The following is a 55821-nucleotide window of genomic DNA, read 5'->3' as shown; positions in this document are numbered from 1 at the left end:
GAGGGTGCCGGACAGCAGGTAGACCTTCGATGCGGCCATATTGCTGGTCGGATCGATGTAGCCGTTGCTGGACCAGGTGTTGATGATGGAATACAGGTAAGACAGGTTGCGCGGAGCGGTGTTGAGCATGCAGGCGGTTACCGAAATCGTCACGTTGCCTTGCGAGCAGTAGTACGGTGCGCCGGCGATTACGCCCGCCCCTTTTTTGATCGTCTTCGAATAGGCGAAGTGCATTTGCACGGCCATGTCGGCGCCGGACGAGAAGCCGGAAACCGACACGTCATTGACGCTGACGTTGTACTTTGGCAGGGGCAAGACCGCTGCGGCGGCGCTGGCGCACAGGAGGATGGTGGTGAGCAGGCTCATGGCCATCCTCATGAAGCGGGACGCGCAAGCACCCCGCAGTGTTGGTTGCGTAGACATTTCGGTCTCCGGTGGCGTCGATTTTTAGCGGGGCTACGATGACGCAATACGGACTTACGGGTCGGCCTTGCGTCGGTGAGGTTTAGCTTAGATCAGGCCCGGGGAATGTCAAACGCGTGTGGTGTGACAGCGACGACGCTGCGTAATGGCGTGATCGAACGCGGCGAAATGCGCGGCGCGGGCCTCGTAGGTACGACGCGTCACTAAAAACTTCGGCGGTCGCCGACCTTTGATATTTGTCGGAGCGCAGCCGCGACCACCACTTCAAATCCGACCCAGCACCTTCCGCGCCGCCCTCCCACGCTTATTCAGCGACAGCTTCAGCAAGATCAGCGCTGGTATACGGTCAGGCAAACTGTCGAAAAATCTTACACACACCAGCGCAGCGAAGTATGCCCTCTGCATAAGTTGCTGTATTTCAACGACATTTTCCATGTGGCACGAATAATGCATATAGGAAATTTCTACTCCACCTCAATTCCTGGTACATCATGAAAAAAATTCTTGCTGCCCTGATCCTGACCACGTTCACTGCAGTCGCCTCCACCGCCAGCGCCACGGCCATCACGGTCACAACAGCCCAGTCAACGTTCGACAGGGGCGTCAACAATCAAGGCTGGTGGAGTGCTGTCGCATCCAACCCGAGCACTGACAGTAACGACAATTATTTCACTGGAAATAATGGTGCCAATGAGGTGCGCAGCTTTTTCACCTTCGATTTGAGCCAGATCGCCGGCACGATTACCAGCGCAACCATGCGCATCGCCCGCGGCACCCAAAATGCCGCCGTCAGCCTGAATCTGTGGGATGTAACGACCGCCGCCAGCGTCGTCAACAACAACGTCGGATACAGTTCCGCAATTTTCGCTGACCTGGGCACAGGCACCAAGTATGGTAGCTACGCCGTTGCCACCGGAGGCAGCACCGATGTACTGAACTTCAAACTCAATGCTGCAGCGCTGCAGGACATGCTTCACAAGGGCTATTTCACCATCGGCGGCTCGGTGAACGGCGCAACGGGACAGTATTTGTTCGGCTTCAGCGGCGGCAGCCCGGTGTCGCTCGACCTGCAAGTGAGCGATGTCCCTGAGCCTGCCAGCATCGCCCTGTTCGGCCTGGGCCTGGCTGGCCTGCTGGCGCGTCGTCGCCGCAACACCTGACCAGCCACACCACGCCGCACCGTGCATCGGTGCGGCGTACAGATGGTTCCCACGACCGGATCAAATCCGGTCCAGCAATTTCTCCGCCGCCCGGTCACTCATCACCAGCACCAGTTTCAAACGCGCCCGCGTCATCCCGACGAACAGCTTGCGGAACACCAGCTCGTCGATCTCCTCGAAATCGATCTCGGTAAAAATCACCGCCGGCGCAGATTGTCCCTTGAAGCGATAGACCGATTCGGCGAGCAAGCCGCCGTCGCGGAACACCTGGTCGCCAAACAGATCGTATTCGCCCGTGAACGATTTTAATGTGTGCGCATCGCCCAGCGTGTCGAGCTTGAGGATCACGGATTTTTCGCGTCCGCGAAACGAGGCGATGGCGACGTCCTGGCGCTTGTAGCCGTCCGCAAGGCACAAGGTAATTGCGTGCTTGGTTTGCGCCAGGATGGCGTCGACGTCGCCTTGCGGATAAACCAGGTAATCGATGTCGGCACCGGCGAACGGGCTGGCCGCTTCCACCGGCTGGCGTGCTTCGCCGATCGCCGCCAGCAGTTCGACGATCTGGCGCGGGCTGCGGTAGTTGGTGTGCGAATGCAGCGTCACCCAGCCCGGCAGCGCGACGCTCTCGCGGCCGTACAGGTTTTGGGTCGGGTCTTCCAGCCAGATGGCGCGCCCGCCGGGTTTTAACATGCGCAGCACGACGTCGCGCCAGGCGCTGGAAAAATCCTGGCCTTCGTCGACGATCAGCACGTCGTATTGCCAGTGCGCCGGGATGTCGGCGCTGCCCAGCACGTGTTCGATTTCTTCCCAGATGCCCGGCTTTTTGTAATCGGGAACGATGCCGCGCGCGCGCTCGAAGGCGTCGCCCAGCATGTGGAAGTTGGACACCAGGCCGCCGGGCGGCACCAGTGTGGCGATGTGGTCGGCCAGCGGACGGTTGTAGCAGACGTAGAGCGGGCGCAGGCCGGCGTCGATGGCGGCGGCATATTCTGCCAGCGCCAGCTGGGTTTTGCCGCTGCCGGCGGTGCCTACCACGTGCAGCCGGTACGGCGTGAATTCGAGCCGTCGCGCCCAGGTGGCCAGGCCACCGGACAGGCGCGTCACCAGCTTGTCGGCGCTGCCGATCATCGAGCTCGGGTCGGGACGCAGGCTCAGGGTGTCGCCGAGAAAGCGGGCGACTTTTTCGAATTGCGCGGTGGTGTCGGTAATCGGCAGTAGCGCGCGCACCCTGGCGGCCAACTGATCCTTCTCGGTGGCGTCGATGATGTGGGTAGGCTCGATGCCGGCCAGGTGCGGGTCGCGCACGATGTAGTCGGGGCAGTACAGCAGATAGTCGATCGACAGCTCGCCCTCGAAGCGTTTTGCGAGAGCGTCGATGGTGCGGGTGATTTGCGTGCGCACCCTGGTTGGTTTGCCCCGAAAACTTTTGTGCAGGCCGTCTTCGGTTTCGGTGAGGAAACCGGATTTTTGTTCGATCAGCAGCACGCGCCCGTTCGGCGCGACGATGATGAAGTCGATCTCGCCGTAAGCCGAGAAGCCCTGCTCCACCTTGGTCCAGTGCACACCGTGGTAAATGCTGTACGGCGCATCCTTCAATGCATCGTCAAGATAGTTCAGGGTATCCAGCTCGCGCGCGGCGAGGCCGGTGACAGACATTTCGGACCAGCCGGATGGGTGAATGTAGGCCATGGGAGCGAGGCCGGGTGGCCACTGCGATTGCGATGCCATATTGTAAAGCGGTTCATCGCGCTGCCCCCGGCCTATCGTGCGCTGTCAACCCAGCAGGATGGAACGGCCCGCCGCCTTCAGGATCCGGGCGATTACCGCGATCAATTGTGTGCCCGAGGTGGTCACTAGGCGCGCGCCCGATTCCGCGGCCGGCGCGCCGTACAACTCGGCGTCTTTCTTGGTGCAGTACACCAGCACCGGCAGCTCGGGCAGCAGCCGCTGGATTTCGCGCGTGAGCACAATGCCGGCGTCCGGCAGCGCTTTGCCATTTTCGACGCCGGTCATGTCGGTGATGACGACATCGAACGGATGCGTGCCGCTGGCCAGCCGCTCGAGGGCGTCTTTGCTGGTCCGCACCTGCTCGACGATGACGTTCGCGCGCGTGAGCTGTTCCACCAGCAGCGCGTTTTTGGCGGGTCGGCCATCCATCCAGAGAATCCGGCCAGGGGCGGTTGGCAGCACCACCGGCGCGTGCGGCGCTGCCGCCAGGCCGGACTGCTCAGGCATCGCCGACACGATATTCACCACAGCTTCCTGCACGTCGGCCAGCGCCCTTTGCTGCAGGCGAATCAACTCGCTGGCGTCGATCTCGGCACCGCTGTCAAGGCGCACCGTGTTCAGGTTTTTAACCTGGTTATCTGCCCACTTGATGATCACGGCAAGGTAGATCCGCGTCAGCAGGTAGCCGATCAGGAAGCCGAGCGCGCTGTAAAACAGCATGATGCCGCCGGCCACCGGCGCGGCCACGCCGGCTTCGAGGCCCAGGCTGGGGGCGATGTAGTCGGCCACGCCGCGCGCGGTGCTCGGTAACTGCTTGAGTTCGACCAGGCCAACACCGACGATGATTTTCGTGAGCCAATCAGACACCTCAACCAGGTTCGAATTGATCTCGCTGGGCGAGTTGCTGCCATGGTTGACGATGCTGGCGGTGCCCGGATCGGTGTCGCGCTTGCCGTTGGCGGTCACGCGCGCGGGGGCGACGATGGTGCCGGCGGGCAGGATGCGCGGTATGGCAAACAGGAAACCCAGCAGCATGCCACCGACGCAAAAACCAAAGCCCCAGATCAATGCATTGCCGAGGTGATAGTTGGGGCCGGCGCCCCTGCAGGCCGCCACCGCCCACGTCCCCAGCAAAAAAATGCTGAGCAGAACGAAGGGGACACGGCTGGATTTATGCGCATCGTAGACTGCGCGCAGGCGGCGCAGCCGCAAGGGCAAGTTGGCAGGTTCGGGAACAACAGGAAGCGAAGCCATGGTCACTCCTTCGCACAAGGCGGGATGAACAAACAAGAAGAGCCTGCGCGCGGTGCGCGGCCAACATTCCTGGGCTTGCTGAATGTATGTGGTGTCGGTGCGGCGTCGGTGGCAAACAGTGCCACCGCGTCGCGTGTTGACTTCTCAATAATGGTAGGCCCATGAAGCTGGCCTGACACGATGAAGATCAGAAGGCGCTGATATCCTTCGGCTCGACCATCGGCACGCCATTTTTCTCGGTGCGGAATTTCTGCGAAGCCTGATACGCAGCCTTGCGGATGCGCATGATCGAGCCCAGCGGCCGGTGCGCGGCCACCGCGTGCCAGGGGCTGAACTGGATGCCGTCATCGATTTTCTTCGACAGTTCCTCGCTCCAGCCTTCCTGCGGCGTCACCGTCAGGCGCGCCACCGCGACATAGGGGCTCTGTTCCTGCTTCCACTCCACCGATGCGTCTTCGATCGGCATGGTTTCCAGGTCCGTGCACAGTTGCGCGCACAGTTCCCAGGTGCCGCCCAAGGTCGAAAAATGTTCCTGCATCGCGTGGCGCAAGCCGTCCGGCGTGCCTTTCAGATCGACCGGCGCGTCTTTCAGCACGGCGATTTCAGGCGACGCAGGCCGCAGCGACAATTTGGCCATGTAATCGCCGAACAGCACCGGCACCTGGCTGAAATAAGTTTCGCCAAGCGGATTGGTTTCCGGATGGCCGCCCAGGCTTTTCAGGGTCGCGCTTTCGGTACCCACCGCTTCCAGCACTTTTTCCGCGCCGCGCAGGGCTGCCGACAGGGCCAGTTTCAGGGTCGGTACTTTGTCGGTGGTGCCTGCCAGCAGCTTCAAATTGCCGAGGAATTTCTTGCCGGTCGGCGCTGCGAACACCGGGCCATTGACCATAATAAAATCTTGCGTGACGTCGCCTTCGCTGCCGTCCACGCGTGCGCCTTCGACGCCGATGATCTTGATGGCCACACCGCGCGGGGTGGACACTTTGTCGTCGAGGATGTCACCCGGGGTGGTCGACAGGCGCATCAGGACCGGATAGGTGCCTGCCTTGGCGAAGATGCCTTGCGCATATTCCGGCGCAACATTGTCCAGCACCGTCAGCGTGCCGCGCAGCAGGGCGTGACTCTTGGCGTGGACGCTGCGGATGGCGTGGCCGCTATCCTTGTACGTGGTGTTCGAAATGCCCAGCAGCGTATCGATAAAGCCTTGTTCGGTTTTTGCTTCTTCTTCTTCCAGCACTTCAAAGGAGGGGTTGTAGCGTACGGGCGTGATCATGAGGGCATCCATAAAGTAAGAGGCAATGAAAAACGGCCCCTTTCGAGGCCGCCGCTTGAATAGTTAACTTTATATTACGCTTGAACCGGGTCTTGCTCGCGCGCGAATGAACGGTGCTGGCCGAGGGCCTTGGTGAACGTCGCCAGCGCGGCCTTTGCATCGGCGGCCTCGCCCATGATCAAGGATGCGTCGTCGCTACCATCCGGCAATTTGGCGTCGATTCCTGCCTTGCCCAGCAATGCCGCGCCAGTACCGATGATGAGCATCGGCTTGCAGTGCGCGTACTGGTCGCGCAGGAAGTCGATGATCTTCGGCTCGCGCATCATGCCATCGGTGCCGTCAGGAACAATCACGGCGTCGTACAGCACCGCCGGACTGGCTTCGACCGACACTTCCACTTCCAGTGCGGCGCCGAAGGCGTTCTTGACGGCGCCCATCTTGGTGCCGACCAGGCGCGGTACCGCGCCGCCAGCGAGCAGGCTGGCATACATTGCCATGACGGCGTCACCATCCACACCCGACGCCACAAAAATCGCGACGCGGCGGGTGGCAATGCCGGTCTGGCCGGGACGGGCCATCAGCGACAGTGCCGGCGACGGCGCGTAGGTTGGACGCGGTGCATCGGTGGCCAGTGGCAACGGGGCCGGCACTTCCATGCCCAGGCCGTCGGCGACCGTGGCTGCCAGCGCCGCATCGACATTGGCCAGCAGCGCCAGCACGCGCTGGCGAATCGCCGGCACGGTGACCTTGGTCAACTCGAAACGGAAGCCGCCGGCAATGTGGTTCTGCTCGGCCGGCGTCTGGCTGTCGAAGAACATTTTTGCCTGGGCATAGTGCTCGGCAAATTTCTCCGGCTTGCCGCGCACCTTGTCTTCGGCAACACGTTCCGGGAAACTCGAAAAGCCTGCGCTGCCCGCCTGGTAAGGCGCGCCGCCGGCCAGGGAGTTCGGCTCATAGCTGACGCGACCGCGCGGGATGGCGCGGCGGTGGATGCCATCGCGCTGGTTGTTGTGCACTTGCGCCACCGATGCATTGATCGGAATTTCATGGAAATTGGCGCCACCCAGACGGGACAATTGCGTGTCCAGGTAGGAGTGGTTTCGGCCCTGCAGCAGCGGGTCGTTGGAGAAGTCGATGCCAGGCACCACGTGGGCGGTACAGAAGGCCACTTGCTCGGTTTCGGCGAAGAAATTGTCTGGATTGCGATCGAGCACCATCTTGCCGACCACGCGCAGCGGCACCAGTTCTTCCGGGATCAGCTTGGTCGAGTCGAGCACGTCGAAGTCGAAGCTGTCGGCCTGCTCCTCGGTGAAAATCTGCAGGCCCAGTTCCCACTCGGGATAAGCACCCGCTTCGATCGCTTCCCACAGGTCGCGGCGATGAAAATCGGGATCGGCGCCCATGATCTTGGCCGACTCGTCCCATACCAGCGAGTGCGTACCCGCGACCGGATTCCAGTGGAATTTGACGAACACCGATTCGCCTTGCGCATTAATCAGGCGGAAGGTGTGGACACCAAAACCCTGCATGGTACGCAGGCTGCGCGGCAGTGCGCGGTCCGACATCGCCCACATCAGCATGTGCGCCGATTCCGGCATCAGCGAGACGAAGTCCCAGAACGTGTCGTGTGCACTGGCAGCTTGCGGGATGGCATTGTGTGGCTCCGGCTTGACCGCGTGGATCAGGTCGGGGAACTTCATGGCGTCCTGAATGAAGAAAACCGGCATGTTATTGCCGACCAGGTCCCAGTTGCCTTCGTCGGTATAGAACTTGACGGCAAAGCCGCGCACGTCGCGCGCCGTATCGGCCGAGCCGCGTTCACCGGCCACGGTCGAGAAACGCACGAACACCGGGGTTTGCTTGCCCTTATTCGCGAACGGCGCCGCTTTGGTGATCTCCGATAAATCGTCATACGCTTCGAAGTAGCCGTGCGCAGCAGAGCCGCGTGCGTGCACCACACGCTCCGGGATGCGCTCATGGTCGAAGTGGGTGATTTTTTCGCGCAGAATAAAATCTTCCAGCGCGGTCGGTCCGCGCAGGCCGATTTTCAGGGAATTCTGGTTGTCGGCGATTTTTACGCCCTGGTTGGTGGTCAGCATCTGGCCGGTGCTGTCGACCCGTGCGCCATCGAGCGGCACATTGTTGTTATTGCGGCCGTTGGGCGGCACGCCGGCGCCAGTTTTATCTGACTGCGCGCTTTCGCTGTCGGTGCTGGCGCCTGCCAGAGGCGAAGACGGTGCGTGCGGCTGGCCGGCGGTCGGCGTGCGCGCGGCATCGCCATATTCCGCCGATTTGATGGGATTCGATGGTGTCTGCGCTGCCAGATCCTTGCCGGAAACGACTTTTTCCAGCAGGCCGGTGGCATCGGCATCTTTCGAGCCGAGGCTGGCTGGCGGTGGCGAAACGGAAGGACCGGCGAAGGTACTCAGGACGGAACCTGCACCTGCGATAGAGGAGGACGGCACTTTTTTAGAAGGCATGGTGGTATTTACTCCAAAAATTGAAAGGGTTGGTACGACGCGACCACATGCACGCAGGGCAGCAAAGTCCCTGATTCATTGCACGAGGGGAAGCCAATTGGCCTCGGTGTTGAATAACGTTGACTGAATTGACAACGTTCGACGTCGTCCACGACGCGTATTTGCCAAATACTAAAGATGGGGTAACCAACAATCTGTGCGCTGACGCACTTACAACTTCGCAACATCCTTGTTTTTTGCACAAAATACTTGTCGGAAATACTTTCCTGTGGTAAATACGCACACGATACCCGTTTCGCTTGCATGGCTATACGGTTGGGGCCACAATGAAATCGAACTGATGCGCTTTCTCGATTAATTACGAACAATTGCCTGTTACCCGCTCATGACCAAGTCCAGCAGCCATCGCCGATTTGCCAGTGCCGCCCTGTGCGGCGCACTGGCTTGCGCCGCGCTGCATGCCCAGGCGCAGCAAAAAGAGCCGCGCCTGAGCGTCGACTTGGTCAACGATGCGCGACTTCCGGTCGATACCGTGTGGCGCGTGACGGCCGATGCCCGCCTCACAAAGGACAACTGGTGCATGTCGCGTTACCTGAAGTGCGTGGCCTTTGCCGGCGCCGAAGGCCGCGTGGCGGGTAGCGAGCTGGTCGCGGTCGCGCCGGCATTTCGCGATGCCGCCGGCGACAAGCCGCGCAACCTGGTCACCGACCTGGTATCCGGCCTGCGTTTCGACATTGCCGATACGCGCGCCGACGTGCACGGCCCCTTGTACGTGCAGTTCAAGGTGGCGCGCCGCGGCCCCGAAATCCGCGCTTCCGTACCCATCCCGCGCCGCACCATGGCGATCATGGCATTGGGCATGGATTTTTAAGTTTTTCTGGGGTTGCCCTTATACTGGTGCCGACCACCACGACCACCAGGAAAGCATGCGCCCGCTACCCGCCTTCACCCTCCTTGCCTGCTGCGCCCTTGCCGGCTGCACCAGCGCCACGGCGACCTATCGCATCGACGGCGCCGACCAGACCTTGTCCGTGCGCGCCAACCAGGATTATTTCTGGAGCGATGTGCTATCGGTGGGCATCATCTCCGCGCGCATGCCGGAGTGCCAGCGCAAGATTGACCTGGGCAAGGTGCGCCAGTCGGAGTTCGATATCGAGGTGTTCGATAGTGGCGACGATGTGTACACCCTGCGCGCGGGGGAGCAGATGTGGCAGGTAAATATTCAATCGTGCACGAATCTGGGCGAGCCGGGGGCGGGGGTGTCCGGGCTGCCGGTAGGGAATTTCAAGTTTGATGATGAGAAAAAGCTGGTGTTTTTGAAGGCAGCGGCGCCGGCGGCGGCGAAGTAAACGTACTACAGGCCGTTTCTTCTAGCCACTCAACGTGAGACCGTCATACCGGCAAAAGCCGGTATCCATGCTGAACTGAGAGCACCGTGCTCTTGATTCTGCATGGGCCCCGGCCTTCGCCGGGGTGACGGGTTAAGGGTGCTGGTTCACCCTTACCGCGGCGCCATCAAACTGCGCAGATGCGCCGCCGCCCGGTCCCGCCCCACCGTCAGCAAGGTGCGCTCGAGCAGCGTCACATCAGCCTCGCGCAACATGGTCCACTGGGTAAAGTATTCATGTACCGTGCGCCAGGGCGGAAACGTGGGCGGCATGCTGCGCCACGCGCCCTGGGTTTCAAGCAGGTACAGCACCGCGCAGTAGACGTCGTATAAATCGTGCTTGCGCGGGCGCGTCTTGCGGCGCGCGGCTTCCAGCATGCCGCGCACTTGCTCGAACTGATCGCGCGAAAGATCGCTCGGGAATTCTGGCCGGTCCATGATGTTCGCCTCAAAATGTATTTGAGGCCGCGTTCAGGAACTGGTTCCCTCACTCCCTACATTTTAATCACGCGCCAGCGCCAAAAACTCGGTGCGCAGCGCCAGATTGCTGCGCAGACCGCCCAGCATGGCCGAGGTGATCGTTTCTTCGCCGGTGGTGCGGATGCCGCGGCTTTCCATGCACATATGGCGGCAACGCACGACCACGCCCACCGCTTTCGGTTCCAGCACTTCCATCAGCGCATTCGCGATTTGAATCGTCATGCGTTCCTGCACTTGCAGACGCTTCGAGAAAATGTCGACCAGGCGCGTCAGTTTCGAGAGGCCGACGATCTTGCCCTTGGGCAGATAGCCGATCGTCGCCTTGCCGAAAAACGGCGCCAGGTGGTGTTCGCAGTGACTGTAGACGGGGATGCCGCGCACCACGATCAGCTCGTTGTATTCCTCGGCGCCGTCTTCAAACGCCTTCAGAACTTCGACCGGATCCTGGCCATAACCCGAGGTCCAGTGTTCCCATGCCCTGGCGACGCGCGCCGGGGTTTCTTGCAGACCGGGACGGTCGGGATCTTCCCCCAGCGACGCCAGCAGGCGGCGCCAGTCATTTTCGGAGAAGTCATCTTGGTGGGACATGGTAGAGCCTTCACGTATTTTGATTGCCGCAAGTATATAGAAAATGCGCGCGGCCAGCCGTTGAACCCCTGTTCAACGCCCGGGCGGGCGGTGCGCATCGACCAGCATGGCCGAGACCGACACGTGCGCCACTTTCTCGGGCCACACGTCGTCCGGGCCGAACCAGCGGGCGTCGGCGATTTCGTTGGCATCGACGCGGATCTCGCCATCGAGGTAGTCGGCGGTGAAGGCGATCATCAGCGAATGGGGGAAGGGCCACGACTGGCTGGAGAAATATTGCAGGTTGTGCACGCGCAGGCCGACTTCTTCCATCACTTCCCGGTGCACGGCTTCTTCGATCGACTCGCCCGCCTCCAGGAAACCGGCCAGCGGCGTGTAGCGCTTGGCCGGCGAGATCGCATGCATCGCCAGCAATACCGCATCACCCTTGCGGATGAGCACCATCATGGCCGGCGAGATACGCGGATAGGCCAGGTGGCCACAGTGCGGACAGGTCATGCAGCGCTCGCCCTCGGCCTGCACCATGCGCTTGCCACAATTGCCGCAGAAGCGGTGCGTGCGCGCCCATTCGGCAATTTGCGCGGCGCGACCGGCCACACCGAGCAAATCGTCGGGCAGCGCGCCGAACAGCGAGCGCAGGCCGCGCCATTCGTAACCGGGCGGCGCCGCGTCGGTTTCGGTCCAGCTGGTCTGGGCGTAGCGCGTGCCCCACAGGCCGACCGGACGCAGGCCGTGCGGCGCGATGTCGAGCAGCGCCAACGCAGCTGCGTCCGGCAGCGCCTGGTCATGTTCACGCACCAATATACGTTTGTCGTGAAAGATGAACGTCAGCGGATCGGCGTGCACTTCGGAACGGATCAGGGGCGTAAAACCGGTGGGCGTTTGCAGCATGGCGGACTCGAATAAGGGGGTGGCGTCGATGATACCGGGTTTCCGCAGGTAAGGAGGCCAAGCTCGCGGTTCAACCATGGGCGCAGGAACGATGCTGAGCTTGCGACTTTGTAGCAAAGTCGCAACGGTTTTTGTAATGATTTGTCTCTGGGTGCAGCAGAGTTGTCGCGCACTCTCGTGCACGCGCAGGCCCTGGCCCAGTGAGGAAGCCGATTTCACCATTACACAATTGAAATGTTCCTCAAGCAAGAAATTTCCTCGCGAGTACAATTTTAAAAAACCAACAATATTTCCAGGCTGCACTATCAGCCGCACTTAACGATCACGCGAGACCCATCATGAAAAATACAGCGCCAGCCCTGATTTGCCTTCTATTGGCCGCATGCGGCGGCGGCGGAGGCGGCAGTTCGAGCGGCGGCGGCAGCGGCACCACGCCGCCGGGCTCCGCGTCGTTCCTGGTAGCCGGGCCTGTGGTCAACCTCGAAGCCAGCGGGCTGGTCGTCGCCAATGGCAACGACACGGTCACCGTCCCGAAAGCCGGTACCTCCTTCGTGTTTGCGAATAAAGTGGCCACCGGCGCCAGCTATTCGGTGGCCATCACGTCGCAGCCGCAGGGCTTCCAGGCGTGCAGCATCAGCGGCACCTTCCCGGCCGTGATGGCCAGCACCGATGTGTCGGTGCCGGTCATCTGCGCCGATGCGGTGGTTGGCGTGAGCACGCTGGCCGGTAGCGACACGGCAGGTGCGGCGAACGGCAGCGGCAGCGCCGTGCGCTTCAATGGCATTTTCGGTCTGGCACTCGACGCCAGCGGCAATCTCTACGTGGGCGACGGTGGCAACAGCCAGATCCGAAAAATGACCGTCGATGGCGTTGTCACCACCTTTGCCGGCGGCACCACCGGTGCCGGCGCTGCCGCCAACTTCGCCGCGCCAACGTCGCTGGTGTTCGACACGGCAGGCAACCTGTACGTGTCCGACTCGGGCGCGCGCAATGTGCGCAAGATTACGCCTGCCGGCGTGATCAGCACCGTGGCCGGCAGCGGCACCTTTGACAGCCGCGACGGCAACGGCCTGTTCGCCAGTTTCAAGCAGCCCGGTGGCATCGTCATCGACAGTGCCGGCAACCTGTTTGTTGTTGACGCAAAAGCCCACGTCATTCGCAGGATCACGCAGCAGGGGGACGTCAGCACCTTCGCCGGCACGACCGATGTGACGGGCAACCGCGACGGCACCGGCGCGCTGGCCAGCTTCAACGGTCCGTCTGGCCTGGCGATCGATGCGGCGAACAACCTGTACGTGGCCGATGCCATCAATAACAAGATCCGCAAAGTCACCCCGGCCGGTGTGGTCACGACGTTCGCCGGCAGCGGCGCCGCCGGCAGTGCGAATGGCGCCGGAACGGCTGCGACCTTCAATTTGCCGGTCAACCTGTCGATCGACGCCGACGGCTTCCTGTACGTGGCGGAAACGCAAGGCAATTTCATCCGCAAAATCGCCCCGTCCGGCAAGGTCAGCACCATCGCCGGCGGCGGCAGTGGCGGCGACACGGCCGACACCGGCGCGGGCGCCCTGTTCCATGGCCCGACCAGCGTGGTGTTCGACAAAGCAAAAACGCTGTATGTGGCGGACTTCAACAAGGTGCGCAAGCTGGTTCGCAAGTAAGCCGCTGCGCCTGTTTGAAAAAGCCCCTGCACAGCGATGTGCAGGGGCTTTTTGTCATCCGCGCCGGTTACAGCGCACCCGGCAAGGTGGTTTCCGGCGTGAGTTTGGGTTCGTTCAGGAGCTTGGCTTTATAGGCCAGGAGTTCACTGTCCGGCACGTCGAAACGGGTGAGCCAGTGTTCGGCGGCGGCGCCGGCCAGACGTGGCTCACCATCCATGGAACCCTGGTGCAGGCTACCAATGTGCGCGATGCGAAGCGTTCGCAGCACCATATTCGGCAGCACATAGATGGACGGCTTTGCGTCGAGTTCGACTGGTGCGATCTCCGGTTCGGGGCCGGCCTGAATCACGATACCGTTGCCATAGTCGTATCTGGCGAACCAATCCTGGGGCAACTCGGAACGCAGCTTGGGTATGCCACCGACCGTTTCGATCATGCGTGTATTAATTGCGGTGAGCCAACCCACTGTCTTGATGTGACTGGGAATGCCTGTCGTGTGGCGGGCTGCTACCAGCACTGCACTACCAGCATCAAGGCCGGCCATTTTCGATACCATGACCGCTTCGGTGGATTCGTTTTCAGGTTTGCGGACAATCGACAAATTAAAGGCGAAACCGGCATGGCCATGCTCTGCCTTCAACAAACGCGCGCATGCAATAAACAGTGTTTGAAGTTCGGTGGGGTGAGTTTCCACGAACTGACGCGGGACGGAGAATTGCAGCGAGTCGAGTCCATTATCACCCTGCTTGGCCTCCCATTCGCGCAGCCCTGAGACCCAGAACAACCAGGGGCTCGCATCATGCGGCTTTTCGCCGCCGATGTAAGCAAAGCCGACACAGTCATTCTCATCCATCCGCTTGAGCATTTCCCGCATGGACTTCGCCTTGGGATAGGCAAATTTATCCGGTCCTTCCGGTGGTTCTTCCCGCCCCAGCCAAGTCAGGTGCTGTCTGGCAATGGCTTCTTACTGATCGAAGCACTTGCAGATTGCGTCCCGCACCGTATTCGTGTGAGAGCCGCGAAAATACAGCGTGGCCCGCACCGCCAGGGTGGCGCCGATGTAGTCTTCGGGTCCATACTTCATGAACATCGCCCCCGGGAGAACGTGGTTTTCATGGGTCTTCGTCCAGTTGATCATGAATCCATCACGCTCAGCTTTATCCATCGCCCCCCCCCCCGCGCGAACTCATTTATAAAACGTCAGGCAAAATCGCTTCCCTGGTCAGTTTGGGCTCATTGAGCAACTTCGCTTTATAGGCCAGAAGTTCACTGTCCGGCACATCGAAACGGGTGAGCCAGCGTTCGGCGGCGGCGCCGGCCAAGCGTGGTTCACCATCTTTGGGGTAGTAATGCAGGCTGTCGATTTCCGACACCCGGATCTTCCGCAAGAGCATGTTCGGCAGCACATAGATAGCCGGCTTTGCGTCGAGCTCGACCGGAGCAATTTCCGGTTCAGGGCCGGCCTGGATCACGATGCCGTTGCCGTAGTCATATTTGGCAAACCAGTCCTGCGGCAGTTCAGAACGTAGCGTTGGCATGCCGCCAACTGCCTCGACCATATCAGTGTTGATGGCAGTGAGCCAGCCGATTGTTTTGATGTGATCGGCGATGCCGGTTTTCCCATGGCGCCCGACCATGATTGCGCTACCCGCGTCCAAGCCTGCCATTTTGGATGCCATGAACGCTTCTGTCGATTCGTTTTCTTCGCCACGTACTGCCGAGAGATTGAAGGCGAAGCCGCCGTGTCCATGTTCCGCTTTCAGGCGCCGCGCAAAGTCGACAAACAATTGCTGAAAGAGGACAGGGTGAGCCTTGACGAAACTGCGCGGTAACGAGAACTCCAGCGAGCCAAGCCCGTACCGGCTCATTTTTGCTTCCCATCCACGCAGTCCTGATACCCAAAATATCCATGGACTGCTTTCGTGCGGTTTCTTGCCGCCGATGTAAGCAAACCCAACATGGTCATCGACGTCCAGGCGCTTCATCATGTCACGCAATGGTCTGGCTTTTGGGTAAGCGAATTTGTCGGGGCCCTCGGGCGGTTCTTCGCGCCACAGCCAGGTTAAGTGCTCCTTCGCAATAGACTCATAATCATCAAAGCATCGGCAGATTGCCTCCCTCACGCCAGCAGTATGGGAACCACGAAAGTACAAGGTGCCGCGCACGGCAAGTGCGGCGCCGATGTAGTCTTGCGGGCCATGCTTCATCAGCATTGCACCTGGCAGAACATTGTTTTCGTGGGTGTTCATCCAATTGATCATGAAAGCATCAAGGGCAAGCTTGTCCATAACGTGTCCTTCAGAAAGCGGGGATGGGCGGCCGAGGCGTACGGCCACGCGTTAAAGCAAAAGCAACCCAGGCCGCAGCCGCAGCTGCCCAGCCAAGTTTTTCAACGGGGATTTTTATTCCATCCGGTTCTGGCGCGTCGCAATCGCACTCACCAGGTTCCAATTTCTTGAATTTGCCTGGATGGCCTGCAATTTTTCGATAAGCGTCTTCCTGCGCTTTTGAGATCGTATCCGGCGGAAATTTCATCTCGACAATCTGCTTGATATTGTCCTGCGTCGGCGGCTTGGCCGGATCGTTCACGATCACCACGTCCGGCCGGCGAATCAGACCCTGCCCTGCCTTGAACGTGGGCGCATGTTCCGGCTCGGTCCCCCAGTACTTGCGCAGCCAGCCCGGCAAATACGGGTGTCCTTTGGTCGCAATGGCGCTGTCCATGGCCGGCGCCGGCGGCGATTTCGTCATGTCGTAATTGATCTCCTGCTTATACGGGCTGCGGTGCGCCAGCAGCTGGTCCAGCGCTTGCAAGCGTCCCGCCACGCAGCCCTGCTTCAACTGCTTTCCATCCTTGCCGACATCGGGCATTTTGTCACATTGGCACATCGCCGAGCACAGCACCTTTTTGTCGGCGGGCGCCAGTGGCACTTGCCCCAGCCGCACCGGGGTGGTGGCGCCGTCGGGCGCCATGTTGCCGTTGGCAAGTGGCGGCCCGCTCACGGCGCGCGATCGTCGATCAGCTCGAAGGCGAGCGATTCCGCGACCTCGCGCTCGACCCACGGCGTGTAGCCCTGTGAGTCGGTCACCGCCTCGATGCTGGCGCCGCCACTGGTGCGCACGCGCACGCGGCGGCCGCTGATGGGCTGGTCGGTCTGCTCGTCGAGCAGCTGGAAGCGACCGCGATACGGGCCGCTGACGACGGCTGCCGCGATGCCCTCGTCAAACGAAAAATAGCGCCGCGGCGTGGTGTCGCCAGCGCCACCGGCCGGTTCCGTCGTCATCTCTGACTGGCTGGCGATCAGTTTGGCGCCGCAAGCGACCGCGCAGCCGTGGTAGGCCGCGGCGGCGCCATCGAAGGTCATTGCCGGGTTGCCCTGGACGATGGGAAAATTGCCGCGGCAGCGCGGGCAGGCCACCATGTCACCCAGTCGCGCAATCGGCTTGCCGCCGGCAGTGGCCACCGGTGCGGCGCTGGTGACCGTGCCGCCGTGGTCGGTGGCGTCGCCCAGCAAAATCAATGCTTCGCTCATCGCCGTCCTCCTGGATGCAGACGGCGCGAGTGCCGTCAGCCAGTAGTGTCAGGCGAATTGGGACAGTGCTTTGGGGAAATGGAGGCCGAGTTGCGCCCCGTCAAACTTATTTGTGAACAATCCGGGACGGCCAGCCGATCCGTGCCGCGCGCCGCAAACTGGCTTGCACAACCAGCCGGTGGAAGGGTGCGATGAGCAGCAAATACGTGCGTCCCAGCCGGTTGTGACAGTGCACCACGGTAGAGACGGTCAACTGGGCGTCAACGCACAGCAGCGACACGCGGAAATCGAGGTGCTTGTCGTCCTCGCCGACGACGATCTCCGTCTCGTTCTTGCTGTAGATTCTGAAGATGCCCACCCGCTGCGTCCGTGCCCCCGGCTCGAGCGTGGCGAGTTGTTTGCCTGTTTTGAGGCCGAGCCGGGCGACGATGGCGTCCCGGATGCGCATGAGCATACCGACCCAGGCGGGCTGGTTGGCAAACATGAAGCGGGCCAGCACTTCCGGATCCTGCGACGCGCCCGGCGGCAGGCGGATCGCGTAGGCATCGGCAAGCTGCACCGAGGGATAGGCCCGGGTGACGGCAGACTGCGCGGGGAGCGCCACCGGTGTAGCGTAAGCATAGTCGACTGGCATGCGCACCTTCCTCTGTTGGGATAGAGCTTTGGGACCAACAATATATTGACTGTTAGTAGATTCCAGTATGCCTCGCCTTTGCTATTCCGGCAACGTTATTCCTTGCCCGGCGCTTCCTCCCCGGCGATCTGGTAAACCCCGCCCGCGGTCGCGCCGCTGTCCGCCTTTTTGGCGCGCAGGTCGCGGTACACGGCGGCGCGCATGATCAGCATCGAGACCACCGGCGCGCTCATCAGGATGAATGCGGCAATGATCACTTCGTGCACCACCAGGCGCGATTGCGCCACCGTGAAATACACCATCGAGGCGAGCAGGATGCAGCCGGCCCCCACCGTGACGATGATGGCCGGGCCGTGCATGCGCTGATAAAAGGTGCGCAGGCGCAGCAGGCCCAGCGCGCCGATCAGGATGATGGACGCGCCGAGGAACAGCAGCGTTGCCACGATCAGTGCGGCCCAGGCCGGCAATGCAGCAATGCCGTTCATTCGATGATCTCCCCGCGCATCAAAAATTTCGCCATGGCGATGGTGGAGACGAAACTGACCAGCGCGATCAGCACCGCCACCTCGAAATACACCTGGGTGCCGAAGCGGATGCCGAGCACCAGCGCCAGCAGCATGCCGGCCATCCACAGCGTGTCGAGCGCGAGCACGCGGTCATGGGCCGAGGGGCCGATGAGCAGGCGCAGCGCGCACAGCACCATCGCCACCAGCACGCACACCAGCGCGTAGCCTATCGAGAGTTCAAGCAAGGTCGCCACGGGCATTCTCCGGTTCAAAGATGTCGATCAGGGGGCGCTCGTAGCGCGTCGTGATGGTGTCTACCCACCATTGTTCGTCGTGCAGGTCGAACACGTGCAGTGCCAGTTCGTGGCGCTCGGGCAGGATTTCGACCCAGACGGTGCCTGGCGTCATGTTGATCATGCAGGACAGCACAGCCAGGCCGTGCGGGTCGCGGATGGTCAGGGGCACCCGGATGAAGGCGGAATGCACGGCCGCGTGATCGCCGAACAGGATGATGCGGCACACGCCGGCGCACGAACGCAGAATCTCGACCGACGCCATGCCCACCAGGCGCAGCGCCGTGAGCGGCGCATGCAGGCGCGGGTAGCCGAGCGGCTGCAGGCGCCGCAGCAGCAGCGGCAGCGCAATGCCGAGCGCCGCACCGAGCAGGATGTTGCCGGCATCGAAGGCCTGGTTCAGCAGCAGCCACAGCGCGCACAGCGCCAGAGAGACGACCGGATGCGGCAGCCAGCGCTTCATGGCACCACCGGTTCGGTCAGTACCCGGCGCACGTACTTGCCCGGTTCGTGGAGGTCGGCGCTGGCGCGGCCAAGATAGTCGAACAGCGGACGCGCCTGCACTGTCATCGCCAGCGAGAGCAGCAGCAGTCCCGCCACCGGCGTCGCTTCGGACAGGCGCAGGTGCGGCGGAGTGAGGATCTCGGCGGCCCAGAAGGTGCGCACCCCAAAGCGCAGCATGGAAATGATGGCAATCAGGCCGGAGACGATCACCAGCGCCATCAGCGTCCAGCCGGTGGCGCCGATCGGGGCGCTGCCTGGCGCTGGATTGAGCAGCGCGTGGAACATGCTGAACTTGGCGACAAAGCCGGACAGCGGCGGCAGGCCGGCGATCATCAGGGTGCAGGCGAGAAATGCCAGCGACAGGAAGGCCATCGCCGCCGGCACACCCTTGCCGCGCGGCTCGTCGGGTGCATCTTCCACGGCCCAGGCTTCCATTGTCAGCGCCAGCATCGCCGAGCCGGGCGTGCGGATGCGGTCGATCAGTTCGATCAGCAGCAGGAAGGCCGCCACCGCCAGCGTCGAGCCGACCAGGTAGTACAGCCCGGCCGTCACCAGGGCCGGCTGGCCGTAGCCGATCAGCGCCAGCAGCGTGCCGGACGAGACGATCGCGCTGTAACCGGCCATGCGTCCGGCCTTGTCGGTGGACAGCATGCCGGCCGCGCCGAACACGATGGTGGCCATGCCACCCCAGACCAGGGCGTCATAGCCAAACCGGGCGGCAGCGCCCGCTTCGTCTCCGAACAGCAGCAGCCACAGGCGCAGGACGACATACGCGCCGACCTTGGTCATCAGCACCAGCATCACCGCCACCGGGGGCGACGCGGCGGCGTACGTGGTCGGCAACCAGAAGCCGAGCGGCCACATCGCGCTTTTCACCAGGAAGGCCAGTGCCAGTACGCCAAAACCGACCTTCAGCAGGCCGATGTCGGCCGGTGCCATGGCCGCGATGCGCACGGCCAGGTCGGCCATGTTCAGGGTGCCGGTGGTGGCGTAGATCAGCGAGGTGCCGATCAGGAACATCAGGGCGGCGGCCAGGTTCACGGCGATGTACTGCATGCTGGCGCGCAGGCGCTCGGCATTGTAGCCATGCAGCACCAGGCCGTAGGAGGCGGCCAGCATCACTTCGAAAAACACGAACAGATTGAACAGGTCGTGGGTCAGCAAGGCGCCGTTGATGCCCATCAGCAGGAACTGGAACAGCGCATGAAAATGCACGCCGGTGCGGCCCCAGCGGCCCAGAGAGAAGCACAGGGAAGCGAGCGCCAACACGCCGGTCAGCAGCAACATCAGTGCCGACAAGCGGTCGGCCACCAGCGCGATGCCGAACGGCGCGGCCCAGTTGGCGGCGAGATAGACGCCGATGCCCTCTTTCCAGGCGCCGCTGTCGGCGCAGACCATCAGGGCGCAGGCCGTGGCCAGCTGGGCCAAGACCGAGGCACAGCTGAGCGCGAATTTGATACGGTGGCCACCTTGCGTCAGCGGCACCAGGATGGCGCCGCACAGCAGCGGCAGCAGGATCGGCAGGATGATGAGGTGTTGCGCCAGGTATTGCGGCGTCATGGTTCAGGCTCCTCGCCGTCGACATGGTCGGAGCCGGTCATGCCGCGCGTGCCGATCATCACCACCAGGTACAAGGCTGTGGTGGCAAAGCCGATCACGATTGCAGTGAGCACCAGCGCCTGCGGCAGCGGGTCGGCCAGCACGCGCGCGTCGGGCACACTGCCAGCCGGGGTGAACGGCGGCTGGTCGAGCCAGACGCGGCCCATGATAAAAATGAACAGGTTGACGGCATACGACATCAGCATCAGGCCGGTCAGCACCTGAAAACTGCGCGGGCGCAGCAGCAGCCAGATGCCGGCGCCGAACACGATGCCGATGGCGAGCGAGGCGACCAGCTCCATCAGGCAATCTCCTTGGTTGGTGGCAAAGCGCTGCGGCTGGCGCCGGGTGGCGCGCGGTGGCTGCGCAGCGACTGGTGGGCCAGTGCCACGAGAATGAGCATGGTGGTGCCGACCACCACCACGAACACGCCCAGGTCGAACACGAAGGCGCTCGGTACGTGGATGTCTCCCAGCAGCGGCAGGTGCAAGTGCGCCGTGTGGCTGGTGAGGAAGGGGTAGCCGAACAGCCAGGCGCCGAGACCCGTGGCGCAGGCGGTAATCAGGCCGACGGCAATCCAGCGGTGCGGGCGCAGGCCCAGATGGGCTTCGACCCAGTCGGTGCCGCCGACCATGTACTGCACGATGACGGCGGTGGCGAAAATCAGCCCGGCGACAAAGCCGCCACCCGGCAGGTTGTGGCCGCGCATGAAGAAATACACGGCGATGATGGCCATGAAGGGCAGCAGGAAGCGCAGGTAGACGCTGGGCAGCATCAGGTAGCCGGTGGTCACCTGCTGCAACGGCGTCTGGGTGGCGGCCGGATCGACATCATTCGCCTGTTGCACGGGGATGGCGACACTTTCGCGCGCCGGGCGGAAACGCCGCAGCAAGGCGTACACCGTCAGCGCGACGATGGACAGGACGGTGATTTCGCCCAGCGTGTCGAAGCCGCGGAAATCGACCAGCAGCACATTGACGACGTTGGCGCCGCCGCCGTCGGGCAGCGCGTGCTGGATATAGAAGTCGCTGATGGTGGGTGGCGCCTTGGTGGCCAGAAGCGCATACGTGGCGGCGGCCAGTCCCAGGCCGCCGGCCACGGCCACCGTACCGTCGCGTCCGCGCCGCAGCCAGCTCAGCAAAGGCAGGCGCGGCGCCAACCCCGTCGGGGGCTTGCGCAGTGGCAGCCAGCGCAGGCCCAGCAGGATGAGCACCGTGGTGACGGTTTCCACCATCAGCTGGGTCAGCGCCAGGTCCGGCGCCGACATCCACAGGAACGTCAGGCTGACGACCACGCCGACGCCGCCGGCCAGCAGCAGCGCCACCAGCCGGTGGTATTTGGCTTGCCAGGCGGCGCCCAGCGCGCACGCGGCGCCGATCAGCCACAGCAGCGCAAACAGCGGATCGAGGTCGATGAAGCGCAGGGCGGGCATGGCCGGCAACGGCGCGACCACCAGCAGCGGCACCGCCACCATGGCAACCATCAGCATCAGCAGTTGCAGCTGGAGGCGCTGGGTGCCGCTCCAGCGCAGCAGCCACGCGGCCGCGTGGGTCAGCGCCACCAGGCAATTCTCGTAGGCCTGGGCGCCGTTCAGGCGGTGCAGGACGGGCACCCGGTCGCGTTCGGCCAGCGCAAAATAACGCCGCAGCAACACATACAGCAAGGTGCCGCCGGCCAGCGCCACCACGCTCATCAACAGCGGCAGGTTCCAGCCGTGCCAGATGCCCAGGTTGTAGTCGGGCAGCGCGGTGCCCAGCACCGACTGCGCCGCCACACCCAGGACCGTACCGACGCTGCGCTCGGGCATCACACCGACCAGCACGCACAGCACGACCAGACATTCCACCGGAAAGCGCATCCAGCGCGGCGGCTCGTGCGGCGGCTTTGGCAAATCGGTGGCCGGCGCGCCGAAGAACACACTGATGAAGCGCAGCGAATAGGCGACGCTGAACACGCCCATGGCCAGTGCCGCATACGACATCGACCAGTGTTCGGAGCCGCCCACCAGCATCGTCTCGGCAAAGAACATCTCTTTTGACAGGAAGCCATTCAACAGCGGCACCCCGGCCATCGCGGCACTGGCGACAATGGCCAGCGCAGCCGTGTAGGGCATCGTATGGCGCAGGCCGCGTAACAGGCGCATGTCGCGCGTGCCGGTTTCGTGGTCGATGATGCCGACCGCCATGAACAGCGACGCCTTGAAAATCGCATGATTGATCGTATGAAAAATCGCCGCCACCACTGACAGCGGCGAGCCGATCGAGAGCAGCACCACGATCAGGCCCAGGTGGCTGATAGTGGAATACGCCAACAAGCCCTTCATGTCGTGCTGGAAGATGGCAAAGAAGGAACCGATCAGCAAGGTACAGACGCCGGCACTGAGCAAGATCCAGGTCCACTCCGGGGTGCCCGAGAGAACCGGCCACAGGCGGATCAGCAGGAATACCCCGGCCTTGACCATGGTCGCCGAGTGCAGAAAGGCCGAGACCGGCGTGGGCGCGGCCATCGCGTGCGGCAACCAGAAGTGAAAAGGGAACTGCGCGCTCTTGGTCAGGGCGCCGAGTGCGATGAGTACCAGCACCGGCACATACCAGGCGTGGGCGCGCACCTCGTCTCCGGCGGCCAGCACCGCGTCGAGATCGTAGCTGCCGACGATGTGGCCAAGCATCAGCACGCCGGCCAGCAGGCACAGCCCGCCGATGGTGGTCACCGTGAACGCCATGCGGGCGCCGCGGCGGGCATCGTTGCGGTGTTGCCAGTAGCCGATCAAAAGGAACGACGTGACGCTGGTCAGCTCCCAGAAAATCACCAGTTGGATCAAATTGCCGGACAGGACCACGCCCAGCATTGAGCCCATGAAAGCGAGCATGTAGGCAAAGAAGCGCGCCACCGGGTCGCGCTGCGACATGTAGTAGCGCGCATACAGCAGCACCAGCAGGCCAATGCCCAGCACCATCACGGTGAAGACCCAGGCCAGGCCATCCATGCGCAGCGCGATGTCCAGGCCCATGTCGGGCAGCCATGCGTAGCGCGCGCGCACGATCTCGCCGCCGCTGACCCGGCTGAAGGCGCCAATCGCCAGAGCCAATGCGGCCAGCGTGACGGCGCCCGCCACCGCGGCCGGGCGATTGCGCGAGGCGGACGGCAGGCAGGCGGCGATCAGGGCGCCAATAAAGGGCAGCAGGACGAGCAGTGTCAGCATGATTTGGGTATGGACCTGCAAAATTCAGAGCACAAACCCGACAACCTTACCGGTTTTTTTGCAAGGATGGCAACGCATTAGTCTGTTGACAAGTGCGAGCCCGCCCGCGAAAAAAGTCAATGCCGGGCACGTCAACCAATCGTGTTTATTGCATATAAACTATTGGTAGGTAGACTTATTCACGCATCGCCATCAAAGGAGAACGGATTGTTAATCGGCATCTTGGTATTCCCCGGTGTGCAGCAACTGGATCTGACGGGGCCGTTCGAAGTATTCGCATCGCTCCCCGGCGCTGAAGTCCATTTGCTGTGGAAAGACGTCGCGCCCATCCGGTCGGCAACCGGCCTCGTTCTGCAGCCAACGATGACGCTGGCCGACTGCCCGGCACTCGATGTCATCTGCGTTCCCGGCGGCAGCGGCACGAACGCTTTGCTGACCGATGTGGAGGTGCACGATTTCATTCGCTGCATGGCGCGCAGCGCCCGCTTCGTCACCGCGGTGTGCACCGGGGCGCTGGTGCTCGGTGCCGCCGGCCTGCTGCGCGGACGCCGCGCGACCACGCATTGGATGTCGCTCGACCTGCTCGAACAATTCGGCGCGACGCCGGTGAGCGAGCGCGTGGTGCGCGACGGCCAGTTGATCACGGCAGGTGGCGTGACCGCAGGGATCGATTTCGCCTTGACGGTCGTGGCTGAGCTGGTCAGCGTCGATGCCGCGCAAGAGATCCAGCTGATGCTCGAATACGCGCCCGCGCCACCGTTCGACGCGGGAACGCCGGCGACCGCATCGCCAGCGACACTGGCGGGCGCGCGGGCGCGGCTGGCACCGACACGTACCGAGCGCGAAGCCGTGATCAGGACACTGGCGACCCGAAGCGCCGATTAAAAAACCCGCGCTTCTTGCGAAGAGCGGGTTTTGAATGGGTAAAGCTGGAGATTGACGAATCAGAACGGAATGTCGTCATCCATGTCCGAGAAATTCGGCGCCGGCTTCGGTGCCGGACGCGCTGCCGGCGTCGGTGGCGCCGGGCGTGGGGCCGGACGGCTCGGGGCGCTGTCGTAGCTGCCGCCGCTGTTGGCGTCGTCCATGCCGCCGTCGCCGCCCATGCCCTGGCGTCCGCCCAACATCTGCATGTTTTCAGCGATGATATCGGTTGCGTACTTCTCGACGCCGTCCTTGTCCGTGTACTTGCGGGTCTGCAAACGTCCCTCGACGTAGACCGAGGAACCTTTTTTCAGGTACTGGCCGACGATTTCAGCCAGGCGGCCGAAGAAGGAGATGCGGTGCCACTCGGTCAGCTCTTTTTGCTCGCCGGTGTTGCGGTCTTTCGATTTATACGAGGTGGCGACCGCGATGTTCGCGATGGCGTCGCCGCTTGGCATGTAACGAATTTCCGGATCGCGGCCGAGATTGCCGACGATGATGACTTTATTGACTGATGCCATGTCCTGCTCCTTGTCTGGTGTGAACCCTGGCACTGCACGTGACGAACCGCCAGGGGAATGGGTCTTATCGACCCGCTATTATGCCTTTGACAGGGGGGCTTGGTAAATCACCAAATTCTTGCGGCCTGTCGCCCATTGACCCGAAAATATTTTGAACTACTGGTGCATTTGCCATTGAACGAGGCACTACCTCGTCCACATACTGCGTACCCCCGCGTCTCTCCGGCACACATTCTTAACAAGCAAAAGCTCGTGGAGAACAAACCGGCTATAGTGGTGGGTTCCCCCTGTTGGCCGCGCCTCGTTGCGTTTTGCGTGCGTCCCGGCCCTGCAACCATATTGAAAGCCAGCCAAGATTAATGGAAGAAATTCGTATCCGCGGTGCCCGCACGCACAACCTCAAAAATATCAACCTGAACCTGCCGCGCAACAAGCTGATCGTCATTACCGGCTTGTCGGGTTCGGGTAAATCGTCGCTGGCGTTCGATACGCTGTATGCCGAAGGCCAGCGCCGCTATGTCGAGTCGCTGTCGGCGTACGCGCGCCAGTTCCTGCAGTTGATGGAAAAGCCGGATGTCGACCTGATCGAAGGTTTGTCGCCGGCTATTTCCATCGAGCAGAAGGCGACCTCGCATAATCCGCGCTCGACAGTCGGCACCGTGACCGAAATCCACGATTACCTGCGCCTGCTGTATGCGCGCGTCGGCACGCCATACTGCATCAACCACCCGGAAAAGGCGCTCGCCGCCCAGACCGTGTCGCAGATGGTCGATGCCGTGCTGGACATGAAGGAAGACACCAAGCTGATGATTCTGGCGCCGGTGGTCTCGAACCGCAAGGGCGAGCACGGCGACCTGTTTCTGTCCATGCAGGCGCAGGGTTTCGTGCGCTTCCGGGTCCAGAGTGGCACCGGCGCCGGCAAGATCTATGAAGTAGACGACCTGCCCAAGCTGAAGAAAACGGAAAAGCACACGATCGACGTCGTGATCGACCGTATCAAAGTGTCGGGCGACATCAAGCAGCGCCTGGCCGAGAGTTTTGAAACTGCCCTGCGCCTGGCTGATGGCCGCGCGATGGTGCTCGAGATGGACACCGAAGAAGAGCACGTCTACTCGAACAAGTTCGCCTGCAACATCTGCGGATATTCTCTGCAGGAACTCGAGCCGCGCCTGTTCTCGTTCAACAACCCGATGGGCGCCTGCCAGGAGTGTGACGGCCTGGGCCATATCGAGTTCTTCGACCCGAAGCGGATTGTCGCGTTCCCGAACCTGTCGCTGGCGTCCGGCGCCGTGAAGGGCTGGGATCGGCGCAACCAGTTTTATTTCCAGATGCTGTCGAACCTGGCCGCGTTCTACGATTTTGACCTGGATAAGCCGTTCGAGCAGTTGCCGAAAGCGGCGCAGGAAGCCGTGCTGCACGGTTCCGGCAAGACCACGATTCCATTTACTTATGTGAATGAACGCGGTCGCGCCGTGGTGCGCGAGCACACCTTTGAAGGCGTGGTCACGAATCTGCAGCGCCGCTATCGCGAAACCGATTCGATGGCGGTCAAGGAAGAACTGGCCAAGTTCATCAACGAAAAACAGTGCCCGTCGTGCAATGGCGCGCGCCTGCGCACCGAGGCGCGGTTCGTGAAAATCGGCACCGGCAAACAGCAGCGCGCGATCTATGAAGTGTCGGACAAGCCGCTGCGCGATACCCTGCACTTTTTTGAAACGCTGAAGCTGACCGGCTCTAAAAAGGAAATTGCCGACCGCGTCATCAAGGAAATCATCTCGCGCCTGAAGTTCCTGAATAACGTGGGCCTCGATTACCTGTCGCTCGACCGCAGCGCCGATACCTTGTCCGGCGGCGAAGCGCAGCGCATTCGCCTCGCCTCGCAGATCGGTTCCGGATTGACCGGCGTGATGTACGTGCTCGACGAGCCATCCATTGGCCTGCACCAGCGCGACAACGACCGCCTGATTCTGACCTTGAAGCACTTGCGCGATATCGGCAACAGCGTGCTGGTGGTCGAGCACGATGAAGATGCAATTCGCACCGCGGATTACATCGTCGACATGGGTCCGGGCGCCGGCGTGCACGGCGGCGAGATCATTGCCGAAGGCACGCTCAAGGATATCCTCAAGAATAAAAAATCGCTGACAGCGGCGTATTTGAATGGCACCAAGCGCATCGAGATTCCGAAAAAGCGCCATGAAGCCAATCCGGACAAGATGCTGGTCATTACCGGCGCGACCGGGAATAACCTGAAAAAGGTGTCGCTAAAACTGCCGGTCGGCTTGATGACCTGCGTGACGGGCGTGTCCGGCTCGGGTAAATCGACGCTGGTCAATGACACCCTGTATCCGGCCCTGTCGCGCCATTTGTATGGTTCGCACACGGAACCGGCGCCGCATGATTCGATTTCGGGCCTGGAGCATTTCGACAAGGTCATCTCGGTCGACCAGGCGCCGATCGGGCGCACGCCGCGTTCGAATCCGGCCACGTACACAGGTTTGTTCACGCCGATCCGCGACCTGTTTGCGACGGTGCCGGTGGCCAAGGAACGCGGCTATGGTCCGGGACGCTTCTCGTTCAACGTCAAGGGCGGGCGCTGCGAAGCGTGCCAGGGCGATGGCGTCATCAAGGTCGAAATGCACTTCCTGCCGGACGTGTATGTGCCGTGCGACGTCTGCCACGGCAAGCGCTACAACCGCGAAACGCTGGAAGTCCATTACAAGGGCAAGAGCATCACCGAAGTGCTGGACATGACGGTGGAAGACGCGCACGAGTTCTTCAAGCCAGTGCCGGTGATTGCCCGTAAATTGCACACCTTGCTGGACGTGGGCCTTGGCTACATCAAGCTGGGCCAGAGCGCGACGACGCTGTCGGGCGGTGAAGCGCAGCGCGTGAAACTGTCGCTGGAATTGTCCAAGCGCGACACCGGACGGACCCTGTACATCCTCGATGAGCCGACCACCGGTCTGCACTTTGCCGACATCGACTTGCTGCTCAAGGTGATGCATCGCTTGCGCGACCAGGGAAATACGCTGGTCATCATCGAGCACAATCTGGATGTCGTGAAAACGGCGGACTGGGTGATCGACCTGGGGCCGGAGGGTGGCGCCGGCGGCGGCAGGATTGTCGCGACCGGGACGCCGGAGCAGGTGGCGGCGAATGCAGAAAGCGCGACGGGGAAATATCTACTACCGCTGTTGCAGTAATTGTCACATTAAAACCCGGGTTGCGATCCGGGTTTTTTATTCAATGTGAATATTCACTCAGCGCAACGCAGCCAAAGGGCGTGCCAACCAACAACAATCACACATTTTCACATTGCACGGTCGAATGACCCATAAGTTTCCCTGTAGAATGCATATTTGATTGAAATCAACATGTTTTCTGCCGTTCGAATTGCAATACTTGCTACATCTGCGCTCCTTACCTGCGCAGCAAATGGTGCCGATATCAAAGGCGCTGGTTCAGCCAAGGCGGAGCCGCTGTACGCTGCGCTGGCGGCGGCTTATGCCAAATCGCATCCGATGACCCTGACGTACCAAGCGAGCAACTCGCGGGACGGACTGAAGCAAATCAACGCAAAAGCGGTCGACTTTGGCGCCAGTGATGTTCCCCTGTCTGCCGAAGAACGTAAAGTCGCCAATATGCTATGCCTTCCGACAGCGATATCGGGTGTCGTACCTGTGGTCAATATTGCAGGTGTGCGCAAGGGCCAGTTGAAGCTGACCGGCGACGTGCTGGCCGATATTTTTGCTCGAAAAATTGTAAGTTGGAACGATCCACGTGTGACGGCGCTCAATGCCGGCATCAAGCTGCCCGACCAGGCCATTACCGTCATCACCCGTACGGAAAGTTCGGGTCTCACCTATGATTTTACGGATTACCTGAGCAAGGTCAGCAAAACCTGGGCCGCCGGGTTTGGCCGCGACCTCACGATCAAGTGGGCCGCGGGCGTCGTGCCCGTCAAGGGACATGCCGCCCTGGTCAGCGCATTCCGGAGTACGCCAGGCGCCATCGCCTTTGCCGACTTTCATCATGCCAAAGAAAACGAGCTGAATTACGTACTGCTGAAAAACCGCGATGGAAAATACGTCGGGCCTGATGCAAGCAGCTTTTCTTCGGCCGTGAGGAACAGTGCGTGGAACAAAAGCGCAGCTTACGAGGAGTCGCTGACCGACCAGGCCGGCGCCTCCAGCTGGCCGATCACGGCGGGCACCTTCATTCTGATGCCGCAAAAAGCCCGCAACCCGGAACAGGCAATTGCGATGCTGAAATTTTTCGCATGGTCTTTCGCTGCGGGTGAGGCCGCGATCGTGAAGACGGATTTTGTGAAGCTGCCCGACAACGTGCAAGGCCGTGTTTTTGGTGAGCTGGCAGGCGTGACCGACAACGCCGGCGTGCCACTGCGCTGGTCACTCGCCGACGTCTTGTAACGGTATCGATAACCGCGCAGATACCGTAGCTGGGCAAGCTACGCGCTGGTTCCGGAACCGGGCGCCAGTGACTGCATCGCTGTCCTGATGTAATCGCGCATCGCCGCATCGACCATGCCGCCGTCCGTCAGCCGCGGCTCCTCCACCAGCGCCTTGCGGATCTTCGCCTGCGTGGCCGGATTGTCGCCGGCGAACGAACGAAACAAATCGAACCACTGCAGCGCCAGCGCTTGCCCCTCGGGCGAGACGGGCGCCTGCCCCGCCTGCATCGCCTGGCGCACCTTGGCAATCAATGGCGGCCATTCACCACCGCGCTTGCCGATATTGTCTCGCAAGAACGCAAACTCGGCGTCGTCCAGGTAGGGCCGGTACAGCGCCGTCTTGCTTTCATGCGTGGCCGCCAGCACAAATTGCATCAGCGCCGGCGTGACGCCGGACGACGCCTGCAAGGCCGGCTCCTGCTCGTGCATGGCATTCAGTTTGGCAAACAGCACCGGGTTGTTGGCGGTGTCGCGCTTGACCATGTGCATCCAGCGCTGCGCCAGCGCTTGCGGCTCTGGGTCGGTTGCGCGGGCGCCGCCATCCATCTGCGCCTGCACGGCGGCCACCAGCGCTTGCCACGCTTCGGTGATGGCGGGCGTGGGTTCGTACAGCGGCAATTCCTTCAGTTCCTCGGGTGTGAAATATTTATCGAACATCGTCATCTGCTCCAGCGTTGTCAACCAGTCGGCCAGGTCAGGTTCCTGCCCGCCTGCCAGTTGTCCTTGCAGCCGCTGCAGGCGCGCGCGCAGGGCGTCGGCCCCGGCGATTTGTTGCTCAAGCATGGCGATCTGGCGGGACACGATGGCGGCGAGTGGGATCTCGTCCGTGGTGAGGGTCGTTCCGATATCGGCCAGCGACAGGCCGCACTGGCGCAAAGCCAGAACCTGGTGCAGGCGCGCAATGTCGGCTGCGGTGTAGAGGCGGTAGCCGGCGTCGGAACGCGCTGACGGGGTCAGGAGGCCGATGCTGTCGTAATGGTGCAGCGCGCGGACCGTGAGGCCGGTGCGTTTTGCGAGGTCACCTATTTTGAGCAGCATCGTATTTCCTTGATTCGTCAGCGTTGAACACACTTTGGAGGCTGACGTTGGGTGAGGGTCAAGCAATTATACGAAAAATAAAACGCCACCTGAAACGGTGGGCGACGCGCATCGGCCGCCTGGAACATCCCTGATTTCCAGGTTTACTTCAAATAAGCGATCCAGTCATTGATCGCATATATTTTTCCCAGAAATCTTGTGCAATCGTTTAATTCAAAATACCGCTGAATACTAAATATTTCATAGGCCACACTTTTATTCCCATGACATCGACAGTACCAAACCCGCCATGAATGGAATTAATTTCAGTTGCTTTTTACCGACGATTTTTGCATGTAGAAAATATTTCCCCAGGTAGAACTAATGATGAATCAGGTAAATTGAAAAATTAACTCGACAAGCAATTGACGAAAACTGTCGAACATTTTTACAAAATTATTTCGATTGAAAAATACTAATAGTTAAGTTATTGATTTAATTGGAATTTTATATTTGGCACAGATAATGCTTAGCTGATTCGTGCTTCATTAACCAACCAGCAAAGGGAATAACATGAATATGCTCAAAAAATTGGGTTTCACGATATTTTTTATTACGGCCAGCATGAACGTCAACGCGTCCGTTGTCAGGATCGACGCAAAAGCCTTTACGCCGCAAGCCGGTCTGATTACCTTCAGTGAGATGGCCCTGGGTACGATGAATCCCATTTATAACCCGGTCGACTACGGCGGCGGCGCCACTGCGCCGTCGGTCAGCTTCGGCAGTTATTTCACGGGTCAGTCTATTTCGGCTGGCGCATGCTCGCCAGGTGCTGCGCCGACCGGCTGTGTAACCGGCACGCCAACTGGCCCACTAAGCCTGGCGCTCGCTGCGGGCGGCGCCTTCATTTCCCAGGATAGCGCCAATCCGAGTTCCCCCGTCCTGAGCGGAACGCCGACCTTCAATGGCCCGATTGCGATCCTGTTCAGTGTCGGATTGACAGCAGTGGGCCTTGATGGCGGCTATTTCGACGGCATCGCGGGCACGGTGATCACAGCGTTCGGGTTCGATGGTTCCGTCCTTGGCACGATGAGCAATCAAGGCTTGGGCATTGAATTTCTTGGCCTGGCAACACAGGACGGAAGCGCCACGATCGCCGGCCTGCTGTTCAGCCTTGCCGGAAACGAACCATCAGGCTTTGCGATCGATAACCTGCGCTTTGGCACGGCCGGCCAGGTCGTCGTCCCACCCAGTATCCCTGAGCCATCATCTATCGCCCTCGCAATCGCAGCCATGCTTGCACTGACGCTGGCGCGCCGCCGCCGCAGTTAAGCTCGGCGTCGGGAACTGCCTGCAGCGCCACCTTGCATGACGCGGCAGGCAATTTTAGTTCAACTGGCCAATTTGGATTCCAACGCGGCTTTGGCATCCGTCAATTCGGCCGGCAAGTGGTATGCCAGCTTGTCGAACAGTTCGGTATGCAATTTCAGTTCTTCGATCCAGGCATGCTTGTCCACCGAGGTAATCTGGGCGAATTGCTCGGCACTGAAGTCGGAACCGTTCCAGTTGATATCTTCGTAGGAAGGCGTCATGCCAAACAGGTTTTCCACGCCACCGGCCTTGCCCTCGATGCGCTCGAGCATCCATTTCAGGACGCGCATATTGTCGCCAAAACCAGGCCAGACGAATTTGCCGTCGGCATCGGTACGGAACCAGTTGACGCAGAAGATTTTAGGCGCCGCAGCACCGATCTTGCTGCCCAGGTCGAGCCAGTGCTGGAAGTAGTCGCTCATGTTGTAGCCGATGAACGGCAGCATGGCGAATGGATCGCGGCGCACGACGCCCTGCTGGCCGGCAGCGGCAGCGGTGGTCTCGGAGCCCATGGTCGCGGCCATGTAGACACCTTCGGTCCAGTTGCGCGCTTCGGTCACGAGCGGCACCGTGGTCGAACGGCGGCCGCCGAAAATGAAGGCCGAGATTGGCACGCCGGCCGGGTCATCCCAGGCCGCATCGATGACCGGGTTCTGCGTCGCTGCCACCGTAAAGCGGGCGTTCGGGTGCGCGGCTTTGCCGGTCGACGCCGGCGTCCAGTCTTTACCTTGCCAGTCGATCAGGTGCGCAGGTGCTTCCTTGGTCAGGCCCTCCCACCACACGTCGCCATCGTCGGTCAGCGCGACGTTGGTGAAGATCGTGTTTTCCTTCATCGACGCCATGCAATTGAAGTTGGTTTTTTCGTTGGTGCCCGGGGCCACGCCAAAATAGCCTGCCTCGGGATTGATGGCGTACAGGCGGCCGTCAGCGCCCGGCTTGATCCAGGCGATGTCGTCGCCGATGGTGGTGACTTTCCAGCCATCGAAGCCGGCCGGCGGGATCAGCATGGCGAAGTTGGTCTTGCCGCAAGCCGATGGAAAGGCCGCTGCGACGTAGTGTTTCTTGCCCTCTGGCGATTCGACGCCGAGGATCAGCATGTGCTCGGCCAGCCAGCCGGTGCCGCCCTGTTGGGCTTCCTGGTAGCCCATGTTCGAGGCGATGCGCAAGGCAAAGCATTTTTTGCCGAGCAGCGCATTGCCGCCGTAACCGGAACCATAGGACCAGATTTCGCGGGTTTCAGGGTAGTGGACGATGTATTTGGTCGGATTACATGGCCAGGCGACATCCTTCTGGCCGGCCGCCAGCGGCGCGCCGACGCTGTGCACGCACGGGACAAATTCACCATCGGTACCCAGCACGTCGTACACGGCTTTGCCCATGCGCGTCATGATGCGCATGTTGACGGCAACGTAGGGCGAGTCGGACAGCTCGACGCCGATGTGGGCGATCGGCGAACCCAGCGGTCCCATCGAAAACGGCACCACGTACAGGACGCGGCCGGCCATGCAGCCGTCGAACAGGCCGTGCAAGGTATCGCGCATCTCGGCGGGGGCCATCCAGTTGTTGGTGGGACCGGCCTGCTCTTTGGTGGCCGAGCAGATGTAGGTGCGGTCCTCGACACGCGCAACATCGGTCGGGTCGGACTGGGCAAGGTAGGAATTCGGACGCTTGGCGGGATTGAGGCGCTTCATCGTGCCGCCGTCGACCATCAGCTGGCACAGGCGGTCATACTCTTCTTCCGAGCCGTCGCACCAGTAGATGCTGGCCGGCTTGGTGAGGGCGGCGATATCTGCCACCCAATTGATCAGCTTTTGGTGTTTGATGTAAGCTGGGACGTTCAAAGCGGCGACGCCGCCCATCACGGGTTGGTTCATGGGACCTCCAATACAAAGTAAAAAATTCTGTAGTGCGGACATTCAGGGGAAGCAATCAGTTATACGTTTTGATGCTGTCAAACCCTCAAGTCGGCCGATTGTACACCCGGATTTGGGTCATTTATCCCGCTGAAACCCAAAAATGTAGTAACAATAGTTGAGTAATGTAGTGGGCTATTTGCAAATCTGTAAATTATGTCATTCCATTACGAATCTTTTAATAACTTCTGGCAACTACCATGAAAATTGCGATTCTTGACGATTTCCAGGATGCAGTCCGCACGCTCGACTGCTTCAAACTATTGGACGGCCACGAGGTCAAAGTGTTCACCAATTCCACCCGTGGTTTGGGCCAGCTGGCCATTCGCCTGGCGCCATTCGACGCGCTGGTGCTGATCCGTGAGCGCACGGCCTTCCCCGCTGCATTGCTGGCCAAGTTGCCAAACTTAAAATTGATTTCGCAGACCGGCAAGCTGGCGGGACACGTCGATGTGGCTGCTGCCACGGCGCACAAGATCGCGATTGCAGAAGGGGTTGGCTCGCCGGTGGCACCAGCCGAACTGACCTGGGCGCTGATCATGGCGGCCAGCCGCAAGATCGTCCCATACGCCAGCAATTTGAAGGATGGCCTGTGGCAGATCGCCTCGATTCACCAGCCGTTCAACGGCCTGGGCCGCGTGCTCAAGGGCCGCACGCTGGCGATCTGGGGTTACGGCAAGATCGGCAAGATGGTGGCAGGGTACGCGGAGGCGTTTGGCATGTCGGTGCTGGTCTGGGGCAGCGAGGCGAGCCGGGCCGCGGCAGTGGCAGATGGGCGCGAGGCTGCAGCCAGCCGGGAAAGCTTCTTTGAGCGGGCCGATGTGCTGACCTTGCATTTGCGCCTGGCCGATGCCACGCGCGGGATCGTCACGGCGGAAGACCTGGCGCGCATGAAGCCGGATGCGCTGTTCGTCAATACAAGCCGGGCTGAGCTGGTGGCGGAGAATGCGCTGGAAGATGGATTGAAGAAAGGGCATCCGGGAGCGGCGGCCGTGGATGTGTTCACCAGCGAGCCCTTGCCGCTCGATGCTGCCTTGTTAAAAATGCCGATGGTGCTGGCGACGCCGCATCTGGGCTATGTGGAGAAGGATAGTTACGAGCTGTATTTCGGGGCGGCGTTGCGGAATGTCGCCAATTTCGCGGACGGGAAGCCGAGCGGGATTTTGAATACCGAGGTGCTGGGGGGTGTGTAGCTGGTAAAACACCGCTAACTGTATTTTAGCGTTTGCTTTCAAACCGTCATTCCCGCGCAGGCGGGAACCTATACCACCTCTTCTGAATCAAAAAAAACCAGGCACGCGACCTGGTTTTTTAACATCATCACTGCTTCCTGGTGCGCTTCAATTCAGGCGGCGCCGTCTCCGACGGTTTTTTCTCGGTCGCCGGCAGCGCAGCAGCAGCCTTGTCCAGCTCCGCACCGCTCTTCGCCTTTTGCACCGGCAAGCCTTTGAAATGGTTGAGCGCCTGCGCTAATTGAAAATCGTCCTTGCCGCCCAGATCGAGCGGCTTGCGGTCCCGCATCAGCGCCGCGGCACGCTGGTCTTCTTCCAGTGCATCGCGCTTGTCCTTGGCGGACGGCTCCTTGTCACCCTTGTTCGACAGGTGCCCTTCCAGGTCGGCCTCGCGCATGCGCAGCGCGTTCAGGCCATCGCCTTCTGCCGATTCATCGACCGCGATATCGGGCACGATGCCGCGCGCCTGGATCGAGCGGCCCTTCGGCGTGAAGTAGCGCGCGGTGGTGATTTTCACGGCGGTATCGGGACCGAGCGGACGCAAGGTTTGTACCGAACCTTTGCCGAAGGTCTGGCTGCCCATCACGATGGCGCGCTTGTAATCCTGCAGCGCGCCAGCCACGATTTCCGACGCCGACGCCGAACCCGTGTTGACCAGCACCACCATCGGCACCGTTTTCAATGCCGCCGGCAACTTGGCCAGCGGATCGGCGCCAGCCGGTGCGTAAAACTCGCGCCGGCCATAGAATTTTTTGTTTGAATCGGCCACCTGCCCTGCCGTGGAAACGATCAATTGATCGCTGGCCAAAAAGGCACTGGAGACGCCGATTGCGCTCGGTAACAAACCGCCCGGATCATTGCGCAAGTCCAGCACCAGCCCTTTCAAGGCGGGGTTCTGCGTGTACAGCTCGCCGATTTTGGTCACCAGTTCCTCGACGGTCTCTTCCTGGAATTGCGACACGCGCACCCAGCCGTAACCCGGCTCGACCATCTTCGACTTCACGCTGGCCATCTTGATTTCTTCGCGCGTGACCGGCACCACCCACGGCTTGTCTTCGCCGCGGCGGGCAATGGTGAGTACCACTTTGCTGAACGGAACGCCGCGCATTTTCTTGATGGCTTCGTCGAGCGACATGCCCTTCACCGGCGTGCTGTCGATGCGGGTAATCAGATCGCCGGCCTTGATGCCGACCCGGTAGGCCGGCGAATCGTCGATCGGCGAAATGATTTTCACGTAGCCGTCTTCCATCGACACTTCCACGCCCAGGCCGACGAACTTGCCCTGCACGCTTTCGCGCATCTCGGTATACGCTTCCTTGTCGAGGTAGACCGAGTGCGGGTCGAGCGAGGCGACCATGCCGCTGATGGCTTTCGACAGCAGTTTTTTGTCGGCCACCGGCTCGACGTAATCGCTCTTGATGAGACCATACACATCGGCCAGCTGGCGCAATTCATCCAGCGGCAACGGGCTTGGACCGGGCTTCTGTGCATAGGCGGTTACCTGGACCGACGCGGCCACGCCGACCACGATGCCGATACCGATCAGCGCGACATTTTTGACTCTGTTACCCATGATGCAATGCCCTTAGAATTTGATCCAGCTGGCAGGGTCGAACGCCTTGCCCAGGTGCCTGAGTTCAAAGTATAGCCCCGATTCTTCGTTGCCGCCGGTGTTGCCCGCGCTCGCAATCTGGTCGCCCGCCTTGACCGTATCGCCGGCGTGTTTCAGTAAAGTCTGGTTGTTTCCATAGATCGACAGGTACTCGCTGCCATGGTCGACAATGATCAGATTGCCGAAGCCGCGCATCCAGTTGGCGAACACGACACGCCCGCCGGCCACGGCGCGCACATCGGACCCTTCGGCCGCTTTGATGAACATGCCTTTCCAGGTCGGGCCGTCGCCGCGCTTGGCGCCGAAGCGCGCCGCAACGCGGCCGCTGATTGGCGCTGCCATGCGGCCGCGCAGGCTGGCAAAGGCGCCGTCCGGTGCGGCGGGCGCGAGCGCGATATCGGCAGCGCGCGCCGCGGCCGGATCGGGCTTTTCTTCAGGAACAGGCCGCTCGACCGGACGCTGCTCGACAATGCGCGGCTCCGGTTCCGGCTTCACTGGTTTACCCGGCTTGTGACTCTGCTGCTGCGCCAGGCGCGCGCGTTCACGCTCGGCCCGCTCCGCGCGTGCGCGCGCTTCCGCCACCAGCTTTGCTTCAGCCGCCGCCTTCGCGCGTGCCTCGGCCACCGCTTGCAGACGCTTGCGTTCGGCCGCGGCAGCAATGGCTTGCTCGCGTATCAGTTTGGACAATTGATCGACCAGCCCGCTCATGCGCTGCTCGTCGCGCGCCAGGTTGCCCGCTTCCTTGCGTTGCGCCACTAGTTTGCTCGACAGCGTGCCCAGTAAAGCAGCCCTTCGCGCTTTCTCTTTTTCCAGCGTGACTTTCTGGTCGCGCTGTTCCTGGGCGATCTCTTCCAGTTCGTCCTTCGCGTTCTGGGTCTGTTCCTTGTTCGCCTCGACCGCGGCGAGGTTGGCGCGCAGCGAGGCGAGCAGGCGCGCCTGCGCCTGCGATACATACGACAGCATCTGCAAATCGCGGTTGATGCGGTTCGGATTGTCGCCCGACAGCAGCAGCTTGATGCGGTCTTCGTTGCCGGCCACATAATGCTGGCGCAGCAATTTGGCCAGTTGCTGCTTCTGGCTGGCGATGGTGCGATTGAGATTGTGCTCGTTGACGTCGAGCGTGGCCAGCTTGGCGCTCGTGGCGCCCTGCTCCTGGCCCAGGTCGCGCAAGGCGCGGTTGGCGTCGGAGATGGCTTCTTCGGATTCGGCCAGGGTGTCGGCGGCGTCGTCTTTTGCGCTTTCGGTCTTGCTGATGTCGCGTTTCAGCGCGGACAGTTTTTGCTGGATACCGGCGCGCTCGGCTTCGGCGGCGGCTTTTTGTTTACTGCGCTCGGTCGGGCGCGCAGGCGCGCCGGACGCGGCGGCGGCCACCAGCAGCGCGCACAGCGCCGCGATGACCGACTTCCGGATGTGACGATGCAAAGCTTACTTTGCCTTTCCCTGGTTCGCCACGGCCGCCACGGCGGCGGCAATTGCGGCCTGGTCGCCCAGATAGTAATGGCGAATCGGCTTCAGGTTTTCGTCGAGCTCGTACACCAGCGGCTGGCCGTTCGGAATGTTCAGGCCGACGATGTCTTCGTCGCTGATGCCATCAAGCATTTTAATCAGGGCACGCAGGCTGTTGCCGTGCGCGGAAATCAGAATCTGGCGCCCCGCACGGATGGCCGGGGCAATTTCTTCATCCCAGGCCGGCATCACGCGCGCGACGGTGTCCTTCAGGCATTCGGTCAGCGGGATGGCGGCCGGGTCGAGCGCGGCGTAACGCGGGTCGGTGGCAGAACTGCGCGCGTCGCCCGCTTCCAGGGCCGGCGGCGGCGTATCGTAGCTGCGGCGCCAGACCAGTACCTGCGCGTCGCCATATTTTGCGGCCGTTTCGGCCTTGTCGAGACCCTGCAGGGCGCCGTAGTGGCGCTCGTTCAGGCGCCAGTCGTTTTTGATGGGCAACCACATCATGTCCATTTCGTCCATGGCCAGCCACAGCGTGCGAATCGCGCGTTTCAGCACCGAGGTATACGCCAGGTCGAACGTGAAGCCGGCCTCTTTCAATACGCGGCCGGCGGCGCGCGCTTCGCTGGCGCCCTTCTCCGTCAGGTCGACATCGGTCCAGCCCGTGAAGCGGTTATCGAGGTTCCAGGTGGACTCGCCGTGACGCATGAAAACGATTTTGTACATGGGTTCTTCTTCAAAAAATAGGGGTAAAGGATTGCGGGTCTGCTTCTATTTTATAATGCGCCCATTCAGTTCAACCATGGAACCCCAGTGAAATTCATCCTTGACCATATTTTCGTCGTCGCCATCGCCGTCTTGTCGGGCGCCGCCCTGCTGTGGCCAGCCATCCAGCCCCGTGGCCGCCGTGCGTCGGCGCTGCAGGTGACCCAAATGATCAACCGTGGCAAGACCATGGTGCTGGACGTGCGCAGCGCGGAAGAATTTGCCGCTGGGCATTTGCGCGACGCGAAAAGCATTCCACTGGCAGACTTGTCGGCTCGCATCGGCGAACTGGATAAATTCAAGGCCAAAACCATCGTCGTGGTGTGCCAGAGCGGCGCGCGCGCCGACAAGGCCGCCAAAGTCCTGGGCGCCGCCGGCTTTACCGACGTATTCAGCCTGGACGGCGGGCAGCCGGCCTGGACCGCTGCCAGCTTGCCGATTACCAAATAATCAGATTAAAGGAAACACCATGTCCGCCCACGTCGTTCTCTACCATACCGCCAGCTGCCCCTACTGCGTCCGTGCCGAGCGCCTGCTCGAAGCCAAGGGCGTCAAGGAAATCGAACGCATTCGCGTCGACCTCGATCCGGAACAGCGTACGATCATGATGCAAAAGACCGGTCGCCGCACGGTACCGCAAATCTATGTGGGCGATACCCACGTGGGCGGCTTCGACGATTTGTATGCGCTGGACCAGGCCGGTCGCCTCGATCCCTTGCTGGCAGGCGCCTGATTTTCGGAGAATGATCGCGCGGTCATCGAGGCTATGACTGGCCAATTGGTTTTGATACAATTACCCGCGCGTTTGATTCCAGGCACCCTCTGAACGACCCGTGCCTCTCCTACTAATTACAACGAAAGCGTTCCATGTCCGACGAAACTCTGCAACCCGTATTCCAAATTCAGCGCGTTTACCTGAAAGACTTGTCGCTGGAACAACCTAACTCGCCAGCTATCTTCCTCGAGCAGGAAGCTCCAACCATCGAAGTCGCCCTCGACGTCGGTGCGGAAGCCATCGCCGAAGGTATCTACGAATCGACCGTCACCATCACCGTGACCGCAAAAATCAAGGACAAAGTCGCTTTCCTGGTTGAAGGCAAGCAAGGCGGCATCTTTGAAGCACGGAATATTCCTGCTGACCAGATGGACCCACTGCTGGGCATCGGTTGCCCGAACATCGTGTACCCGTACCTGCGTTCGAACATTGCCGACGTGATCACCCGCGCTGGCTTCCCACCAGTGCACCTGGCGGAAATCAACTTTGAAGTGTTCTACCAGCAGCGTCTCCAGGCAATGGCTGAAGCCGCTGCCGCTGCACCAGCAAACTGATCGACTAGTTTGCGTCTGGCGTCCCGTGCTGTGCGCGGGGCGCTGTCTGCTGTTTCTTCCCCATTCGCTTATCATCAGGCTCCGTTGTACCGGCCTGCGCCGCTGCATGCACCTTTGATTGAACCCCACCATGCCTGATCCGACCGCTCCTTTTAACATCACCGTCCTGGGCGCTGGCGCCTGGGGCACGGCCGTTGCCATCGCCCTGGCCGCGCGCCACAACGTGCTGCTGTGGGGCCGCAACGTCGAGGCAATGGCCGCCACCGCCGCCGCGCACGAAAACACGGCTTACCTGCCCGGCTTCAAGCTGCCGGACGGCTTGCAGGTGGGCAGCGACTTCGACGCCGCGCTGGCGCATGCGGCGCCTGCCGAAGGCGTGCGCACGCTGCTGATTGCGGCCTGCCCCGTGGCCGGACTGCGGCCGCTGCTGGAACAGCTGAAAGGTCGGCCGATCGACCACATCGTCTGGCTATGCAAAGGGTTCGAGTACGACACCGGGCTGTTGCCGCATCAGGTGATGCACGCCGTACTGGGCGACGCGATCAGCGGCGCGGCCTTGTCCGGGCCGTCGTTTGCGCAGGAAGTGGCGCGCGGCTTGCCGTGTGCGCTCACTGTCGCCTCGCACGATGAACGCCTGCGCAACCGCGTGGTTGCCGCCGTCCATGGTGGAAATATCCGCGTGTATGCCTGCGACGACATGATCGGGGTGGAAGTGGGCGGCGCCGTCAAGAATATTCTCGCCATCGCCACCGGCGCGGCCGACGGCATGGGGCTGGGCCTGAACGCCCGCGCCGCGCTGATCACGCGCGGCCTGGCCGAAATAACGCGCCTGGGTACCATCCTGGGCGGGCGCGCCAGCACCTTCATGGGGTTGACCGGCATGGGGGATTTGATTCTGACCTGCACCGGCGACCTGTCGCGCAACCGCCGCGTGGGACTGGCGCTGGCGCAGGGCAAGCCGCTGACGACCATTGTCGACGAACTGGGTCACGTGGCCGAAGGGGTGCCGTGTGCGCGCGCGGTGCGCGCGCTGGCCTTGAAGCTGGGCGTGGATATGCCGATCACCAATGCGGTGGCCGGCGTGCTGTTCGATGGCGACAATGCCGCCGCGATGGTGACGCGCCTGCTGGCGCGCGATCCGCGCGACGAGCTAGCGTGATCGAAGTCCGATCGTTCATTCACCGCCCACCTACCCAACGTCATCCCCGCGAAGGCGGGGACCCATAACCCGTCAAATGCAGACGCGATCTCCACTCAAACTTGCTATAGGCCCCCGCCTGCGCGGGGGTGACGGTAGAAAGTGATTGGTTTACCGGCCCACAGAAACATTCGGCGGGAAACTCAGGCTTCCTGCCCCGCATCGGCCACCGCAGCAATCCCGCCATTGCGTTCGGCGGGTAATAAAATCGTCATCAGCGCCACCGCGTCTTGATTGGCGCGGATGGCGTGCGTCTGTCCGCCTTCCAGATACAGCATTTCGCCAGGGCAAAGGATGGTGGTCTTCCCGTAGGCATCGAAGGCAATCTCTCCTTCCAGGCACAACAAGGTCAGTTCGCCGTTGACGCGGTGCTGCGGCATGGTCCGTTCTTGCGGCAGGACCAGGCGGATGAGTTCCATATTGTCCGTCTTGGCCAGGGCCACGGACGTGAAATGGGCGATATCGTCGTCGCCCCGTTGAAGGGCGATTTTTTCGCCTGATGCAGCATGTTGCAGGGCCATATAAGTCTCCTGTTATTCGGTGTCGGCTGTTTCCAGTTCGGGTACGCCACGCAGCCACAGGACCAGCGGCAATGCATCCTTGAACGCTTGCGCCAGTTGCGGCACCAGCTTGTCGGGCGCATTGATGTCCAGCTTGACCTCGGTCCAGACAAAAAAGCTCTTCAGCTTGAGCGCTTCGATATGCGGATGGTCGGGATCGAATCCTTTGGGCGGACGCAGTAATTTGTCCTCTTCCAATAAACCGGCGTAGGTGGCGCGCAAGGCCTTATTTTTCAGTATTTTGGCGAAACCTGTCGCATCGTTGAGCACATGCTGGCGAATCGCTTTCAGTCGCGCCGGTGGCGGCAGGTATTCGCCCGCGCCCATGCCGAGGATGCCCTTGCCGTCGATCTGGAAATACCAGGTCGGTCCGCCTCCGGCGCTGGGGCGGCGCAAATCGTTGGGCGTGATGCCGGCCGAAAAGCGGGTTTTATAGGGCGTCTTGTTTTTTGAAAAACGGATGTCGCGGTTGATGCGGAACATCGCCTTTTTGGGATTGCAGGCAGCCACCTGCTTGTCGAACAGGGTGATCTGCCGGATCAATTCCGTGACCACTTCCAGGAATTCTTCGCGCAGGATGTCGTAGCGCGGCTTGTTCATCACGAACCACGGACGGGCATTGTTTTCTTCGAGTTCGGACAAGTACTGCTTCAGGTCGCGCAAATGCATGGGTTCTCAATAAGTAATGGATCCCGGCCAGCGCCGGGACGACTTCGTCGGTTAATCCGCGATGCGCGGCCGCTTGCCGACCGTAACGTCCACGGTCGACTCACGGTTCTTGCGGATCACGGTCATGCGCGTTTTGCCGCCCGGCGTCAGTTGCGCAATCAGGTTGAGCATGTCGGTGGTGCTGGTTACCTGCTTGCCGTCGACGCCGGACAGGATATCGCCGGGCAGCATGCCGGCTTTGTCGGCCGGTCCGCCGCGCACCACGCCGGCGATGATGGCGCCGCTCTTGCGGTCGAGGCCAAAGCTGTTGGCCAGTTCGGGCGTGATGTCCTGCGACTCGATGCCGATCCAGCCGCGCGTGACCTGCCCATGCGCGACGATTTCGTCGAGCACGGCTTTGGCGGTGGTGACGGGAATGGCAAAGCCGATGCCGACCGAGCCGCCGGTCTGCGAATAAATCGCCGAGTTAATTCCGAGTAAATTGCCGCTGGTATCGACCAGCGCGCCGCCCGAATTACCGAAGTTAATCGCCGCATCGGTCTGGATGAAATTTTCAAAATGGTTGATGTGCAGGTTGTTCCGCCCGACTGCCGAAATGATGCCCATGGTGACGGTCTGGCCCACGCCAAACGGGTTGCCGATCGCCAGCACCACGTCGCCCACGCGGGCGTGTTCCGGATGTCCCAGCAGCATGACCGGCAATTTGCGTTCAGCGATGCGGATCACGGCCAGGTCGGTCTCCGGATCGGTGCCGACGATCTTGGCAGGCACGGTGCGGCCGTCGGCCAGGCCCACTTCGATGTCGTCGGCGTCGTCGACGACATGGTTATTGGTGAGGATGTAGCCATCCGGCGAGACGATCACGCCGGAACCCAGGCTGGCGCTCTGGCGTTCCGGCGAACCGTCGCCAAAAAAGCGCCGCAGTTGTTCGTCTTTCGACGCCGACTGCTGTTTCGGACGCGACTTGCTGCTGAAGATATTCACCACCGACGGCATGGCGCGCCCGGCCGCGTCGCGGAAGCTGGCACCGGCCGGTTTCATCGTGGAGGCCGCCTGCAGCACGGGCGCCGGACCGGTATCGATCCGGCGCGCCGGCGTGAGGCGCTGCAGCCAGTCCGGGCGCACGGTGGCCAGCACCAGGTACAGCCCGAAGGCGATGGTGATGGTTTGTGCAAAGACCAGCCACAGGCGGCGCATCGTTTAGCGTTTCAGGGCGTCGCGGATTTCGCGCAACAACAGCACGTCTTCCGGGGTGGCGGCGGCGACCGGCGCTGGCGGGGCTGGACGCAGGCGATTCATGAAGCGCACAATCTGGAAAATAATAAATGCCAGGATCAGGAAATTGAGGGCCACGGTGATGAAGTTACCGTAAGCGAGCACGGCACCGGCCTTTTTGGCTTCGACCAGCGACAGGGCGGTACTTTGGCCATTCAGCGGTACATAATAGTTGGCGAAATCCAGGCCGCCGAACAATTTTCCGATGGGCGGCATGATGATGTCCTGAACCAGCGAATCGACAATCTTGCCGAATGCACCACCGATGATGACACCGACCGCGAGGTCCATGACATTTCCCTTGATTGCGAACTGCTTGAACTCCTGCATCATACCCATGGCTTCTCCTGTAACGTCGATCAAAAATACGCTTCGATGATAACCCATACGCTTGATCTTTCGGCAAGGGAGCGATGCGACATGGGTGACTGCGCGACGGATTGACTTTCCAGAAAGATTTTTTGGTACTCGCCGAATGCTTTCACATATAATTTAATGTTGTAGAACAAGCTATTGCTTGAAACCTGAAATTTCGCATTTTGACTAAATGGGGTTGGAAATGAGTAATGAGAAGCAGGTCGATTCAGGCCGACGCAACTTGCTCGTGGCTACATGCGCGGCAGGTGGCGTTGTGGGCGTTGCCACAGCAGGCGCCCTGGTCAGCAGTTTCCAACCCTCCGAACGCGCCAAGGCAGCCGGCGCACCGGTCGAAGTGGATATTTCGGATGTCAAACCAGGCGAACTCAAAGTGGTGGAATGGCGCGGGAAACCCGTCTGGATCCTGCGCCGCACCCCGGAAATGATGGCGAGCCTCGCCAAAAACGATCCCCAGCTCGCCGACCCAGCGTCGGACAAGGTGTATCAACTCGATATGCCGGACTACTGCAAGAACGAAGCGCGCGCCCGCAAGGAGCACAAGGAAACGCTGGTGGTGGTGGGCATCTGCTCGCACCTCGGCTGTTCGCCATCGTCGCGCCTTGCCGCCGGCGCCCAGCCGAATTTGCCGGACGACTGGCATGGCGGCTTCCTGTGTCCGTGCCACGGCTCCACCTTCGACCTGTCCGCGCGCGTGTTTAAAAACAAGCCCGCGCCGACGAACCTCGATGTACCGCCGTATATGTACCTTTCCGACAACAGAATTGTGATTGGCAAAGACGAAAAAGGCGAGGCATAACATGGGCGCGTTCAAGGAAACCAAGCTTCCACCGAATGCACCAGCGGCAAGCAAAGCGCTGGCCTGGATCGACGACCGTTTTCCGCTGTCGACCCTGTGGAACGATCAATGGGGCAAGTACTACGCCCCGAAAAATTTCAATTTCTGGTACATCTTCGGCTCGCTGGCGATGCTGATCCTGGTGATGCAGATCCTCACCGGTATCTTTTTGACCATGCACTACAAGCCGGACGCGGCGCTCGCCTTCGCTTCCGTCGAATACATCATGCGCGAGGTGCCATCCGGCCGCCTGATCCGCTACATGCACTCGACCGGGGCCTCGGCGTTTTTTATTGTCATCTACCTGCACATGACCCGGGCCTTCCTGTATGGCTCGTACCGCAAGCCGCGCGAACTGCTCTGGCTGTTCGGCTTTGCCATTTTCCTGTGCCTGATGGCCGAGGCGTTTTTCGGTTATTTGCTGCCTTGGGGGCAAATGTCGTACTGGGGCGCGCAGGTGATTGTGAACCTGTTTGGCGCGATTCCGTTCATCGGCCCCGATCTGTCACTGTGGATCCGTGGCGATTACGTGGTGTCCGACGCGACGCTGAACCGTTTCTTTGCGTTCCATGTCATCGCGATTCCGCTGGTTCTGCTGGGCCTGGTCGCGGCGCACTTGATCGCACTGCATGAAGTGGGCTCGAACAACCCGGACGGCATCGACATCAAGGACCACATTGGCCCGGATGGCCATCCGCTCGATGGCGTTCCGTCGCATCCTTACTACACCTTCAAGGACTTGTTTGGGGTCTCGGTGTTCCTGCTGATCTTCTCGTCGGTCGTGTTTTTCGCGCCGGAGATGGGCGGCTACTTCCTCGAGTACAACAACTTCCTACCGGCCGATTCGCTGAAAACGCCGACGCACATTGCGCCAACCTGGTATTTCACGCCGTTCTATTCCGTGCTGCGCGCCACCACCGCCGACTTCATGTGGGTCATCATGGCGGCGGTGGCGGCATACGTCGTATTCATCTGGCTGCGTTCGCGCCTGTCGTTCATCGTCAAGTCCATCATTGCCGTGGTTGCCATCCTGGCCATCGTCGGCATGCTGCCATCGGTGCTGGACGCAAAATTCTGGGGCGTGGTGCTGTTCGGCTCGTCGGTGGTGATCCTGGGCGCCATGCCGTGGCTCGACCACTCGCCGGTACGCTCGATCCGCTACCGCCCGCGCTGGCATCTGTATCTGCTGTGCTTGCTGGCACTGGTGTTCCTGACGCTCGGTTTCCTGGGCACGCGCCTGCCGACGCCGGCGTTCACGCTGCTCTCGCAAATCTGCACATTGTTTTATTTCAGTTTCTTCCTGCTGATGCCGTGGTGGAGCACGATGGGCACCTTCAAGCCGGTGCCAACCCGTGTGACATTCACGCCGCATTAAGCCATCCGAGGACACAACGATGAACTTCAAGAAATTGTTACTCGCGCTGGCGCTGCTGCCGATGGTGGCGTTCGGCAACGAAGCGACGTATCCATTAGACAACGCGCCGTCCCGATCGAGCCTCAGTTCATTGCAAAACGGGGCCCGTCTCTTCATCAACAACTGCCTGAACTGTCATTCCGCATCGTCCATGCGGTACAATCGCTTGCGCGACCTTGGCCTGTCGGAAGACCAGATCAAGGCGAACCTGCTGTTTTCCGGCGAAAAGGTCGGCGATTTGATGACCACGGCCATGCGTCCAGCAGATGCAAAAGCCTGGTTCGGGGCTGTTCCGCCCGATTTATCGGTCATTGCGCGCGCCAAGGCATCGGCGAGTGGCAGTGGTCCGGATTATCTGTACACCTACTTGCGCACGTTCTACAAGGATGACAGCCGGCCAACTGGCTGGAACAACCTGGTGTTGCCGAACGTCGCAATGCCGCACGTGATGTGGCAACTGCAGGGCGTCCGCGCCGTGAAGATGGTCGAAATCGACGATCCGCACGAGCACGGCAAGAAAATCCAGACAATGGCTGGCTTCGAGCAATTGACGCCAGGCACAATGAATTCGGCCGAGTTCGACTCGGCCACGGCCGATCTGGTCGCCTACATGGACTGGATGGCCGAACCGGGCCGCGAATCGCACCGACGACTCGGTGTGATCGTGGTCATGTTCCTGGCCTTGTTCGCATTCCTGGCATGGCGCTTGAATGAGTCGTACTGGAAAGAAGTTAAATAACGGTATCCATTGCCCGCCCTTGAAGCGGGCAATCTTTTCGGGGTGAGCCGCGTGCGGTTTGCCCCTTTGTTTCTTAAGGAACTATAAACCATGATGGTTCTCTACTCCGGCACCACGTGCCCGTTTTCCCAACGCTGCCGCCTGGTCCTGTTTGAAAAAGGCATGGACTTCGAAGTGCGCGATGTGGATTTGTTCAACAAGCCTGAGGACATCTCGACGATGAACCCGTACGGCCAGGTTCCGATCCTGGTCGAGCGCGAATTGATTCTGTACGAATCGAACATCATCAACGAGTACATCGACGAGCGCTTCCCGCATCCGCAACTGATGCCAGCCGATCCGCTGATGCGCGCGCGTGCCCGCCTGATGCTGTTCAATTTCGAAAAAGAGCTGTTCGTGCACGTCCACGTGCTCGAGAGCGAACGCGCCAAAGCCAGCGACAAGAGCCATGACAAGGCACGCGCCGAAATTCGCGATCGCCTGACCACGCTGGCGCCGCTGTTCTTGAAAAACAAGTACATGCTGGGCGACGAATTCTCGATGCTCGACGTGGCGATTGCGCCATTGCTGTGGCGCCTGGACCACTACGGCATCGAACTCTCGAAGACGGCTGCGCCGCTGATGAAATACGCCGAACGCATCTTCTCGCGTCCTGCCTATATCGAAGCGCTGACGCCTTCCGAAAAGGTCATGCGTCGTTAATGAGGAAATGGTCAATGGCGTGGCTAGCCGGGTCCTTGACCAGAATGCTCTCCTCTGCCCTGCACGCCAGATTGCGCCGCCAATCGGCGAATCAAGTAAACTGGCGTGCAACTGCATCACCTATCAAGACCAACATGTCCGAGATCTCCACCAAGCCCTACATGCTGCGCGCCATTTATGAATGGTGCACCGACAGCGGATTTACCCCATATCTCGCGGTGAAAGTCGACGCGTCGACCACCGTGCCACTCGAATTCGTCAAAAAAGGCGAAATCGTGCTCAACATCAGTTACGGCGCCACGTCCGGCCTGAAGATGGACAACGACGCGATTCACTTCCGCGCCCGCTTCGGCGGCGTCTCGCGTGAAATCTATGTCCCGGTCCACAACGTGCTGGCGATTTACGCCAACGAAAACGGCCAGGGCATGGCGTTCGAAGTGACGACGCCATCGGCTGACGCGACCCCGTCGCCGGCCACGGCCGCACAGGCACCGCAACTGGCGCCTGCCGCAGTACCGACGCCACCGCCTGCACTGTCCTCGGTGCCGAGCGGCGACCAGGATGCCAGGCCAGCCGCGTCCTCGTCGTCGACAGATGGCGACGACGAACCGCCGAAAAAAGGCGGCCGGCCAACGCTGACCGTCATCAAATAGCGGGATACTCTCGACCGCACAGTTTTCGCCGACTTAGCTCATTTGGTAGAGCAGTTGATTTGTAATCATCAGGTGGCCAGTTCGAAACCGGCAGTCGGCACCAATAAAATCAAAGGGTTACAGTGCATTTGACTGTAACCCTTTGTCGTTTCCGGGATCGATCCATCGCGACTTGGGACCAGTGTTCGCCATCATCAGGCGCGCACGAACGAAGTCGCTTTATCCGTTTTCCAGCTATTCTCGATATATCCGATATGTCGTGCGCGCCGTCCAACCATCTTCTGCTCACCGCCTCACAGCTCGGCCAGCTGCTCGTATCGACCCGCAAGCGCCCCAAACTTACCCAGGCTGCGGTAGCGACGCATGTCGGTTTGAGCCAGAATCGCATCTCTTACCTTGAGAGCCATGCCGACGAAATCAGCATCAAGCAGCTCCTCAGCTGGTGCGCGGCGCTTGAGCTGGAGCTGCACCTGGGAGAACGCGACACGTCCACTGCCAGCAGCCCGGCGGCGTGGTAGCGATGGGCCGCCGCTCGCACAGTCAAACACTTCACCTATGGGCCAACGGGGACCACGTCGGCCGATGGACGGTCAACGCCAACGGGGACGCCTAACTGGCGTATGACGCCGGCTGGCGCGGCTCCGCGCTTGGCCGCCCCCTCTCGCTGTCGCTACCGTTCAATTTGCACAATGAGCCGCTATAGCGCGCCAATGTTGCGAACTACTTCGAGGGCTTGCTGCCGGACAGCGACATCATTCGTAGACGTGTTGCGATTCGGTTCAAGACCGGCTCGCTCGAGCCGTTCGACCTTCTCGCCGCAGTCGGCCGGGATTGTGTCGGTGCCTTGCAGTTGCTGCCTGAAGGCGAACAACCTTGCGGTCTTGATCAGGTCGCTGGCGTCGTCGTCGACGAGGAAGCCATCGAACGGCACCTGCTCGACGTGGTGAACCTGGAGCGCCACGGCGCACCGAAAGACCCCGACGACGACTTCCGGATTTCGCTGGCCGGTGCGCAAGAGAAGGACGCATTCCTCTGGTGGGATGGCAAATGGCGAAAGCCGCGCGGCGCTACGCCGACGACGCACATCTTCAAGCTCCCGATCGGAATAGTCAGCGGAAAACGGGCAGACTTCTCCACCTCGGTCGATAATGAATGGCTGTGCCTGCGCCTGTTCAAGGAATACGGGCTGCCTGTGGCGAATGCGGAGATAGCGACGTTCGGCACGCAACGGGTGCTGGTTGTCGAGCGATTCGACCGCAAGCGTTCGGCCAACGGGAAGCAGCTGTTCCGGCTCGTCCAGGAGGACTTTTGCCAAGCGACGGGAACGTCCCCGCGGTTGAAATACGAACATGACGGCGGACCGGGATTAAAACAGATTTTTACCCCCCTGCAGCAATCGCGGGAGCGTGCCGCAGACATGCATACGCTGATGGCATCGCAACTGCTGTTCTGGATGCTGCGCGCGCCAGACGGCCACGCCAAAAACTTCAGTATCGAGCTCCTCGCGGGTGCAGGCAGGTTCAAATTGACGCCTGTTTATGATGTGATGTCGGAGTATCCGGTTATCGGCCCCGGTCCAAACCAGTGGGCAGAGCGTCAGCTCAAGATGGCGATGGCGCTGCTGGGGAACAGTCGCCATTATCTGGCACACAGCATCCAGCGGCGCCACTTCAACAGCACGGCAAAAGCGCTCGGCTACGGCGCGAACGCAGAGCCGCTGCTGCAGGATTTCATTGCCCGCACGCCCGCAATTGTCGACAAAGTCCGCGCCGAGCTTCCTGTGGATTTTTCCGAAAAGGTTGCCGATAAAATTTTGGGCGGACTGCTTGCCGCTGCGGGCGCACTTGAAAAGATGCATACAAATTGATTTGTAATCATCAGGTGGCCAGTGCGAAACCGGCAGTCGGCACCAGCACCGCGGCGCCATCGAGTTTGCCGGCGCGCAGCGCGGCGACGGCATCGTTGGCCTCGTCGAGCCGATACGGGACCGGGACGGTGGCAATTTCGCCGTGCGACACCAGGGCAAAGAACGCTTCCCCGTCGGCGCGGGTCAGGTTCGCCACCGTGCGCTCGCCCCACAACAAGGCGTACGGAAAGGCGGGGATGTCGCTCATGTGGATGCCGGCGCAAACCACCGTGCCACCGCGCACCACGGATGCCAGCGCTGGCGGCACCAGCGCGCCGTCCGGCGCAAAGATGATGGCCGCGTCGAGCGGAGCTGGCGGCATCACGTTCGATGCGCCGGCCCAGGACGCGCCCAGTGACAAAGCAAAGTGTTGGGAACGCACGTCGCCCGGCCGCGTGAAGGCGACGATTTCGCGGCCCTGATGCACGGCCAGCTGGGTGAGGATGTGCGCAGCCGCGCCAAAGCCATACAGCCCGATGCGAGAAGCGCTCCGGACCATCGCATAGGCCCGGTAGCCGATCAGGCCGGCGCACAGCAAGGGCGCGGCATGCACGTCGTCGTAGCAATCGGGCAGCGCGAAGCAATAGCGCTCGTCGGCCAGTGTGTAGTCAGCAAAGCCGCCATGGCGGTCATAGCCCGTAAAGGTAGCCTCGGCACACAGGTTCTCGCGCAAATCGCGGCAATACGCGCACAGACGGCAGGTACCGGCCAGCCACGGCACGCCCACCCGCTGCCCGGTCCGAAAGCGATGCGCCGCGTCCCCCATTGCGACGACCTTGCCGACAATCTCATGACCCGGCACCAGCGGCAGCAAATGGGCTGGGAGTTCGCCGTCGAAGACGCGCAAATCGGTGCGGCAGACGCCGCAGGCGCCCACTTTGAGCAAGATGTCATGACCGCGCGCGCGCGGCACCGCAAGCTGCGCCTGCCGCAGCAGGGTCGCCGGCGCATTGAGCACCATGGCGGACATCGACGATGGCAAGGCCATGGCGATCCCCCGGCTCAGCTGGCCATCACTTGCTCGGCGCTGAGCAATTCGGTATGGCCAAAGCCCTTCGTGTAGTCGAGTAGGCTGATCACGCGCGGCGTGATCTGGATAAACGCAATACTGTCCGCCAGCGGCGAATCGACCCACTGTGCCAGTTGGGGAAAGCGCTTGAGCAGGCAGGCCCTGGCCAGCGCGATGTCGGGCGCGGCGTCGAGGATACGTGCTTCGGCCGCCATCGACAGGCCGCGGATATTGCGCCAATCGTCATACGGCAGGTTGATGGTCAGCGACACCTTGCCGTTGGCGCGGAGATTGCGCGCCTTCTGGCTCTCCTTGCCTATGCCGGCATACAGGATCAGTCCATCGTGTGCATAGCTGATCGTCGTCGCCTGCGGAAAACCGTCGGGGCGGATGGTGGCGAGCGTCAAATCGCTGGCGCCGTCGATGATGGAGACGACGGCGTCCCGGTGCGGCTGGTTCATCATGCGGTCCTTCCATGGCAGGCGCGCGCAGCGCTACTGTGGCAGCCCAATGTCGATTGTCAGGATCATCGAAAAAATCGCGGCGGGCCTTTGCCCGGACGTGTCCCCGGCACCCGGCAGGACCAGGTGCAAGGGCTTGCCCCTGGCGCCAGGCCCCAGCAGCGCCGTACCGGACACGGCATGGCCGGCCATTTCACCACGCACCACATAACGCCCCTGCTTCGGCATATCGACCAGCATGATGGGGCCGTCGCACACCGTCGTCAGCAAGGCGTGGCCGCGCGCGTCGGCGATCTCGACCTTGACGTCGCTGAGATAGTCGCCGCGCTTCGTTGCGAATGTCAGCATCAGGTCGTACTTCGATGCCGCCTGCTTCATCTGGGCCGCCTCGTCGCTCCCGACCCCGCCACAGACATAGGTGATGCCGTTTTCCGTGTGCGGCGGCGGCAATGGCGTCGCCTCCTGCGCCTGTCCGTATGGCGCCGAACACATGAGCGCCACAAACAATGTTGCGATCGATTTGCTTGTCATCGCATCCTCCCGAAAATCAACCCGCACTTCTGCTACCAATAATTCTAGAAGCGTGTCCTTGAATTTCAAGCGGCGGACCATGATGACGCACCCCGCTACAGTGCCAAAAAGACGCACCTGCCGCGCGTCCAAAAACTGTTTTGATCCAGGTCATGGATGGCGCGCCCTCATCTCGTCATGCTCGTTCACGTGTAGCCACGCCATCGCGACGCCAAAACGCACTACTGGGCATATGTACAAGAAAATTCTGGTACCGACCGACGGATCGGACATCGCGCAGGCAGCGGGCGCCGCTGCCGTCGAGTTTGCACGCGCCTGTGGCAGTGAACTGTTCGTGCTGTCCGTGGCACGGCCGACTTACCTGATGCCTGCCGATGAAAGCGCCATGAGTGCCGATCCGGGCTTCGGCGTCGAGGCACTGATGCAACAGGCCGACCGCAGCGTGCAGCAGATCGCGCAGCTTGCCAAGGCTGCCGGCGTCCCGTGCAATACGCTGACCATCCTGTCCGACGCCCCCAGCGATGAAATCCTCGACGCCGCCGACCGTGAACAATGCGACCTGATTGTCATGGGTTCGCATGGACGGCACGGGTGGTGGCACCTGCTGGCCGGCAGTGAAATGGAGCAGGTCGTGGAAAATGCACAGGTGCCCGTCATGGTGCTGCGGCCGCAAGCTCAGCCGGCCCCATCGAAGCGCTAAAACAAGCGGCCAACGCTGACCGCCATGAAATAGCGGTATAATCTTTACCGCACAGCGTGCGCCGACTTAGCTCATTTGGTAGAGCAGTTGATTTGTAATCATCAGGTGGCCAGTTCGAAACCGGCAGTCGGCACCAATAAATTCAAGCACTTAGCCCAATCCTCAGGATTGGGCTTTTTGCTTTCTGGACGCCATGTAACCCCTGTGTAACCCGGCTTGATCAATCAACCCGGAAGGGCAATGTGCCATATCGGAAAAATTCCGCCGTTTGATCAACAATGCGACAGAACCCGCTGCGGCGCAGCGGCAAATGAGAAAGGGTGGAGTGAGACATATGAGGTCCTTGCAAGATCTGGTTCGTAATATTACCTTCAAGCAACTTTGTCAACAACAACCGATTGCCAACATACTTATGTGTGGTGCTGGGCAAGGAGAAAGAAATAACAATTCACGTTGTCGAGAAAAATATTTTTTCAGTCAGCCATTGTGTGTGGCGGACGGCGTGGCGCGCGGATAGTACAAATCATAAAACCAGCCGCAAGCGCTCTCGATTTGCTGCTGGATGCGCGGTGGAATCGCATGCTGTTGCGGTGCGCTGATCGAAGAAAACTGGCTGTGTCGGTATTTCATCCTGTAATGGCTGTCGCTTTCCTGGATGCCCACGGCCAGGTTTTCCGGATTGATCCGGAAAGGCGCCAAACCCAGCCACGCATATAAATGGTTCATGCAGTCCGCTGGCCGCGCCATCAAGTCTTCGAAGCGGACGATATACAGCTTTTGCTGCACTTCCAGTGGCAAGTCCAGCACGGCTTGAAGCGAACTCAAAGGCGCGCCGATGGTACGGTCCTTGGCAAACAACATGTCGGCGCGGCCCAGGCGGTCGAAGTCGGCCAGGTGATCTACGAAATCGAGCAAGATGGTGCGCTGGTGCTGTGCCTCCACCGAGCCGTATACCTGGCCCAGTTCGCGTACACAGACAATCAACTTGGCTTCCGGCGCCAGTTCCAATAACAATTCCACCGCGTACAGCCAGCCGCGGTTCTTGTCCACCACAGCGTGCTTGCCGCAGTCCTGGTACCAGCCGCGCAGGAAGCCTTGCATGGCGGTCTTCAGGTGGCCGTAGCTGGAGTCGAAGCTGTGATCGAGCTGGGACAGGAAAAACGAGTCGTCGCTGATCGTTCGCCGCATGCCGAGCAAGGCGTTGCACAGCGGCGAACTATTGCCTTCGCTGTGCAGGTCGGGGTGCTGCGCCAGCAACTGGCACAGCAAGGTGGAACCCGCGCGGGGCAAACCGGTCACGCCGATAAAATGGGGATGCATGGCAATCCTGTCGCAGGAATAGAGTGAATGGCAATTATAGGGGAGCGCACCCCAAAAAAATGCCGCTTCAGTCATGAAGCGGCATGGGACAGCGGATCGGCATCTGCTGAAAATTACCGGCTTTCCACGCTGGTGCCGTCGCCACTGCTGACCGTCAGGCGCAAGCCGGTATCGATCACGCTCAGGCGCAGGCCCGGCAACACGTTGGTGTTGATCGTTGGTCCGATCTGCACTACCGGCGCGGTGCTGGTGGTCGGGGCAGCGGCCGGCTGCGTCGTGGCGACCGCAGCATCGCCCTTGACCGTCGCCGTTTCAACCGTGGTGGTGAGCTTGGTTACCACCATGTTGGCCTGCACCATATTGCCTTGCGATGGGGCCACGGTGACCGTGCCGAGCACGTTCGACAGGGCGCTTTGCAGCGCTTCGGTTGGCTTGACGGTCAGCACGCCAGGCGTGTACGCCAGCGTGTAGTTGACCGCCGTCTGACCGCCCGCCGACACCAGATAGTCGCCCGCCGCCGAGCCGGTGGTGGCATCGGTGGTGAAGACCAGGTTGTCGGCCACTTCGCTGGCCACCGTATCGCCGCCCAGCAAGCCGGTGTAGCTGGCCGTGAAGTCCGGATTGGTGCGGCCCTGGTCCTTCTCGGCGTTGTTCACCCGCACCGCCAGCGTCGCCTGGGTCATTGTGGCGGTGGTGGTGGCGGAGGTGTTGACGACGTAATTGCCCGCGTCCGCGCCGCCGATGGCGATGCCGCCCACAGTCACCGTCTTGTTCACGCCAGCGTTCTTGTTGGCGAAACTGGCGCCGGTGTTGCTGATGCTCAGGACATCGCCGGCGATGCGGTTATCGCTCAGCGCCACACTGGCGTTGGTGGTGGTGTCGTACACGCGGTTGGCGCCGGTGGCGGTCACGACCAGGCTTGCGGGCGTGATGTTGGCAATCGTACGGGCCACGTTGCTGGCCAGCGTGTAGTTGCCGGCATCGGCGCCGCCCAGGGCCAGGCCGCCGATGGCGACGGTTTTGCCGTTGGCGACATTTTTGTCGCTGAACGCGCCGGTGACCGGCGCCCCGAGAATCAGGGTATCGCCCGCAAGCCGGCCGGCAAAGGTGGCGCCGGCGAGGTTGAGGCTGGCGCCGGTGGTGCCGTCATAGACCCTGTTGCCGGCCGTGATGCCGGTGACGGCGTTGATGGTGGCTTTGGTGATATCGGCTGTCGCGCTGGCGGTGTTGGCAGCGAGCGTGTAGTTGCCGGCGTCGGCGCCGCCGAGGGC

At 61.2% G+C, this 55821-nt stretch carries 54 protein-coding genes, 2 tRNA genes and 2 pseudogenes (1 of these 58 only partly in view); 23 read left to right on the top strand and 35 right to left on the bottom strand.

Annotated features, from left to right (window positions below; translation table 11 throughout):
• A protein-coding gene (locus V6M87_RS23075; RefSeq protein ID WP_332879015.1) for an extracellular catalytic domain type 2 short-chain-length polyhydroxyalkanoate depolymerase crosses the window boundary here: on the bottom strand, nucleotides 1-366 show its 5' portion. It extends 819 nt beyond the left edge of the window; the window shows 366 of its 1185 coding nt (coding positions 1-366); it begins with the start codon at nucleotides 364-366; its stop codon lies off the left edge, out of view.
• 548 nt (nucleotides 367-914) lie between these two features.
• Here V6M87_RS23075 and V6M87_RS23070 point away from each other — a divergent pair.
• On the top strand, nucleotides 915-1583 hold the full coding sequence (locus tag V6M87_RS23070) for a PEP-CTERM sorting domain-containing protein (protein ID WP_332879014.1): 669 nt from the start codon (nucleotides 915-917) through the stop codon (nucleotides 1581-1583).
• Nucleotides 1584-1643: 60 nt separating this feature from the next.
• Here the strand turns inward: V6M87_RS23070 and V6M87_RS23065 are convergent, their stop codons facing one another.
• The 4 genes from V6M87_RS23065 to V6M87_RS23050 all read right to left on the bottom strand — a co-directional run bounded on the left by V6M87_RS23065 (nucleotide 1644) and on the right by V6M87_RS23050 (nucleotide 8318).
• Nucleotides 1644-3272 (bottom strand): ATP-binding domain-containing protein, encoded by a 1629-nt coding sequence (locus V6M87_RS23065; RefSeq protein WP_332879013.1) that lies wholly within the window; start codon nucleotides 3270-3272, stop codon nucleotides 1644-1646.
• A gap of 84 nt (nucleotides 3273-3356) precedes the next feature.
• A complete protein-coding gene (locus V6M87_RS23060; protein ID WP_332879012.1) occupies nucleotides 3357-4565 on the bottom strand; it encodes a hypothetical protein in 1209 nt (402 codons plus the stop codon).
• Between the two features lie 187 nt (nucleotides 4566-4752).
• Nucleotides 4753-5838, bottom strand: coding sequence for a catalase family protein (locus V6M87_RS23055; protein ID WP_332879011.1), 1086 nt, complete (start codon nucleotides 5836-5838; stop codon nucleotides 4753-4755).
• A 74-nt stretch (nucleotides 5839-5912) separates the two neighbouring features.
• Entirely contained in the window at nucleotides 5913-8318 is a 2406-nt protein-coding gene (locus V6M87_RS23050) for a catalase (protein WP_332879010.1), read from the bottom strand.
• Between the two features lie 385 nt (nucleotides 8319-8703).
• Here V6M87_RS23050 and V6M87_RS23045 point away from each other — a divergent pair, with 385 nt between their 5' ends.
• The gene (locus V6M87_RS23045) at nucleotides 8704-9189 is read left to right on the top strand and encodes a hypothetical protein (RefSeq protein ID WP_332879009.1); all 486 of its coding nucleotides are present in this window, start codon (nucleotides 8704-8706) and stop codon (nucleotides 9187-9189) included.
• 55 nt (nucleotides 9190-9244) lie between these two features.
• Nucleotides 9245-9667, top strand: a complete 423-nt coding sequence (locus V6M87_RS23040; protein WP_332879008.1) for a hypothetical protein — start codon at nucleotides 9245-9247, stop codon at nucleotides 9665-9667.
• Nucleotides 9668-9867: 200 nt separating this feature from the next.
• Here V6M87_RS23040 and V6M87_RS23035 read toward each other — a convergent pair.
• The 3 genes and pseudogenes from V6M87_RS23035 to nudC form a co-directional block, all read right to left on the bottom strand.
• A pseudogene (locus V6M87_RS23035) lies at nucleotides 9868-10143 on the bottom strand (transposase); the annotation flags it as partial.
• A gap of 63 nt (nucleotides 10144-10206) precedes the next feature.
• The gene (gene folE / locus V6M87_RS23030; RefSeq protein ID WP_332879007.1) at nucleotides 10207-10773 is read right to left on the bottom strand and encodes a GTP cyclohydrolase I FolE; all 567 of its coding nucleotides are present in this window, start codon (nucleotides 10771-10773) and stop codon (nucleotides 10207-10209) included.
• 72 nt (nucleotides 10774-10845) lie between these two features.
• Nucleotides 10846-11664 (bottom strand): NAD(+) diphosphatase, encoded by an 819-nt coding sequence (gene nudC / locus V6M87_RS23025; RefSeq protein ID WP_332879006.1) that lies wholly within the window; start codon nucleotides 11662-11664, stop codon nucleotides 10846-10848.
• Nucleotides 11665-12002: 338 nt separating this feature from the next.
• Between nudC and V6M87_RS23020 the strand changes: the two genes are divergently transcribed.
• On the top strand, nucleotides 12003-13325 hold the full coding sequence (locus V6M87_RS23020; RefSeq protein ID WP_332879005.1) for a hypothetical protein: 1323 nt from the start codon (nucleotides 12003-12005) through the stop codon (nucleotides 13323-13325).
• Between the two features lie 67 nt (nucleotides 13326-13392).
• Here the strand turns inward: V6M87_RS23020 and V6M87_RS23015 are convergent, their stop codons facing one another.
• The 12 genes from V6M87_RS23015 to V6M87_RS22960 all read right to left on the bottom strand — a co-directional run bounded on the left by V6M87_RS23015 (nucleotide 13393) and on the right by V6M87_RS22960 (nucleotide 23596).
• Nucleotides 13393-14283: a type VI immunity family protein gene (locus V6M87_RS23015; RefSeq protein WP_332879044.1), complete on the bottom strand. Its 891-nt coding sequence runs from the start codon at nucleotides 14281-14283 to the stop codon at nucleotides 13393-13395.
• Between the two features lie 6 nt (nucleotides 14284-14289).
• Nucleotides 14290-14490, bottom strand: coding sequence for a hypothetical protein (locus V6M87_RS23010; RefSeq protein ID WP_332879004.1), 201 nt, complete (start codon nucleotides 14488-14490; stop codon nucleotides 14290-14292).
• Between the two features lie 25 nt (nucleotides 14491-14515).
• On the bottom strand, nucleotides 14516-15613 hold the full coding sequence (locus tag V6M87_RS23005) for a type VI immunity family protein (protein WP_332879003.1): 1098 nt from the start codon (nucleotides 15611-15613) through the stop codon (nucleotides 14516-14518).
• 10 nt (nucleotides 15614-15623) lie between these two features.
• On the bottom strand, nucleotides 15624-16328 hold the full coding sequence (locus V6M87_RS23000) for a VRR-NUC domain-containing protein (protein WP_332879002.1): 705 nt from the start codon (nucleotides 16326-16328) through the stop codon (nucleotides 15624-15626).
• Nucleotides 16325-16858 (bottom strand): PAAR domain-containing protein, encoded by a 534-nt coding sequence (locus tag V6M87_RS22995; protein WP_332879001.1) that lies wholly within the window; start codon nucleotides 16856-16858, stop codon nucleotides 16325-16327. The genes V6M87_RS23000 and V6M87_RS22995 overlap by 4 nt, the downstream gene beginning before the upstream one ends.
• A gap of 106 nt (nucleotides 16859-16964) precedes the next feature.
• Nucleotides 16965-17492, bottom strand: a complete 528-nt coding sequence (locus V6M87_RS22990) for a DUF2867 domain-containing protein (RefSeq protein ID WP_332879000.1) — start codon at nucleotides 17490-17492, stop codon at nucleotides 16965-16967.
• Nucleotides 17493-17587: 95 nt separating this feature from the next.
• Nucleotides 17588-17977, bottom strand: a complete 390-nt coding sequence (mnhG, locus tag V6M87_RS22985) for a monovalent cation/H(+) antiporter subunit G (RefSeq protein ID WP_332878999.1) — start codon at nucleotides 17975-17977, stop codon at nucleotides 17588-17590.
• Entirely contained in the window at nucleotides 17974-18258 is a 285-nt protein-coding gene (locus V6M87_RS22980; RefSeq protein ID WP_332878998.1) for a K+/H+ antiporter subunit F, read from the bottom strand. Before V6M87_RS22980 ends, mnhG begins: the two co-directional genes overlap by 4 nt.
• The gene (locus V6M87_RS22975) at nucleotides 18236-18754 is read right to left on the bottom strand and encodes a Na+/H+ antiporter subunit E (protein WP_332878997.1); all 519 of its coding nucleotides are present in this window, start codon (nucleotides 18752-18754) and stop codon (nucleotides 18236-18238) included. Before V6M87_RS22975 ends, V6M87_RS22980 begins: the two co-directional genes overlap by 23 nt.
• Entirely contained in the window at nucleotides 18751-20355 is a 1605-nt protein-coding gene (locus V6M87_RS22970; protein WP_332878996.1) for a monovalent cation/H+ antiporter subunit D, read from the bottom strand. Before V6M87_RS22970 ends, V6M87_RS22975 begins: the two co-directional genes overlap by 4 nt.
• Nucleotides 20352-20696, bottom strand: a complete 345-nt coding sequence (locus V6M87_RS22965) for a Na+/H+ antiporter subunit C (RefSeq protein ID WP_332878995.1) — start codon at nucleotides 20694-20696, stop codon at nucleotides 20352-20354. The genes V6M87_RS22970 and V6M87_RS22965 overlap by 4 nt, the downstream gene beginning before the upstream one ends.
• Nucleotides 20696-23596 carry a monovalent cation/H+ antiporter subunit A gene (locus V6M87_RS22960; protein ID WP_442920632.1) on the bottom strand — a complete coding sequence of 967 codons (2901 nt, stop codon included), beginning with the start codon at nucleotides 23594-23596 and terminating at the stop codon, nucleotides 20696-20698. The genes V6M87_RS22965 and V6M87_RS22960 overlap by 1 nt, the downstream gene beginning before the upstream one ends.
• 207 nt (nucleotides 23597-23803) lie before the next feature.
• On the opposite strand from V6M87_RS22960, the gene V6M87_RS22955 reads away from it, so the two are divergent.
• Nucleotides 23804-24481, top strand: a complete 678-nt coding sequence (locus V6M87_RS22955; RefSeq protein ID WP_332878994.1) for a DJ-1/PfpI family protein — start codon at nucleotides 23804-23806, stop codon at nucleotides 24479-24481.
• A gap of 59 nt (nucleotides 24482-24540) precedes the next feature.
• Here V6M87_RS22955 and ssb read toward each other — a convergent pair whose 3' ends face one another.
• On the bottom strand, nucleotides 24541-25041 hold the full coding sequence (ssb, locus tag V6M87_RS22950) for a single-stranded DNA-binding protein (RefSeq protein WP_332878993.1): 501 nt from the start codon (nucleotides 25039-25041) through the stop codon (nucleotides 24541-24543).
• Between the two features lie 359 nt (nucleotides 25042-25400).
• Between ssb and uvrA the strand changes: the two genes are divergently transcribed.
• A complete protein-coding gene (uvrA, locus tag V6M87_RS22945) occupies nucleotides 25401-28247 on the top strand; it encodes an excinuclease ABC subunit UvrA (protein WP_332878992.1) in 2847 nt (948 codons plus the stop codon).
• Nucleotides 28248-28403: 156 nt separating this feature from the next.
• Nucleotides 28404-29474 carry a phosphate ABC transporter substrate-binding protein PstS gene (pstS, locus tag V6M87_RS22940; RefSeq protein ID WP_332878991.1) on the top strand — a complete coding sequence of 357 codons (1071 nt, stop codon included), beginning with the start codon at nucleotides 28404-28406 and terminating at the stop codon, nucleotides 29472-29474.
• A gap of 38 nt (nucleotides 29475-29512) precedes the next feature.
• On the opposite strand, the gene V6M87_RS22935 is transcribed toward pstS, so the two are convergent.
• Complete coding sequence (locus V6M87_RS22935) at nucleotides 29513-30553, bottom strand: MerR family transcriptional regulator (RefSeq protein WP_332878990.1); 1041 nt, start codon at nucleotides 30551-30553, stop codon at nucleotides 29513-29515.
• A 552-nt stretch (nucleotides 30554-31105) separates the two neighbouring features.
• Between V6M87_RS22935 and V6M87_RS22930 the strand changes: the two genes are divergently transcribed.
• Nucleotides 31106-31864: a PEP-CTERM sorting domain-containing protein gene (locus V6M87_RS22930; protein WP_332878989.1), complete on the top strand. Its 759-nt coding sequence runs from the start codon at nucleotides 31106-31108 to the stop codon at nucleotides 31862-31864.
• A gap of 59 nt (nucleotides 31865-31923) precedes the next feature.
• Here V6M87_RS22930 and V6M87_RS22925 read toward each other — a convergent pair whose 3' ends face one another.
• Nucleotides 31924-33777, bottom strand: coding sequence for a phosphoenolpyruvate carboxykinase (GTP) (locus tag V6M87_RS22925; RefSeq protein ID WP_332878988.1), 1854 nt, complete (start codon nucleotides 33775-33777; stop codon nucleotides 31924-31926).
• 239 nt (nucleotides 33778-34016) lie between these two features.
• On the opposite strand from V6M87_RS22925, the gene V6M87_RS22920 reads away from it, so the two are divergent.
• Complete coding sequence (locus V6M87_RS22920; RefSeq protein ID WP_332878987.1) at nucleotides 34017-35009, top strand: D-2-hydroxyacid dehydrogenase family protein; 993 nt, start codon at nucleotides 34017-34019, stop codon at nucleotides 35007-35009.
• A gap of 127 nt (nucleotides 35010-35136) precedes the next feature.
• Here the strand turns inward: V6M87_RS22920 and V6M87_RS22915 are convergent, their stop codons facing one another.
• From V6M87_RS22915 to gpmA, 3 genes are read right to left on the bottom strand one after another with little or no spacing between them, the layout of a single operon-like run.
• Nucleotides 35137-36621 carry a S41 family peptidase gene (locus tag V6M87_RS22915; RefSeq protein ID WP_332878986.1) on the bottom strand — a complete coding sequence of 495 codons (1485 nt, stop codon included), beginning with the start codon at nucleotides 36619-36621 and terminating at the stop codon, nucleotides 35137-35139.
• Nucleotides 36622-36633: 12 nt separating this feature from the next.
• Nucleotides 36634-38082, bottom strand: a complete 1449-nt coding sequence (locus V6M87_RS22910; RefSeq protein ID WP_442920631.1) for a murein hydrolase activator EnvC family protein — start codon at nucleotides 38080-38082, stop codon at nucleotides 36634-36636.
• A gap of 3 nt (nucleotides 38083-38085) precedes the next feature.
• Nucleotides 38086-38832 carry a 2,3-diphosphoglycerate-dependent phosphoglycerate mutase gene (gene gpmA / locus V6M87_RS22905; RefSeq protein ID WP_332878985.1) on the bottom strand — a complete coding sequence of 249 codons (747 nt, stop codon included), beginning with the start codon at nucleotides 38830-38832 and terminating at the stop codon, nucleotides 38086-38088.
• Nucleotides 38833-38919: 87 nt separating this feature from the next.
• Between gpmA and V6M87_RS22900 the strand changes: the two genes are divergently transcribed.
• From V6M87_RS22900 to V6M87_RS22885, 4 genes are all read left to right on the top strand, one after another.
• Nucleotides 38920-39321 carry a rhodanese-like domain-containing protein gene (locus V6M87_RS22900; protein ID WP_332878984.1) on the top strand — a complete coding sequence of 134 codons (402 nt, stop codon included), beginning with the start codon at nucleotides 38920-38922 and terminating at the stop codon, nucleotides 39319-39321.
• 19 nt (nucleotides 39322-39340) lie between these two features.
• Entirely contained in the window at nucleotides 39341-39604 is a 264-nt protein-coding gene (grxC, locus tag V6M87_RS22895) for a glutaredoxin 3 (RefSeq protein WP_332878983.1), read from the top strand.
• Between the two features lie 134 nt (nucleotides 39605-39738).
• A complete protein-coding gene (secB, locus tag V6M87_RS22890) occupies nucleotides 39739-40200 on the top strand; it encodes a protein-export chaperone SecB (RefSeq protein ID WP_332878982.1) in 462 nt (153 codons plus the stop codon).
• A gap of 130 nt (nucleotides 40201-40330) precedes the next feature.
• Nucleotides 40331-41359 (top strand): NAD(P)H-dependent glycerol-3-phosphate dehydrogenase, encoded by a 1029-nt coding sequence (locus V6M87_RS22885; protein ID WP_332878981.1) that lies wholly within the window; start codon nucleotides 40331-40333, stop codon nucleotides 41357-41359.
• A gap of 182 nt (nucleotides 41360-41541) precedes the next feature.
• Here V6M87_RS22885 and V6M87_RS22880 read toward each other — a convergent pair whose 3' ends face one another.
• Genes V6M87_RS22880 through mscL form a run of 4 tightly spaced genes read right to left on the bottom strand, consistent with a single transcriptional unit; the run spans nucleotide 41542 to nucleotide 44241 of the window.
• Entirely contained in the window at nucleotides 41542-41919 is a 378-nt protein-coding gene (locus V6M87_RS22880; protein WP_332878980.1) for a cupin domain-containing protein, read from the bottom strand.
• A gap of 12 nt (nucleotides 41920-41931) precedes the next feature.
• Entirely contained in the window at nucleotides 41932-42627 is a 696-nt protein-coding gene (locus V6M87_RS22875) for a DUF2461 domain-containing protein (protein ID WP_332878979.1), read from the bottom strand.
• Between the two features lie 51 nt (nucleotides 42628-42678).
• Nucleotides 42679-43824, bottom strand: a complete 1146-nt coding sequence (locus tag V6M87_RS22870) for a trypsin-like peptidase domain-containing protein (RefSeq protein WP_332878978.1) — start codon at nucleotides 43822-43824, stop codon at nucleotides 42679-42681.
• Nucleotides 43825-43827: 3 nt separating this feature from the next.
• The gene (gene mscL / locus V6M87_RS22865; protein ID WP_332878977.1) at nucleotides 43828-44241 is read right to left on the bottom strand and encodes a large conductance mechanosensitive channel protein MscL; all 414 of its coding nucleotides are present in this window, start codon (nucleotides 44239-44241) and stop codon (nucleotides 43828-43830) included.
• A gap of 220 nt (nucleotides 44242-44461) precedes the next feature.
• On the opposite strand from mscL, the gene petA reads away from it, so the two are divergent.
• The 8 genes and pseudogenes from petA (at nucleotide 44462) to V6M87_RS22825 (ending at nucleotide 50490) form a co-directional block, all read left to right on the top strand.
• Nucleotides 44462-45076, top strand: a complete 615-nt coding sequence (petA, locus tag V6M87_RS22860) for a ubiquinol-cytochrome c reductase iron-sulfur subunit (RefSeq protein WP_332878976.1) — start codon at nucleotides 44462-44464, stop codon at nucleotides 45074-45076.
• Between the two features lies 1 nt (nucleotide 45077).
• The gene (locus V6M87_RS22855) at nucleotides 45078-46490 is read left to right on the top strand and encodes a cytochrome b (protein ID WP_332878975.1); all 1413 of its coding nucleotides are present in this window, start codon (nucleotides 45078-45080) and stop codon (nucleotides 46488-46490) included.
• Between the two features lie 19 nt (nucleotides 46491-46509).
• Nucleotides 46510-47268, top strand: a complete 759-nt coding sequence (locus V6M87_RS22850) for a cytochrome c1 (RefSeq protein ID WP_332878974.1) — start codon at nucleotides 46510-46512, stop codon at nucleotides 47266-47268.
• 90 nt (nucleotides 47269-47358) lie between these two features.
• Entirely contained in the window at nucleotides 47359-47970 is a 612-nt protein-coding gene (locus V6M87_RS22845; protein ID WP_332878973.1) for a glutathione S-transferase N-terminal domain-containing protein, read from the top strand.
• A 134-nt stretch (nucleotides 47971-48104) separates the two neighbouring features.
• Entirely contained in the window at nucleotides 48105-48623 is a 519-nt protein-coding gene (locus V6M87_RS22840; protein WP_332878972.1) for a ClpXP protease specificity-enhancing factor, read from the top strand.
• 27 nt (nucleotides 48624-48650) lie between these two features.
• Nucleotides 48651-48726: transfer RNA gene (locus tag V6M87_RS22835), tRNA-Thr, on the top strand.
• Between the two features lie 151 nt (nucleotides 48727-48877).
• Nucleotides 48878-49141 carry an XRE family transcriptional regulator gene (locus V6M87_RS22830; protein ID WP_332878971.1) on the top strand — a complete coding sequence of 88 codons (264 nt, stop codon included), beginning with the start codon at nucleotides 48878-48880 and terminating at the stop codon, nucleotides 49139-49141.
• A 2-nt stretch (nucleotides 49142-49143) separates the two neighbouring features.
• Nucleotides 49144-50490: pseudogene (locus tag V6M87_RS22825) on the top strand (type II toxin-antitoxin system HipA family toxin).
• Between the two features lie 10 nt (nucleotides 50491-50500).
• On the opposite strand, the gene V6M87_RS22820 reads toward V6M87_RS22825, so the two are convergent.
• Genes V6M87_RS22820 through V6M87_RS22810 form a run of 3 tightly spaced genes read right to left on the bottom strand, consistent with a single transcriptional unit; the run spans nucleotide 50501 to nucleotide 52599 of the window.
• Nucleotides 50501-51499: a zinc-dependent alcohol dehydrogenase family protein gene (locus V6M87_RS22820; RefSeq protein ID WP_332879041.1), complete on the bottom strand. Its 999-nt coding sequence runs from the start codon at nucleotides 51497-51499 to the stop codon at nucleotides 50501-50503.
• 32 nt (nucleotides 51500-51531) lie between these two features.
• Entirely contained in the window at nucleotides 51532-52002 is a 471-nt protein-coding gene (locus V6M87_RS22815; protein ID WP_332878970.1) for a pyridoxamine 5'-phosphate oxidase family protein, read from the bottom strand.
• Between the two features lie 30 nt (nucleotides 52003-52032).
• Nucleotides 52033-52599 carry a hypothetical protein gene (locus V6M87_RS22810; protein WP_332878969.1) on the bottom strand — a complete coding sequence of 189 codons (567 nt, stop codon included), beginning with the start codon at nucleotides 52597-52599 and terminating at the stop codon, nucleotides 52033-52035.
• 163 nt (nucleotides 52600-52762) lie between these two features.
• On the opposite strand from V6M87_RS22810, the gene V6M87_RS22805 reads away from it, so the two are divergent.
• Together V6M87_RS22805 and V6M87_RS22800 are read left to right on the top strand one after the other, a co-directional pair.
• Nucleotides 52763-53230: a universal stress protein gene (locus tag V6M87_RS22805; protein WP_332878968.1), complete on the top strand. Its 468-nt coding sequence runs from the start codon at nucleotides 52763-52765 to the stop codon at nucleotides 53228-53230.
• A 60-nt stretch (nucleotides 53231-53290) separates the two neighbouring features.
• A tRNA-Thr gene (locus V6M87_RS22800) sits at nucleotides 53291-53366 on the top strand.
• A 341-nt stretch (nucleotides 53367-53707) separates the two neighbouring features.
• Here V6M87_RS22800 and V6M87_RS22795 read toward each other — a convergent pair.
• Complete coding sequence (locus tag V6M87_RS22795; protein WP_332878967.1) at nucleotides 53708-54550, bottom strand: sulfotransferase family protein; 843 nt, start codon at nucleotides 54548-54550, stop codon at nucleotides 53708-53710.
• A gap of 113 nt (nucleotides 54551-54663) precedes the next feature.
• Nucleotides 54664-55821 (bottom strand): YDG domain-containing protein (locus V6M87_RS22790; RefSeq protein ID WP_332878966.1); only part of this gene is annotated, 1158 nt, incomplete at its 5' end.

It is taken from the genome of Massilia sp. S19_KUP03_FR1 (genome assembly GCF_036688685.1).
GTDB lineage: Bacteria > Pseudomonadota > Gammaproteobacteria > Burkholderiales > Burkholderiaceae_D > JALYUM01.
This window is presented reverse-complemented; position numbering and strand designations above follow the sequence as displayed.

What these genes read in the sequence shown, in the direction of transcription:
- V6M87_RS23070 (WP_332879014.1), top strand. Translation starts at nt 915, where the DNA reads ATGAAAAAAATTCTTGCTGCCCTGATCCTGACCACGTTCACTGCAGTC.
- V6M87_RS23065 (WP_332879013.1), bottom strand. Translation starts at nt 3,272, where the DNA reads ATGGCCTACATTCACCCATCCGGCTGGTCCGAAATGTCTGTCACCGGC.
- V6M87_RS23060 (WP_332879012.1), bottom strand. Translation starts at nt 4,565, where the DNA reads ATGGCTTCGCTTCCTGTTGTTCCCGAACCTGCCAACTTGCCCTTGCGG.
- V6M87_RS23055 (WP_332879011.1), bottom strand. Translation starts at nt 5,838, where the DNA reads ATGATCACGCCCGTACGCTACAACCCCTCCTTTGAAGTGCTGGAAGAA.
- V6M87_RS23050 (WP_332879010.1), bottom strand. Translation starts at nt 8,318, where the DNA reads ATGCCTTCTAAAAAAGTGCCGTCCTCCTCTATCGCAGGTGCAGGTTCC.
- V6M87_RS23045 (WP_332879009.1), top strand. Translation starts at nt 8,704, where the DNA reads ATGACCAAGTCCAGCAGCCATCGCCGATTTGCCAGTGCCGCCCTGTGC.
- V6M87_RS23040 (WP_332879008.1), top strand. Translation starts at nt 9,245, where the DNA reads ATGCGCCCGCTACCCGCCTTCACCCTCCTTGCCTGCTGCGCCCTTGCC.
- folE (WP_332879007.1), bottom strand. Translation starts at nt 10,773, where the DNA reads ATGTCCCACCAAGATGACTTCTCCGAAAATGACTGGCGCCGCCTGCTG.
- nudC (WP_332879006.1), bottom strand. Translation starts at nt 11,664, where the DNA reads ATGCTGCAAACGCCCACCGGTTTTACGCCCCTGATCCGTTCCGAAGTG.
- V6M87_RS23020 (WP_332879005.1), top strand. Translation starts at nt 12,003, where the DNA reads ATGAAAAATACAGCGCCAGCCCTGATTTGCCTTCTATTGGCCGCATGC.
- V6M87_RS23010 (WP_332879004.1), bottom strand. Translation starts at nt 14,490, where the DNA reads ATGGATAAAGCTGAGCGTGATGGATTCATGATCAACTGGACGAAGACC.
- V6M87_RS23005 (WP_332879003.1), bottom strand. Translation starts at nt 15,613, where the DNA reads ATGGACAAGCTTGCCCTTGATGCTTTCATGATCAATTGGATGAACACC.
- V6M87_RS22995 (WP_332879001.1), bottom strand. Translation starts at nt 16,858, where the DNA reads ATGAGCGAAGCATTGATTTTGCTGGGCGACGCCACCGACCACGGCGGC.
- V6M87_RS22990 (WP_332879000.1), bottom strand. Translation starts at nt 17,492, where the DNA reads ATGCCAGTCGACTATGCTTACGCTACACCGGTGGCGCTCCCCGCGCAG.
- mnhG (WP_332878999.1), bottom strand. Translation starts at nt 17,977, where the DNA reads ATGAACGGCATTGCTGCATTGCCGGCCTGGGCCGCACTGATCGTGGCA.
- V6M87_RS22980 (WP_332878998.1), bottom strand. Translation starts at nt 18,258, where the DNA reads ATGCCCGTGGCGACCTTGCTTGAACTCTCGATAGGCTACGCGCTGGTG.
- V6M87_RS22975 (WP_332878997.1), bottom strand. Translation starts at nt 18,754, where the DNA reads ATGAAGCGCTGGCTGCCGCATCCGGTCGTCTCTCTGGCGCTGTGCGCG.
- V6M87_RS22970 (WP_332878996.1), bottom strand. Translation starts at nt 20,355, where the DNA reads ATGACGCCGCAATACCTGGCGCAACACCTCATCATCCTGCCGATCCTG.
- V6M87_RS22965 (WP_332878995.1), bottom strand. Translation starts at nt 20,696, where the DNA reads ATGGAGCTGGTCGCCTCGCTCGCCATCGGCATCGTGTTCGGCGCCGGC.
- V6M87_RS22960 (WP_442920632.1), bottom strand. Translation starts at nt 23,596, where the DNA reads ATGCTGACACTGCTCGTCCTGCTGCCCTTTATTGGCGCCCTGATCGCC.
- ssb (WP_332878993.1), bottom strand. Translation starts at nt 25,041, where the DNA reads ATGGCATCAGTCAATAAAGTCATCATCGTCGGCAATCTCGGCCGCGAT.
- uvrA (WP_332878992.1), top strand. Translation starts at nt 25,401, where the DNA reads ATGGAAGAAATTCGTATCCGCGGTGCCCGCACGCACAACCTCAAAAAT.
- V6M87_RS22935 (WP_332878990.1), bottom strand. Translation starts at nt 30,553, where the DNA reads ATGCTGCTCAAAATAGGTGACCTCGCAAAACGCACCGGCCTCACGGTC.
- V6M87_RS22930 (WP_332878989.1), top strand. Translation starts at nt 31,106, where the DNA reads ATGAATATGCTCAAAAAATTGGGTTTCACGATATTTTTTATTACGGCC.
- V6M87_RS22925 (WP_332878988.1), bottom strand. Translation starts at nt 33,777, where the DNA reads ATGAACCAACCCGTGATGGGCGGCGTCGCCGCTTTGAACGTCCCAGCT.
- V6M87_RS22920 (WP_332878987.1), top strand. Translation starts at nt 34,017, where the DNA reads ATGAAAATTGCGATTCTTGACGATTTCCAGGATGCAGTCCGCACGCTC.
- V6M87_RS22915 (WP_332878986.1), bottom strand. Translation starts at nt 36,621, where the DNA reads ATGGGTAACAGAGTCAAAAATGTCGCGCTGATCGGTATCGGCATCGTG.
- gpmA (WP_332878985.1), bottom strand. Translation starts at nt 38,832, where the DNA reads ATGTACAAAATCGTTTTCATGCGTCACGGCGAGTCCACCTGGAACCTC.
- grxC (WP_332878983.1), top strand. Translation starts at nt 39,341, where the DNA reads ATGTCCGCCCACGTCGTTCTCTACCATACCGCCAGCTGCCCCTACTGC.
- secB (WP_332878982.1), top strand. Translation starts at nt 39,739, where the DNA reads ATGTCCGACGAAACTCTGCAACCCGTATTCCAAATTCAGCGCGTTTAC.
- V6M87_RS22885 (WP_332878981.1), top strand. Translation starts at nt 40,331, where the DNA reads ATGCCTGATCCGACCGCTCCTTTTAACATCACCGTCCTGGGCGCTGGC.
- V6M87_RS22880 (WP_332878980.1), bottom strand. Translation starts at nt 41,919, where the DNA reads ATGGCCCTGCAACATGCTGCATCAGGCGAAAAAATCGCCCTTCAACGG.
- V6M87_RS22875 (WP_332878979.1), bottom strand. Translation starts at nt 42,627, where the DNA reads ATGCATTTGCGCGACCTGAAGCAGTACTTGTCCGAACTCGAAGAAAAC.
- V6M87_RS22870 (WP_332878978.1), bottom strand. Translation starts at nt 43,824, where the DNA reads ATGCGCCGCCTGTGGCTGGTCTTTGCACAAACCATCACCATCGCCTTC.
- mscL (WP_332878977.1), bottom strand. Translation starts at nt 44,241, where the DNA reads ATGGGTATGATGCAGGAGTTCAAGCAGTTCGCAATCAAGGGAAATGTC.
- petA (WP_332878976.1), top strand. Translation starts at nt 44,462, where the DNA reads ATGAGTAATGAGAAGCAGGTCGATTCAGGCCGACGCAACTTGCTCGTG.
- V6M87_RS22855 (WP_332878975.1), top strand. Translation starts at nt 45,078, where the DNA reads ATGGGCGCGTTCAAGGAAACCAAGCTTCCACCGAATGCACCAGCGGCA.
- V6M87_RS22850 (WP_332878974.1), top strand. Translation starts at nt 46,510, where the DNA reads ATGAACTTCAAGAAATTGTTACTCGCGCTGGCGCTGCTGCCGATGGTG.
- V6M87_RS22845 (WP_332878973.1), top strand. Translation starts at nt 47,359, where the DNA reads ATGATGGTTCTCTACTCCGGCACCACGTGCCCGTTTTCCCAACGCTGC.
- V6M87_RS22840 (WP_332878972.1), top strand. Translation starts at nt 48,105, where the DNA reads ATGTCCGAGATCTCCACCAAGCCCTACATGCTGCGCGCCATTTATGAA.
- V6M87_RS22830 (WP_332878971.1), top strand. Translation starts at nt 48,878, where the DNA reads ATGTCGTGCGCGCCGTCCAACCATCTTCTGCTCACCGCCTCACAGCTC.
- V6M87_RS22820 (WP_332879041.1), bottom strand. Translation starts at nt 51,499, where the DNA reads ATGTCCGCCATGGTGCTCAATGCGCCGGCGACCCTGCTGCGGCAGGCG.
- V6M87_RS22815 (WP_332878970.1), bottom strand. Translation starts at nt 52,002, where the DNA reads ATGATGAACCAGCCGCACCGGGACGCCGTCGTCTCCATCATCGACGGC.
- V6M87_RS22805 (WP_332878968.1), top strand. Translation starts at nt 52,763, where the DNA reads ATGTACAAGAAAATTCTGGTACCGACCGACGGATCGGACATCGCGCAG.
- V6M87_RS22795 (WP_332878967.1), bottom strand. Translation starts at nt 54,550, where the DNA reads ATGCATCCCCATTTTATCGGCGTGACCGGTTTGCCCCGCGCGGGTTCC.